We start from the raw sequence: 57671 nt of genomic DNA on the forward strand, positions 1-57671 counted from the left end.
AATCTAGTTATATTCTAATTTATTAATGAGAAACTCAGACCCTTAATATAAAAATATTAATTCACAAGATTAATTGTTAACTGTTAATTGAAAAAAGGTTGCCTTTCGGCAACCTTTTTATATATTATTCTACAACACTTACTCTTAATAGGTTTGTAGCTCCAATCTTATCTACTGGAACTCCTGCTGCGATTACAACAGTATCACCCTTCTTAACAAATCCATTTGTTTCTGCAACCTTAACTGATTCTTCCATCATATGGTCAGTTGATTGCATTTGTCCAGATACTACTGGATAAACACCAAAGAATAAAGCTAATTTCTTAGCAACTTTTTCATCTGGAGTTACTGCAACTATTGGACAGTCTGGTCTACATTGAGATAGTCTTCCAGCTGTTGCTCCACTTTGAGTTGAAGATATAATAGCTGAAGCTTGTAATTCAAATGCAGCGTTTGCAGCAGCTCTTGAAATAACTCCTGCTATTGCAGGTATGTGGCTCTTAGCCTTTGAAGTAGCTATTTCATAGTGTAATTGGTTTTCTGCTTCTACAGCTATCTTAGCCATAGTTTGAACAGCTTCTACTGGCCAATCTCCGTTAGCTGATTCTCCTGATAACATTATAGCATCTGTTCCATCATAGATAGCATTAGCTACGTCTGATACTTCTGCTCTTGTTGGTCTTGGGTTTCTGATCATAGAGTCTAACATTTGTGTAGCTGTTATAACTGGCTTTCCAGCTTCGTTACATTTTCCTATTATCATCTTTTGAACAGCTGGTAGTTTTTCCATAGGAATTTCAACTCCTAGGTCTCCTCTAGCTACCATTATACCATCAGAAGCTTCAATTATAGCATCTATATTATCAACACCTTCTTGGTTCTCTATCTTAGAGAATATTTGAATGTGCTCTCCACCATTTTCTACTAATACTTTTCTTATAGCTTCAACGTCTGCAGCTTTTCTTATGAATGATGCAGCAACTAAGTTAACTCCGATTTCACAACCGAATTTTAAGTCAGCTATATCTTTTTCTGTTAATGCTGGTAATTTTATTGATACTCCTGGAACGTTAACTCCTTTGTGAGTTCCAACAAATCCAGTGTTCATAACTTTACAGTTGATTTTCTTTCCATCAATAGATTCTACTTTTAATCCAACTAAACCGTCATCTATTAATATAGTATCTCCTGCTTTAACATCGTTTGCTAAACCTTCATAAGTAACTGTACACTTAGTAGTGTCTCCGATTACTTCTTCTCCAGCATATATTACAAAGTTATCACCAGTTTTTAGTTCAACTTTCTTTGGCTCAAACTTACCTGTTCTTATTTCTGGTCCTTTAGTATCAAGCATTATAGCTATTTCTTTATTATGTTTCTTTGCTAATTCTTTTACTAAATTAATTCTTCCTGCATGCTCAGCATGATCTCCATGTGAAAAGTTATGTCTTGACGCATTCATTCCTGCTTCTATTATCTTAGATAATACTTCTGGACTTTCACTAGCTGGTCCTATAGTACAGATCATCTTAGTTTTTCTCATGTAATTAACACTCCTTCAATTCTATATATAATATTTTCAGCTTACTTAAAAGCTTAATTTATTAGGTAATAAGAGTAATTAATTTTACTCTCCAATATAAATTAATTATGATGAAATTTCATTTGCCATTTCAAATAACTTATCATCAAATTTTCTATCTAAAGCTAAAGCTTCATCTATATCATCATCGATTATTTCGTTATTTCTAATTCCAATAACTCTTGAAGTTTTTCCTTCTAATAATACTTCAACAGCTTTTGAACCCATTCTTGATGCTAAAACTCTGTCATTTGCAGTTGGGCTACCACCTCTTTGAATATGTCCTAATACGGTTGCTCTAGTTTCAATTCCAGTAACACTTTCAACATATTCAGCTAATTCTTGAGCTCCACCTACACCTTCTGCTAATAGCACTAGGTTGTGAATCTTACCTTTTTGTTTTCCTTCTAATATTACCTTACATAATTCTTCTTTAGAGTATCCCTTTTCTGGAGTAATTATATATTCAGCTCCACCTGCAATACCTGCATATAAAGCTAAATCTCCACAATCTCTTCCCATAACTTCAATTATAGAAACTCTTTCATGAGAAGTTGATGTATCTCTAACCTTATCAATAGCGTCAATTACTGTGTTTAATGCAGTATCGAATCCAATTGTATAATCAGTATAAGTTAAGTCATTATCGATAGTTCCTGGTAATCCTACAGTTTTAACTCCAAGCTTTGATAGTAACTTAGCTCCTGTAAATGATCCATCTCCACCAATAACTACTAATGCATCTACTCCGTAAGCTTTTAATATCTTTGTAGCTTTAATTCTTACTTCTTCTTTTTTAAATTCAGTACATCTAGCAGTTCTTAAAATAGTACCACCTCTATGGATAATATCTGATACTGATGATCTATCCATACTAAATAATTCACCGTTAATTAAACCACTATAACCTCTTTGAACTCCTACTACTTCAAGTCCATGATGTAAAGCAGTTCTTACGACAGCTCTTATCGCTGCATTCATTCCTGGAGCATCTCCACCACTAGTTAAAATAGCTATTTTTTTCATGTTGTTTCCTCCTTAACACCACTGGGACAAAGGTTGTCCCACTTTATGTGGAATTATCCATTTTTTATTTACTATAATAAATTTAAATTATTTACCTTAATCATTATTCTTTACTAAATTCAATCACTTTATTTATTTTACTTGCAACTCTAACTTTATGCAACTAAAATAAGTGCAATATTACGATTTTTATCGACTTTTTATTCACTCTATTTTATATTATAACCTAATTAAATAATAATTATAGATTAAAATAAAAAATTTTCTTATTTTACTTTTGTAAATTATTTCATTTACATCTTTATCAATTAAAATAGCCTTTTTATGTAAATAATCAAATCTTATAATTCAAATTTTCTCTTTGAATTATAACCTCTGATTTTTAAACATAATTTCTAATATGAAACCATTAGCTAAACCTTATTATTTTATATAATCTATAGAATATATACTAATATTACGCTTTCAATTTTTTTTTACTTGTAGGCTTCAAAAGCAAAATCTATTTTCAGTAATTTTAATTAAACCACTTTCCTACTTATAAATGTAAATTGATATACGGATTATAATGTTAATTGATATAAGGCTGCACTAAAGCAGCCCTATATTACTTTTATATTATCATCACCAGCTAATTCTCTTAGATAATCTAATACATCTGACTCTAAGTTAACCCAGGTATCTCTTGTCATTCTATATTGCTTCCTATCCTCTTCAGTGAATAAATATACAGTAGTATCACCTTTAAAATAATCTGGCATTACTCTTAACTCTTTCATTAGTTTCTTACCTTCATCTAGATTCTTACTTCTTATATATACCTTTGAAGTATTTATCTTTTCTAAAGGCTCTACACTTTCACATATTAACTTAGGTAATTCATCTTCCTTAATATTAACCCTACCTTTGATTACTACTAGAGCATCTTCTTTTAGAGAATCTCTAATTTTATCTAAGGTTTTTGGGAATACTATTACTTCTATTACCCCAGTTAAATCTTCAAGTTTTAAGAATGCCATTATAGTATTGTTCCTAGTTATTTTTTGATTATACTCAGCAATTATTCCTCCAAGTATAACTCTTTCATCATCATGAATAATTTCTTCTGGTAAATCTTCCTGATTAAAACTTTCTTTAATTATTTCATATGATTTATTAATTTTTTCGATACTTGTTGATGTTTGAACTTTTAAACTTTCTGCATATTCATCTAATGGATGACCTGATAAATATAAACCTGTCATTTCTTTTTCCATAGCTAATAAATTTTTCTTTGGAAACTCCTTTATATTAGGATAATTTACTTCTGGAAGTTCAAGTTCTTCTTCCAACCCAAAAAGGCTAATTTGACCATCTATATTTCTTCTTTTCTCATTAGCTATTCCATCCATTAATTTTTCATAAACTGCAAGCATTTTAGATCTAAATACCTCAAATTTATCTAGGGCTCCAGCCTTAATTAAGCTTTCAATGGCCCTTTTATTAACTGTAGATAAATCTAACTTATTTATAAAATCTATTAATGATTCAAAGTTACCTTTTTTAGCCCTTGAATTAACTATTGCTTCTACAACATTGTAACCTACATTCTTTATAGCTGCTAATCCAAATCTAATTTTATCACCTTTAACAGTAAATTTAGAATAGCTTTCATTTATATCTGGAGGTAGTACCTGTATGCCTAACCCCTCTGCAAAAGCTATATAGTGAGCAACTTTTTCACTAATTCCCATTACAGAGTTAAGCATAGCTGCAATAGTTTCTACAGGGTAATATTTCATTAAATATGCAGTTTGATAACCTATAACTGCATATGCTGCTGCGTGGGACTTGTTAAACGCATAGGAAGCAAAGTCCATCATTTGATCAAAGATCTTATTTGCAGCTTCTTCTGAAATTCCATTACGCTTACATCCTGGAACCTCAATATTACCTTCTTCATCTACAACTCCATAGATGAAGTTCTTTCTTTCTTCTTCCATAACCTTGTGCTTTTTCTTAGACATTGCTCTTCTTACAAGGTCACTTCTTCCCATAGAGTACCCAGCAAGTTTTCTAACGATCTCCATAACCTGTTCTTGATATACCATAACTCCATAAGTTACGTTAAGTATATCTTCTAGTTCTGGTGCTACGTATTCAACCTTATCTGGATTTTGCTTACACTCTACGTATCTTGGTATCTCGGCCATTGGTCCTGGTCTATAAAGGGAAATACCCGCTATAATATCCTCAAGGCTATCTGGCTTTAACTCTTTCATAAAGGAAGTCATTCCTGGAGATTCTAATTGGAATACACCAGCTGTTTTTCCTTCACCAATCATCTTATATACTTCTTTATCTTCAAAATCTATTTTATCTAAATTGATATCTATTCCTTGGTTTTCCTTAATCATTTTAACAGCGTCATTCATAACTGTCAGAGTTCTAAGTCCAAGGAAATCCATCTTTAGAAGTCCAAGTTCCTCCAATGTAGTCATATCAAATTGAGCTACTACAGATTCATCATTTTTTTGAAGCGGTACATATTCAACTAATGGCTTAGATGCAATAACTACACCTGCTGCATGAGTTGAACAGTGTCTTGGCAAACCTTCTAAATCCTTACTTACATCAATTAATTCCTTAACTCTATCTTCATTATTATAAGCATTTTTAAGTTCTGGATTAATTTCTAAGGCCTTATCTATAGTTATTCCAAGCATATTAGGAATCATCTTAGCTATTCTATCAACTTCAGCATAACTATAATTCATAGCTCTACCAACATCCCTAATACAAATCCTTGGAGCCATTGTTCCAAAGGTTACAATTTGAGAAACATTATTTACCCCATATTTCTCAACTACATAATCTATAACTTCTTGCCTTCTTTCATAACAGAAGTCACTATCTATATCTGGCATACTTACTCTTTCAGGATTTAAGAATCTTTCAAAAAGTAAGCTATATTTAATTGGATCTATTTTAGTTATACCTAATGTAAAGGCAACTATTGATCCAGCGGCAGATCCACGTCCCGGTCCCGTAGGAATTCCATTTTCATTAGAAAATCTTATGAAGTCCCAAGTTATTAAGAAGTAGTCTACATATCCCATCTGTTTAATAACAGAAAGTTCGTACTCTAATCTCTCAATATATCCACAAGCTTCTTCATTTTCTTTGAAATAATCCACAACTTCATCAACATTTAGTGGTTTATTTCTGAATTCAGTGAAGACTTCATACCTATCAATTAATCCTAAGTAGCATTGCTGCCTTAAATAATCATAAGGTCCTATCCCCTCTGGTACTGGGAATTTAGGAAGCTTTGATACGTGAAACTCGTAATCAAAGTTACACTCCTCTGCTATTTTAGTTGTATTCTCTAATGCCTCTGGAACATATGAAAACATATCCCACATTTCCTCTTGAGACTTTAGATAAAACTGATTAGAAGGATATCTTCTTCTATTAGGATCATCCACAGTTTTAGCAGTTTGAATACACATTAATATATCATGAGAAGCTGAATCTTTTTTATTTATGTAATGAACATCATTAGTTGCAACTAAAGGAATTCCAGTTTCCTTAGATAACTTAATATTAGCTTCTGTAACCTTCCTTTGTTCATCCATTCCATGATTTTGTATTTCAAGGTAAAAACCATCTTTAAAAATATCCTTATATAATAATGCTACTTCTTTTGCCTTATCATAGTTGTCTTTAAGATGCCATTGTTGCACCTCTCCACCTAAACAAGCACTAAGAGCAATAAGCCCCTCACTATGTTCTCTTAAGAAATCATGATCGACCCTTGGCTTATAATAGAACCCTCTAATAGAAGCTTCGGATACTATTTCCATAAGATTCTTGTAACCTTGTTCATTCTTAACTAATAAAACTAAGTGATGGGTACTATTTTCTTTATCATTAACCTTAATATCCATAGACTTTGCCGCTATATATACTTCACAACCAAGAATAGGCTTTATACCATTCTCCTTAGCCTCTTTATAAAAAGCAACACATCCATACATAACTCCATGGTCTGTAATAGCTATACTATCCATTCCAAGCTCTTTAGCTCTACTTATAAGCTTTTTAATTTTTCCAGAGCCATCTAGCAAGCTATACTCTGTATGAAGATGTAAATGAGTAAATTTTTTCTCCAAATAAACACCCCCTTTGGATTGCTAATATGTTCCTGATCTTATTTCTTCAGCTATTTTTTCTATTTTTCTTAGTCTATGATTTACTCCTGACTTTCCTACTGGTGGTTCTAGCATTTCTCCAAGTTCCTTTAAGGACTCATCTGGATAGCTAAGTCTAAGCTCTGCTATTTCTCTTAAATTCTTAGGTAGTCTTTGTAATCCAATTTCTCTTTGTATTAACTTTATGCTTTCAACTTGCCTTACAGCAGCATTAACAGTTTTACTTAAATTTGCTGTTTCACAGTTCACTAGTCTATTAACATTGTTTCTCATTTCCTTCATTATTCTTATATTTTCAAGCTCTAATAATGATGTATGAGCTCCAATAATACCTAGAAGGTTCGATATTTGTTCACCTTCTTTTATATAAATAATAAAACTATTTTTTCTTTGAATAACTTTAGAATTTAATCCAAAGGTATTAATTAGCTTAGATAAATCTCTAGCATATTCTTCGCTATGAGTTACAAATTCTAGGTGATAAGTTTTTTCTGGGTTACTTATACTTCCCCCTCCAATAAAGGCTCCTCTTATATAAGCCCTTTTTAACTCTTCTCCCATAACCATATTTTCATCTATTCTATAATCTAAAGTTAATACACCATCAACTTCAGCAAATATACCAGTATCTCTTAAAAGATCCCTGACACCCATATCTTCCTCAATAAGAACCATATAAATATTATTCTTTTTTAAAGAATTACTTTTCTTAACCATTAACTTAGAGTGAATATTAAAATGCTCCTTAAGTAAGCTAAATATGTGTCTTGCTGTAGCTGGATTCTCGGTTGTTATTCTAAAGGATAATCCAAGTCCGCTAAAAGCTATAGTTCCACTTACTTTCATTATTGCCGAAATTTCAGCTAATGCTTCTTCCTTACTTAATTCAGAGTATCTGCATATTTCTCCTTTTACTTTTGATGAAAATGACATATTGCCTATTCTCCTTATAATCTAATCTATCAAATAATTATAACACAAATAGCAAAAATTTTTATAAGAATTTATTACCTAAGATTTAGATAAAAATTTCAATAACTAGATAATTATCTACTAACCTTGCATAAATATTTCCTTTATGCTTTTTAACAATTTTTTTCACATTATATAGTCCATATCCTCTTCCAGTTCCCTTACTAGAGAATCCTTTTTTAAAGAATCCTTCTATATCGTCATTAGATATTTTAAGACCCGAAATTGAATTCTTAACCTCAATTCTATACCTTTCAAGCTTACTGATATTAATAGATATATTTTTTTCTAATGCATTCTTACTTGCTTCAATAGCATTATTTAGTAAGTTACTTAACATAATAGTTATTTCTGAATCATCTAAACCAGAGTTATCCATGTTAGATTTAATATTATAGTTTAAACTTACTCCAATTTGTTCACATTCTACAATTTTACTATATAGAACAGCCTTTACTACAGTACTCTCAATTTCTAATATTGAACTTAAATAACTTCCATCTTGAATATTTCCTACATACTTTCCAGCTCTCTCTTTCATTTCTGGAATACTCTGTGAAACTTGTATCATGGAGTATAGCATATTAATATGATTCTTATACTCATGCTCATTAGCTTTTATATTCTGAATTATCTCATCAAGTAATGGATTATATGCATTCTTAACTTCCATATTCTTATTTTTTAATATAGTTTTATGAAGACTCTTATAAAAACTTATATTTAGAAAAATATTAATAAATATAAGCATGTTAATTTCTATTATTACTAGATCAGGTAACTTACCACTATCATATATTATTTTAAATATCATAAAGAACATAAAAATATTAATCATAATATTTGATATAAGTAAATTATTTTCTATATATTCTTCAAAATCTATATCTTTTTTTTCTCTTAAGATTTTTACCACTATAATTAATACTATTATGCTTAACCCATATAGTAATAACTGAAGATACCTTAGTTCCTTAGTAAGACCTGTTATAAAATATAAAATAGTAACTAAAGAATTCTGAAGAACAAAAGTAACTACTACACAAAGAATCATTTCTGTTAGAGTTAAATTCTTATCCTTTTTATCTATATATGATATTGCTACTATCTCTAAAACTAATAAGACTACATATACAAATAAAGTATTTAATTCACTAAAAATAAAAAATAGATAGCTACACACAGCCACAACTATACAATATTTTAGTAAATTTTTAATTTTCCCATTATTAAATAAACCATTGTAGAGTATAACATTTAACATCATCTCAATAAAAATCATTAAAACAACCATACTATAAATCCCCTTTGCCTCAACACCATCTTTTAAAATTTTCCTTAATATACTATATTTTAACAAAACTTTTAATATTTTTCTATATTCCTTATAATTATTACTGAATTTCAACAGATAATTACCAATAAAGACAAAAAGAAGATTGTCGAAAAATATAAAAAATTCCATTTTTCAACAATCTTCTCACTTAAATTTACTTACTTTTTTTATCTCTTTCTTTTATTTTCTGAGAAACATACATATATTCAATAATTTTCTTTCTATCATATAAAAGTTTCTTTTCCATTATAGTATCTACTAAAACTTCAGCTAAATATTCTGAATCATGCTTTACATAGCCTTTTTCAATCTTAGCTAAAGAAGCTTCTATAACTTCAACCCCTAGACTTTTAAGTTCCTTACTATCTAAATCAACTAGTTGAGATCCATCTTTTAAATACTTTTCTTTAACATCTGCAGGTATATCTCCCCTATTTGCTATTACATAGTTTACTATTCCTCTACCGCCATACTTCTTTAAAACCTTTATATGGTCTGAAGCTTTAAAACCATGTGTTTCTCCTGGTTGAGTCATAATATTAGAAATATAAATTTTTATAGCATCACTTTTTCTAATATAATCAGAAATATCCTTAACTAAAAGATTAGGTATTACACTAGTATAAAGACTACCAGGCCCTAGAACTATTGCATCAGCTTCTTCTATAGCCTTTAATGCATCCTTTAATGGCTTTGCATCCTTAGGTTCTATCATAAGCTGTTTTATTCTTGAGTTTTGCTTTATTGCTTCTTCTGGTATCTGGGATTCCCCTTCAACCACACTACCATTTTCAAGCCTTGCTACAAGCTTCATATCTTCTAAAGTTACTGGTACAACCTTCCCAGTAACTGCTAGTACAGAACTCATTTTTTGAACTGCATCCTCAAAGTTCTCACTTACCCCATCCATTGCTGCTAAGAATAAGTTTCCAAAGCTTTGATTTTTCAATCTCCCATCAGGAAATCTATATTGAAGTAGCTCTTCCATTAGAGGCTCTGTATCTGCAAGTGCTAATATACAGTTTCTTATATCTCCTGGAGGTAGCATTCCTAGGTCTTCTCTTAAGTCCCCAGATCCACCGCCATCGTCAGCAACTGTTACTATTGCAGTTATATTAGAAGTATAGTACTTTAACCCCCTAAGCATAGTGGAAAGACCCGTCCCCCCACCAATAACTACTATCTTAGGACCTTTTACTAATAATCTTTTTTCATATATTAAGTTTTCCATTTTTCTACTATCAATTGATAATTGAATATATCCTTTATTATTTAAAGCAATTATTGACTTCATACTTTCAATAACTGAAATATAAATAACAAGTACTCCTGTTATATTTAAGAATATATAGAATATCTTATAGTAAACATCGTAAACCCTTCTTACAGCAAGCTCTGTAAATCCAAAAGCAATTAATAATATTCCAAATATCCCAAAGAATAACCACCGCTTTATTTTAACTCCTGGCCTTAACCAGTCTTTAATTCTCATAGCTTCTTAGCTCCTTGGTGCACATCCTCCCTTATATCTCTATGCTCTACAGAGACACTATAATTTCTTTTAGCTAATGTTTCATATAATGAATTTGCTATTGCAACTGATCTATGTCTTCCACCTGTACATCCAACAGATACAATTAATTGCCTTTTTCCCTCTTTCTTATAATAAGGAATTAAAAACTCTAATAAATCATCTGTTCTTTTTATAAATCCCTTAGTTTCTTCCTGGGCTAAAACATAATCTCTTACTGGTTCATCATTCCCTGAGAAAGGCTTAAGCTTAGGTATATAAAAAGGATTTGGTATAAATCTAACATCAAAAACTAAATCTGCATCTACTGGGATTCCATATTTAAATCCAAAACTTAAAACAGTTATTGAAAGATCCTTTTCTGGCTGCTGTGCATTCCCATAATTTTTACTCATTTCTTCTCTTAAGTCTTTAATAGCATACTTAGAAGTATCTATTATTATATCTGCTCTATCTTTAACTTCTCTTAGTTTCTTTCTTTCCTCATTTATACCTGTAATAATTCTACTTCCAGGTGCTAAGGGGTGGCTTCTTCTACTTTCCTTAAATCTTTTAACTAGAACTTCATCTGAAGCATCTAAAAATAATATTTCATATTTGAACTCTTGAGCCTTTAAATAGTTAAGACTTTCAAATAGATCGTCAAAGAAAATTCCACCTCTAATATCAATAACAAGTGCAACTTTATCTATTTTCCCTTGACTTTGAACACAAGCCTCAGCAAATTTCGGTATTAACTTTGGAGGAAGGTTATCTACGCAAAAATATCCCATATCTTCTAGACTTCTTGTTGCTTCTGTTTTACCTGCTCCTGATAATCCTGTTACTATTATAAATCTCACCAAAATTACCTCCCTTAACTTTTAATTTTATATTTAAATTATATCATAATAACCTTACTAATTTAATAAATTTAAATATTTAAAAAGGAGAAAAGCCTTAACTTTCCTCCACTATATTATTTATCCCTATTTTCAATAGCCTTTTTTAATAAATCACAAAACTCTATATTTTGTTCTTTAGTTCCAAGGCTTACCCTTATCCATCCTGGCATATCTAATAAGTATCCTGGTCTTATTATATAACCACTTCTTAATAAATATTCATGTATTGGCTTATCATCTCCATTTACATTTACCATAATGAAATTTGCCTCTGAATGTATATATTCAAGTCCCATTTCCTTAAATGACTTATATAATACTTCTCTTTCCCTAGCATTATACTCTTTAACATTAATTATAAAATCATCATCTTCAATAGCTACTAAAGCTGCTCTTTGAGCAAATAAGTTGACATCAAAAGAATTTATGACCCTATTTAAATAATCAACTATTTCCTCTTTAGCTATTCCATATCCAAATCTTAAAGAAGCTAATCCATAAGCCTTTGATAATGTCTTTAATATTATCATATTAGGATACTCCTTTAATAATTCTAAAGAGTTCGGAAAATCCTTTGAAGTTACATACTCACCATATGCTTCATCCATAACTATAATTACATTTTTAGGGATTCTTCCAATTACCTTATCAAATTCTGTTTTAGTGAATATACCGCCTGTAGGATTGTTGGGATTACAGAACCAAATAACTTTAGTATTATCTGTAATAGCTGAAACCATAGCTTCTATATCTAATCCATTATTTTTTAGAGGGATTTTTACTGGTGTTGCTCCCATCAGTATTGTATTGCTTTCATATCTAGGAAAGGTGATTTCAGCCATTATGCTTTCGTCGCCTTTATCTAAAAAAACTTCACATATTACATTAATTAAAGAATCCGATCCTGCCCCACAGAAAATCATATCCCTTGTTACATTAAGCTTCTTACTTAATGCTTCCTTAAAATCATATGAAGATGCATCTGGATACATATTCATTTCACTAACTAATTCTACTATAAGCTTCTTAACCTTCTCTGAGGTTCCCAATGGATTCTCATTAGATGCAAGCTTTACAACTCTATCTATTCCATACTCCCTCTTCACTTCTGATATTGGCTTTCCTGCCACATACTTACTAAGTTTTTTAACTTCTTCTCTAACTTTATACTCCATCCTACTTCGCTACGCGATTTGCAATTAACAATTGTTAATTGTTCATTATTCACTGTTAATTGAGCGCAGCTCCCTCCCCCTTTTGTTATTTATTGTAATATACTTTTCTTTCAATTATATATAAATTAGAGAAAAGTTTCCACCCCTATATTTTGAATATATTTCTAACAGACTTTCGTAGCCATATATTGTCTTTATTTCTTCTATTCTACCTTTCAAATATATTTCCAAAGGAGCCTAGTACACTTCCCTGGTCAACTGATTTCCCCATATTTTGAGGTGCTGATGCATATACTCTAGATGCAAGTTTACTAAAAGGTAAACTTTGAATCCAAACTTCTCCAGGTCCAGTTAATGTTGCAAAGAATAAACCTTCTCCACCAAAAACTGCATTTTTTATTCCACCTACAAATTGTATATCATAGTTAACATTTTGAGTCATTGCAACTAGACAACCTGTATCTATTTTTAATGTTTCTCCTGGCATTAGAGTTCTCTTTACTATAGTTCCACCTGCATGAATAAATGCTAATCCATCACCCTCAAGCTTTTGTAGTATAAATCCTTCTCCACCAAAGAATCCTGTACCTAGCTTTTTAGTAAAGGCTATTCCAATACTAACTCCTTTGGCACAACATAAAAAAGAATCTTTTTGACAAATTAATCTTCCACCATAATTTCTTAAATCCATAGGTAATATTTTGCCTGGGTAAGGCGCTGCAAAGGCAACTTTTTGTTTTGTCATTCCAGTATTGGTGAAAGCAGTCATAAATAGGCTTTCACCAGTGATTACTCTTTTGGCAGCACTTCCAAGTTTACCAAAGAAACCTCCACTTTGAGATTTTTCACTACCATCTCCAAAGATAGCATCCATGGTTATATAATTATCCATCATCATCATTGCCCCTGATTCTGCTACCACAGTTTCCCTTGGATCTAATTCAATCTCCACAAACTGCATTTCATTCCCTTTAATTTCGTAATCTACTTCATGTGCCATTTTATAAAATCCTCCTAATTTTATTATTAATTGTTGTTATGAAATCTTACCATATCAATCATAATAAGCAATCCAATAAAAAATGTTGTATAATTTTCATCTAATACTTCTAGAAAGTATCTGTCTCTTCCAAAAGTAAATTCTTTATCTATTCTTCCTACTACTGTTCCAGCAATTTTAATCTCATAATGTCTTCCCAAAACACTAGTACTTTCCATTACCATATCTCCATATATTCCTGATATATTATATTCAGGAATCATAATACTTTTATCTATAACAGCTATTTCATGCATGTTTTCATCATATGCAATATATTTATGAGCTCCTATTCTAAATTTTTGTTTTAGGTATAATATTTTCCTATTATTTGAATCATATACGCTTACATTTTTACCTATATCAAACTTATCCCCTTCAGCAATAAAAACCTTGTTGTCATTTTCATCATAAATATCAAACTTGGCTCCGAAAGCTATTAATCTTTCTTTAACATAAAATTTTCTCATATATCCCCCTAAAACATTTATTATTAACTTTAAATATAGTATATTATACCACTTAATGAGTGTCAACATTTTTTATATTTTAATTTCATCTATTCATATCTTATGCCAGAATAATTAAAGTAAATCTAACTTTGTCCTTATAAATTAAATTTAACACCAAGATATCAATTATACATTTAACTCTTAAATATCAGATATCAATCTCCTAAATATTAAGTAATAATTTATTTCCTTATGCTATTAATATAAATAATCATAGGTTTCATATATAAAATAAAAATACTCTATATTTAAGTAACTTCTCTTACTTAAATATAGAGTATTTATAATTTATTTTTTATCTTCACCAATTATTCTAACTTCTGGATGAAGCTCAACATCAAATTTTTCTCTAACTTCATTTTGAATATGTGCTATTAAATCTAGTATATCTTTAGCTGTTGCATTGCTTTTATTAATTACAAAGCCTGAATGCTTTTCTGAAACAGCCGCTCCACCTATTCCATATCCTTTTAACCCAGCATCTTGAATTAATTTACCAGCATAATAACCTACTGGTCTTTTAAAAGTACTTCCTGCTGAAGGATATTCTAGAGGTTGTTTTGATTCTCTTTTATTAGTTAGATCTTCAACAATTTCTTTTATCTTTCTAACTTCGCCATGTTTTAATTTAAACCTAGCTGATAAAACAATGTAGTTCTTCTTCATTACTACTGAAGATCTATAACCTAGCTCTAATTCATCCTTTGATAAAACCTTAATTTCACCATTGTTATCTATAACTTCAGCACTCTCTATTACATGAGCAATTTCTCCATCATAGGCTCCAGCATTCATAAATACAGCTCCACCTATAGTTCCAGGTATACCACACGCAAATTCAAAACCTGTCAAAGAATTATTTAAAGCTTCATTAGATACATCTTTCAGCATAGCTCCACATTCAGCTTCAATTACTTCACCTTGAACTGTAATGTTTTTTACTTCATTAAATTTTATTACTACACCTTTAATTCCGCCATCTCTTACTAAAAGGTTTGACCCATTTCCTACTACAAAGTAAGGTATGTTGTTGTTCTTACATATTTCTATAGTCTTTACAACTTGATCTTTATTTTCAGGAATTAATAGAATATCAGCAGGGCCACCAACTCTGAAATGAACATAATTTTTCATTTCTGCATCTACAATAACATTTTCGCTTTTATAAAACTCTTTAAATAAGCCTTCAAATTTCTTATATTGATTCATACCTAACTCCTTATAAATAACCAGTAATACTTACATAGTATAAATTAAAATTTATTAATTAACAACCCATTAAAGCCATATTTGTATATTATAATTAATTTATAAGCACTTTGTTACTTTTTTTCCTCTGTCTTAAAGTAACTTATTATACTATTAGCTGCTTTCCTGTCTATACTTGGAGTTTCCAATAGCTCTTCGTAGGTTGCATTCTTTATATTTTCAACACTTCCAAACTTCATTAAAAGATTTCTTCTTCGTCTTTCTCCAACATTAGGAATATCCTCTAATATAGAATGTAGTGTTCTTTTATCTCTTAAGGTTCTATGATATGTAATTGCAAATCTATGAACCTCATCTTGTATTCTTCTAATCATTTGCATTAAATTCGAACTTCTATTTATAATTAACTCATTATTATTATAAATTATCCCTCTAGTTTGGTGTTTATCATCTTTAACTAAACCACAAACAGGAATGCTTATATTTAGACTATCTAAAACTTCTAAAGCTACATTTACCTGTCCCTTACCCCCATCCATCATAATAAGATCTGGGAAACTAGAGAATTTACCGCTTGAAAAATTCAGTTGCTTCTCTTGAATCTTCTTTATTTCTTCAAGTCCATGTTTAAATCTTCTTTCTAGAATTTCCCTCATACTATCATAATCATTAGCACCTTTAACAGACTTTATCTTAAACCTTCTATAATCACTATTTTTAGCTCTTCCTTCTTCAAAAACTACCATAGTACCAACTGAATCAACTCCCTGAATATTAGATATATCATATGATTCTATTCTAAAAGGTGGTTCATCTAAATCTAGCATATCTTGAAGCTCTTGTAGAGAAACCCTATTTATTTCTTTTTCTTTTAAATACTTATCTTTAAATTGCTCAAGAGTAATTTTAGCATTTTTCTTAACCATCTCAAGCATATCTTTCTTTTGTCCTTTTTGAGGTATCTTAACCCAAGCCTTAGCCCCTCTTTTTATAGTTAAAAACTCCTCAATAAGTTCAGTATCATTTATATAAGGTAAATAAATTGTTTTAGGCACCTTTGCTGTACCACCATAAAAGCTCGTAATAAAGTCTTCTAATACCTCTCCTACTTCATCACCAGCAGTATTCTCACAGATAAAATGCTCTCTACCAATTACCTTACCATCTCTAGAGAAGAATACTTGAATACAACTATCCTTTTCATCTTCATAAATATTTATGAAGTCCTCATCACCTTCCATAGTCTTAAATATCTTTTGCTTTTCAACTATAGCTTCAATTGCAAGGATTTTATCTCTAAATTTAGCTGCCTTTTCAAATTCTAATTCTTTTGAGGCATCTTCCATTTCCTTTTTTAGCGAATTTACTATTGTCTTATCTTTTCCATTAAGTATATCCATGACATCACTTATCATTTTGCCGTACTCTTCTTTTGTAATATAACCTGCACAAGGAGCATCACATTTTTTTATATGATAATTTAAGCAAGGTCTAACTGGAGTACTATTTTCATTAATTAATAATTTGCAAGTTCTTAATGGAAATATCTTATTAATTAAAGTTATAGTCTCATATACTGCTGTCCCATTTGTATATGGTCCAAAGTATTTAGCTCCATCCTTTGCATATTTCCTAGTTACAAAGACCCTAGGGAAATCATCATTGTTAGTTATTTTTATAAATGGATAAAACTTATCATCCTTTAATGCAATATTATATCTAGGACTATATTTTTTAATTAAGTTACATTCTAAAATTAAAGCTTCCATCTCAGAATCAGTAACTATATACTCAAATTCAGAAATATTCTTTACCATTACTTTTACTTTTTCAGAGTGATTTTTTGAATTTTGAAAGTAACTTTTTACTCTATTTTTTAAAACTTTTGCCTTACCTACATAAATTACTTCACCAAGGCTATTTTTCATTATGTAAACCCCTGGTTTTTCTGGTAGGTTCTTTAAATGGTATTCAAAATCAAACATTTAAATTACTCCTCCAAATAATCATTTTGCAAGATTAATTTTATCACTACTAATAAATAATACAATAGAAAAGTAACTCTAAAATATATAATTATTATTTTCTCATTATCTCATAAGAGCTGTCGCATTAGCATTTGTGCGACAGCATAATCTCTCTTAATTAAAAAGGTGAAGTAAAATCTTCAAATTTGGGCCAAGTTGTATCTTCATGCTCAACTAAAACCTTATTATAATCAAAACTCCAAGGTATATCTAAGGAATTCCAATGAACTCCTCCCCTTAAGCTTCTTATAAAAGGCTTAGTAACTTTATAATAAATTAGTGCCTCCTTGTTTCCCTTAATGTAATATCCGTGGGCACAACCTGATGGAACATATATTAAATTTTTATTTTCTTCATTAAGATTTACCTTAGTAAACTTTCCAAAGGTTTTTGATTCTTTTCTTAAATCAATTACTACATCTTCAATTTCCCCAACTATACATGTAATTAACTTATCATGTCCCTCTGGTGGCAATTGAAAATGCATCCCTCTCACAGTCCCTGATTTTGCTATTGCGTAATACTCCTCTTTAAATTCTGTACTTAATCCATATATATTAAACTGACTTTCACTAAAAATTTTAATTAAATCGCAAGTGCTCTCCATAGATACTGTCGGTGTAATTAAGTAGCAACCTTCAACTTCTAAACCCTTAACCCTAAACATAAATAATGTCTCCTTTTGTCCTTTCGTATTGAAAATTTGTCATATCTTAATATATGCTTAGAGTTAATTGATTTGTTCCACCTAGCCTAGACATGTAATAAAAATTACTTTCGCACCACAAAAGAAAAATGAAAAAATGGCGGAAAAAAGCCGTCCTTGACAACTTTTAGATTAAATATTAAAAGGCTGCCTTTTTGCAGCCTCTTAATAAAAACTATCTTTTCAGTGATTATTAAAAAATCACATCCTTAATTTTTCATTATTCATTATAAATTTTTCATTATAATTTCTTCATTTTTTCATTCTTTAATTTTCCCATTCCTAATAGCCTAATATTGCCATCCTAACTACCTTTGAGGCTATATCTGCTGCTGAACCAGCTCCATTTTCACCTTCTTCAACTATTACAGCAACTGCAATTTGTGGATCATCTACTGGTGCTACAGATATAAACCATCCATGAGGTATTCCTTCTGATCCATCTTCTAACATGTAATCAGCTGTACCAGTTTTCCCTCCAGCATTTGTACCTTCAAAGGCTGGCCATCTATATATATTGTTAGATACTAAATATCCCATATATTCTTTAACAGTACCTGCAATATCCTTAGATATTACATCTGACTTTAAAGCTTTATTTGGATATTCTTTTATAGTATTTCCATCCTTATCTACAATTTTATTAACTAATTTAGGTTGCATTAAGACTCCATCATTTGCAACAGTTGATGCTACTATAGCCATCTGAATTGGTGTACTTAATACACTACCTTGACCTATACCACTTTGAGCAATATTACCTATTTCTTCAGGCTTTAATGCAGGGAATTTACTTGCTGGTATAGTGACACCTGTTCCATTAATTCTTGCATTAAATCCGAATCTTTCAGATACTTCTTTTAGCTTTTCATTTCCCATTTCCATAGCTAATGTTCCAAAAACTACATTACTAGAAACTCTATATGCCATTTGTAAACTAAGATCTCCATGAGCTTGCATCATATAGTTATTTAATTCTCTACCATCAGGGAATGTAATTTTACCTGTGTCACTAAAAGTTCTATTTGCTATACTAGGGTCATTTTCTAATGCTGCTGCTAATGTTACAGTTTTAAATACAGATCCAGGTGGGTACATACCATCAACAGCCCTATTTAAAAGCTTAAACTCTTTATCTACTCCTGTATTAGCATCTTCTATTGCTTGCTCTAAATTAGCAGGATCATAAGTAGGTTTAGAAACCATAGCTAGGATTTCTCCTGTCTTAGGATTTAAAGCTACTACAGCTCCTTTTAAGTCTCCCATAGCATCATAAGCAGCCTTTTGGATATCATGATCTAAAGTCGTTACAATGCCATTTCCAACTTTTTCTTCGTCCCTATTTTCAAAGGCTTTCTTTATATCAAAATCACTTAAGAAGCTTCTTATTCCATTACCGAAACTATTATATGTTGAAAGCTCAGAATCAAACTCTTCTTCCAAGCCAGTTAGTCCAAATCTTTCATCTATATATCCTAATGAATGAACATATAAATCACCATAAGTATATTCTCTACTTTGGTTATCTTTATCTATCCTAACACTATTAGTTAATGCTTCTCCATCTCTTGAATAAATAGTTCCTCTTAAGACTTCATTTCTCTTTGCCCAAAGTCTTTTGTTACCTGTATCATTTGCTATATCAGGGCCTTTAAAGACTTGGAAATATGCTATATATGATATTAGGGCTATAAAACAAAATAGAAATATAACCATAACGTTTCTTACACTCTTAGATAATTCTTTCATAGCTCCTCCTTATTATAATATCTAACACCTATTAGGCCTCAGAAATTTTTTGTAATATGCCTAATGCAAAGAACATAGTTAACATAGAACTACCACCATAACTAATAAGAGGTAGTGTTATACCTGTTAAAGGTATTACAGTGAAAATACCACCTATAATAACTAAGGTTTGACAGGCTATCATGGTACTAAATCCAACTGCTACTAATTGGCTGAATGCATCATTAGTAACAAAAGCATTTCTAATACCTCTATAAAATAATAAGAAGTATATTATCATTAAACCAACTGCAAATATCATTCCAAAATCTTCACATATTACTGCAAAGATAAAATCACTTTCACTTGCAAAGATTAAATCAGGAGCATATCCTTTTCCAAGACCAACTCCACGCAATCCTCCAGAAGCTATTGCATAAAGACCTTGGACAATTTGATATCCCTCATCATGGGCATACTTCCATGGATCTAACCAAATCATAACTCTTCTCTGAACGTGTCCAAATACCCCATAAGCCCCTAAAGCTCCTACTGCTGAAAGCCCTAAACAAGTAAATACGTACTTCTTCTTAGATGTTGCTATGTAAAGCATAGTTACTGATATACCGAAGAAAATTAACGTAGATCCAAGATCTGTTTGTAAAACCATACATACTAGTGAAAACATCACTACTAATGCTGGTTCAATAAGCTGCTTAAAATCTTCTTTAATAACATTCTTACTTTCATATTTAATTAAAGCAGATGCTAAATATAGAACTAATGCTATTTTCCCAAACTCAGATGGTTGAAAGCTAATTGGTCCTAAATAAACCCAGTTCATAGCTCCATTAGTTCTTATTCCAGTTACTAATCCAAATATAAGTCCCATAGGCATTAACACTAAGGTTAATATCATATATATCTTCTTATACCCAGCAAAGCTTTTTAAATCTGGCATGGCTACAACTATAGTTATATAAGCTACTATCCCAAGGACTGCCCAAACTAATTGCTTTAATGCAAAACTAGGATCTATTCTATATAATACAGCTATTCCTACTACTGCAAGAATACTAGAAAAAATTAACAGAAATTTATCTCCTTCTGGATAAAACCTTCTAATAAGGTAATGAGAAAATCCTATTATAATACATAAAACTACTCCTATAATTAATGCCTTTGTATCAAAGGGCTTTTGTAATAACCCTAGGTTTGTAAATAAAAGTAAGCATAATAAATAAATTAATTTAAGAACTCTTTTTTCTAACTTTAACGTCTTATTCATATCCTCACCTCTATTTTTTATCAGCTCTTATAACCTTGAAAGTTGCACTTCCTATTCTTATCTTATCATTAGCTTTAATCTTACAGCGTCCCTTTACTTTTCCATCATTGACAAAGACACCATTAGTACTATTTAAATCTTCTACTTCTATCTCATTATTTCTAACTATAATTTTAGCATGGCTTCCCGAAACATATTGATCAGTTAATCTTATAGTATTTCCTTCTTTTCTACCTATTGTTAAGCTATCATTTAATAATAAAACTGATCCCTCTTCTAAGCTTGAGTTATCTCCAGCACTTAACACTTCTATTCCAAAATTTCTTACTGCTGAAGATGGCCTTCTTCTTCTTCCGCCACCCTTAACATCCTTGTACATTATTTTTAGTGCATAGTAAATTATAAAATACAAAATTATTATAAAAATTACACCAAAAACAAATGTCATTAGTTCTGAAAAACCCATATTCCACCTCTAAATTACTATTATATTACCATTATATATTAAAACTTATAGCCAAAAATAACAAGAGTAATAGCCTTATCTTAACATCTTTTTAAGATATTGGCCTGTATAAGATTTCTTAACCTTCGTTATCTCTTCAGGTGTTCCAGTAGCAACTATTGTTCCTCCCTTATCCCCACCTTCTGGTCCTAAGTCTATTATATAATCAGCACATTTTATCATATCTAAGTTATGTTCAATTACTACTACTGTATTTCCTGCATCAACTAATCTTTTTAGAATTTCTACTAATCTACTTACATCGTCAATATGAAGTCCTGTAGTTGGCTCATCTAATATATATAAAGTTTTTCCTGTACTTCTCTTTGAAAGTTCAAAAGCAAGCTTTATTCTTTGAGCTTCTCCTCCTGATAGTTGAGTTGATGGCTGACCTAGTCTTATATACCCTAGCCCCACGTCGTATAGTGTTTCTAACTTATTTTTTATTCTTGGTAGATTTTCAAAAAACTTCAATCCTTCTTCAACAGTCATATTTAGGATATCATCTATTGTTTTTCCTTTATACTTAACTTCTAAGGTTTCTCTATTGTATCTCTTTCCCTTACATACTTCACAAGGTACATAAACATCTGATAAGAATTGCATTTCTATTTTAATTATTCCATCACCTGTGCAAGCTTCACATCTTCCACCCTTAACATTAAAACTAAATCTTCCAGGTTTATATCCCCTCATTTTAGCTTCTTGTGTTGTTGAAAATAATTCTCTTATAATATCAAATACACCTGTGTATGTAGCTGGGTTTGATCTTGGCGTTCTTCCTATTGGACTTTGATCTATATCTATTATCTTATCTATATTTTCATACCCTAAAATTTCTTTATGAGCTCCAACAGGATTTTTACTTCTATTTACAAGTTTATTTAATCCCTTATATAATATTTCATTAACTAAAGTACTTTTTCCTGAACCTGAAACTCCAGTTACAGTTGTTAAAGTTCCTAAAGGAATATCAATACTAACATTCTTTAGATTGTTTTCTTTTGCTCCTCTAACCTTTATAAAGTTTCCATTACCTTTTCTTCTCTCAGTAGGAACCTCTATCTTCTTTTCTCCTAGTAGATATTGTCCTGTTATTGATCCTTTAGCATTCTTAATTTCATCTAAAGTTCCCGCTGCAACTATTTCTCCACCATGTTCACCAGCTCTAGGTCCAATATCAACTATAAAATCTGCCTCTCTCATAGTATCTTCATCATGTTCAACAACTATTACTGTATTTCCCACATCTCTTAAATTTTTAAGAGTACCTATTAGCTTATCATTATCTCTTTGATGCAGTCCTATACTTGGTTCATCTAAGATATATAATACACCCATAAGAGCTGATCCTATTTGTGTTGCAAGTCTAATTCTTTGAGATTCTCCCCCTGATAGTGTACCTGAGTTTCTTGATAAGTTTAAATAATCTAGTCCTACATCTATTAAGAATTGTAGTCTGCTTTTTATTTCTTTAATTATTTGATCACTTATTATTTTATCTTTTTCAGAGAATTCTATTGATGAAATATATTCCAGCTCATCCTTTATAGATAACTTAGTAAATTCGTTAATATTTTTATCACCAACTCTAACCGCTAAAGCTTCTTTCTTAAGTCTTGCTCCCTTACACTTTGGACATGGATTATCGCTCATATATTGCTCAATTTCATTTTTTATATAATCAGAGTTAGTTTCTCTATATCTTCTTTTTAATGAATTAATTTCACCATCATATGCATAATGATATTGTGAAGTAACTCCTTCTTTTGTATAAGTAATATTTAGCTTTTTGCCATTAGTACCATATAAAATTAAATCTAAAGCCTTTCTACTAAGTTCTTTTACAGGTCTACTTAAGTCTATATCATACTCTTCACTTAATGCTTTTAATATAGCAAAAGTCCAAGAATCGTCCTTAAGTCTTCCCTCACCCCAAGTAGCAATAGCACCTTCTAATATACTTAAATCCTTATTAGGAATAACTAAGTTCTCATCTATCTCCATTAGAGTTCCTAACCCATCACAGTTATCACACTTACCAAATGGTGAGTTAAAGGAGAATAATCTTGGAGCAAGTTCATCTATACTCATTCCACACTGATGACAAGCAAATTTTTCGCTATATAGTATATCTTCACCATCAATAATATTCATTACTACTAATCCATCTGCTAGCTTTAAAGCAGTTTCAATTGAGTCTGATAATCTTCCTTCAATACCATCCTTAATTACTATTCTATCCACAACAGCTTCTATATTATGCTTAATATTTTTCTCTAATTTAACTTCTTCTTCAGTTAATTCATAAATAGAACCATCTATTCTTGCTCTTACAAATCCACTTCTTTTTATGCTATCAATAACTTTTTCATGAGTTCCCTTTTTACCCCTAATTACTGGTGCTAACACTTGAAGTTTAGTTCTATCCCCAAGAGCCATAACACTATCCACAATTTGATCCACAGTTTGTTGTTCTATTGGAATTTTGCATTTAGGACAATAAGGCTTACCTACCTTTGCATATAATAATCTTAAGTAATCATATATTTCAGTAACTGTCCCTACTGTAGAACGTGGATTTTTACTAGTTGTTTTTTGATCTATAGATATAGCTGGTGAAAGTCCTTCTATATACTCTACATCTGGCTTATCCATTTGACCTAAAAACTGTCTTGCATAAGATGAAAGAGACTCTACATATCTTCTTTGCCCTTCTGCATACAGGGTATCAAATGCTAATGATGACTTTCCTGAACCAGATAGTCCAGTAAATACTACTAACTTATCTCTAGGTATTTCTAAAGAAACATTTTTTAAATTATGTACCTTAGCACCCTTTATTATAATTTTATCTTTCATTTCTAATACCTCTTCTACTCTTACTTATTCTTCGAACAAGCGTTCTTTATTCTATTCTAAATTTTATTATATTTATTGTCAATTATATATTAAAGTATTTACTAAAAAGGAGTGTAATAAACCTTCCTTAGACTTATTACACCCTTTAATAATTTTATTCATTAATTTTAAATTCAAATCCAGCAATTTTATCCTTCGCTATGAAGTCTATATCTATTTCTATTATACCATCACCTTCATCAACTATATCAAAACTAGTAATTACTTCATTTATTTTATATAAGTTTTGACTAACTTCCTTAAAATCAGCAGATTTCCCATTAAACTTATATTCTTTTGATTCACTTTCAAATTCTATATCTTCAACATTTTCAGTTTTTAATTTTAATATATTATTTTCATAACTTTCAAAAGTAGTATTATATTCATTATCTTGAACTAGTTTATTATTTAAGTCTACTATTAATTTTTTACCATATCTTTTATCATAAAAAATACCATCACATTTAAATATAATATTGTTATCTTTAACTTCTCCTTCGAATTCTATATTGTCATTTCCAAAGCTATCTATATTTAAATATGAAGATGAAATTTTATACTTCTTTCCTTTACTATCCATTAATACTGGATTTTCAAATTTAACAAAATCATATTCTTCACTATTTAAAGTAAAGCTTAAGCTAGTTCTTGTCTTAGAAGAATTTATGCTTTTTATTTCAATATCTCCAACTTCTGTTTTAATTATATTATTACTAATAGCAATATCATTTTTACCTTTTTCAAATTTTTCTTCTAATTTTATTGGCACCTTAAAAATTGCTAGATTTTCAGATTTATCCTTATTATAAATATTAAATATCATTAAAAATTCTTGCTCAAATTTTTCAAAATTGCATTGAATATAGTTTCCACTTTTACCATAAGCTTCTGTACTGTAAGTATGAAATGCCCTTATTTTATCTTTCTCATTCATGTTGATTAAATCTACTTCTACATTATATCCCTCTTCTATTTCATATTCTATCCATATAGTTTTATAATCACCAACTACATTGCTTACCTTTAATCTAATTCCATTTATCTCATTTTCATATCTTATATTTTGAACTAAATCTGCTTCTACTGCATTACTAAATCCCTTATCTATAGTTAAAAGTTCAGCTAACTTCCCTATTATAGGTAGGCTTTGAGCTACTATTGAAAATTCAGGAATCAAATTTAAAACAAGAAAAACAGATATAAATGATGCTGCAACTATTTTAACTATTAATCCTATTTTATTATTTTTTTTCTTGCCTTCATGAATAGACTTACTAACTAAGAAATCTAAGTCTTCTGGAATCTCAATATCTTTATAAGCTATTTTTTCTTTTTCAAATATATCCTTCATACCTATTCCTCCTGAAATTCTTTTCTTAGTAACTTTAAGGCTTTATGAATTTTATTTTTTACTTGAGATTCCTTTAAATTTAATATTTCTGATATTTCTCTTATTTTGTAACCATGAAAATACTTTAGTATAATTATTAATCTAAGTTCTTCATTTAAATTTTCAATTAATAAATTGAAACCATCCCCTTGAACTTTAGATTTATTAATTAAAACTTCCATATCTTTATCTTCTACCAATACAGTTCTAGAATTTTTTCTAATATAATCTATAGCGGTATTTATCATAAGTCTTATAAACCAACTATCAATATTATCTAAGTCTTTTATATTACCAAGCTTATTGTATGCTTTCACTATACTTTCATGTATTACATCCATAGCATCATCTTTATTTTTTAAATAAACATAGGCTATCTTAAATAATTTTTCCTTATTATCCCCAATGTACGCTTCAAAAATCTTTTCCCTAGGTCTTTTAAACACCCCGTCTCCCCCAATCACAAGCCTAATTTACTATCTATATCTTATAGACGAATAAGAAAGTACTTTTGTTTAAATTAAATATAAAAAAATTAGGCTGCCTTGGCAACCTAAACTCCTTCAAAATTAAATAAGGGAATAAAACTTTCCTTATCCGTTCCTTCTTCCTGTATAAATCCATTTTCCACCCCTATACTTACTGCATAGTCTATAAGAGCTTCATAATGTTTTTGATTTAATGGTTTATTTAATTCTGGATAAATCTTAACATGCTCAAGAGGTGTGTACTGATTCATTATACTTATATAAACTTTATTTCCATATGTACTATGAATATAGTCTATTATTTTCTTTGAATCAAATAGCAAACCTGGTAACATAAGATGTCTTATTATTACCCCCTTTTGTATTATTCCATTATTATCAAATTTAACTTCTCCAACTTGATTTACCATTTCATCAATAGCTTCTTTTGCATATAAGAAATAATCTCTTGCTTTAGAATATTTCATTGAATACTTAGTATCAAAATACTTCATATCCGGTAAGTAAACATCTATATAACCTTTTAACAGTTTAATAGTCTCCACCTTTTCATAACCACTACTATTATAAATTATAGGTAACTTTAATCCCTTTTCTTTTGCTATTTTTAACGCTTCAATAATTTGAGGAACATAATGGGTAGGAGTAACTAAATTTATATTTAAAGCTCCTTTTTCTTGTAATTCTAAGAAAATTTCTGCTAATCTCTCTATAGTAATTTCTTTTCCATAGGAACATTGACTTATATTGTAGTTTTGACAAAAAACACATTTTAAAGTACAGTAAGAAAAAAATACTGTACCAGAGCCAATACTACCTGATATACAAGGTTCTTCCCAATAATGAAGGGCAGCTCTTGCCACCCTTATACTCTTTCCAGCCCCACAATATCCAACTTTGTCTTTTAATCTACTTACGCCACAATTCCTTGGGCATAACTTACAACTTTCTAACAATTCCAATTATAAACACCTCACTGATAATTAAGAATTAAAAATTAAAAATGAAGAATTATTGATGTAATTCTTACAAAATTACTAAAATGAATTACTTTTTTAACTCCCAAGGAGTTTTTTCCTCAATTTTTCATTCTTCACTTTTCACTATCCTCTAGGATTTAAGGTCATTAATTATATCACGAAGTTCTGCTGCTCTTTCAAACTGTAAGTTCTTAGCTGCATCCATCATTTCATCAGTATATTTCTTAATTAATTTCTTCTTATCTTTTGCTGATATCTTAGAATCAGGTGATTTTGCAGTATATTCACTTATTTCCTCTGCAACCTTAGTAGCCTCAATTACTTCTCTTACTTCTTTAATTATTGTTTGTGGTGTTATTCCATTATCTTCGTTATACTTAATCTGAATTTCTCTTCTTCTTTCAGTTTCCTTAATAGCTTTATCCATAGACTTAGTAATATTATCTGCATACATTATTACTCTACTTTCTGAATTTCTAGCTGCTCTACCTATAGTTTGTATTAATGAAGTTTCAGAACGTAAGAATCCTTCCTTATCTGCATCTAATATAGCAACTAATGCAACTTCTGGTATATCTAATCCTTCTCTAAGTAAGTTAATACCAACTAATACATCATATTCACCAAGTCTTAAATCTCTTATAGTCTTCATTCTTTCAATGGTATCTATATCTGAATGCATATAAGTGGTTTTTATCCCTAAGTCTTTAAGATACTTAGTTAAGTCTTCTGCCATCCTCTTAGTTAATGTAGTAATTAATGTTCTAAATCCCTTAGCAGTAGTCTTTTGAATTTCTCCATATAAATCATCAATTTGACCTTTAACTGGCCTAATTTCTATAACAGGATCTAATAATCCTGTTGGTCTAATTACTTGCTCTGCAATATTAGTTGAATGATCTAATTCATATTGGCTTGGAGTGGCACTTACAAAAACAATTTGATTTATCTTCTCCTCAAACTCAGAAAACTTTAATGGCCTATTATCATAAGCACAAGGTAATCTAAAACCATAATCTACTAAAGTATTTTTTCTTGATCTATCTCCAGCATACATTGCCCTACATTGTGGCAGAGTAACGTGACTTTCATCTATAAACATTAAGAAGTCATCTGGGAAATAATCTATTAGCGTTTGTGGTGGAGTTCCTGGTGCTCTTCCATCTAATATTCTTGAGTAGTTTTCTATACCACTACAATATCCCATTTCTCTAATCATCTCTATATCAAAATTAGTTCTTTGCCTTAACCTTTGAGCCTCCAATAATTTTTCCTGACTATTAAGCTCTTTAAGCCTATCTTCAAGCTCATCTTCAATTTGACCTATAGCTTTTTCTAAAACTTCATAAGAAGTAGCAAAGTGAGAAGCCGGCGAAATAGCCACATGAGTTCTTTCTCCTAGAATATTTCCTGTTAAAACATCAAATTCTCTTATTCTTTCTATTTCATCTCCAAAGAATTCTACTCTAATTCCCTTGTTAGAATATGAAGCTGGAATAATATCTAAAGAATCACCTCTAACTCTAAAGCTTCCTCTAGCGAAATCTATATCATTTCTTTCATATTGAATTTCTATTAACTTCTTTATTATTTCATCTCTATCTTTTATCATTCCAGGTCTTAAAGAAATAGTAAGTTTTTTATACTCTTCTGGATTACCTAGGCCATATATACAAGATACTGACGCTACAATTATTACATCTCTTCTTTCAAGCAATGCTGATGTAGCAGAGTGCCTTAATTTATCTATTTCATCATTAATTGCTGCATCTTTTTCTATAAAAGTATCAGTTTGAGGTACATATGCTTCTGGTTGATAGTAATCATAATATGAAACAAAGTATTCAACTATATTATTAGGGAAAAACTCTTTAAATTCTGAACAAAGCTGAGCTGCCAATGTTTTATTATGTGCCAATATTAAAGTTGGCTTCTGAACCCTTTCTATAATATTAGCCATGGTATAAGTTTTTCCTGATCCAGTTACTCCTAAAAGGGTTTGACCTCTCTCTCCATTTTCAATAGAGTTTACTAAACTATCTATTGCCTGTGGTTGATCTCCTGTTGGTTTAAATTTTGATACTATTTTAAATTCAGGCATCGTATCCCTCCTTCTCTACCTATATTTTTATTCTACACCTTTTTCCTAAACCTATAACTTATGATGAAAATTATATCAAATTGGTAAAAAAAAGTACAGAAAGTAAGTTCCCCTTCTGCACTAAATATCTTAAATATTCTTCAAACTAAATTTAACTTAATAAAATGTAAAAAAATCATTACAACTTATATACTATCTTTTTCTTTTCATTTCCTCTAAGACCTTTTTAAAGTCATCATTTTCTACACTTAAAGCACTTTTTACATCAACCATTCTAGGAACTACAAGCATTCCTACTTTTTTATCTATTGGCTTAACTCTTAAATCGACTATTTCCCCGGAAATTTTCTTTATTTTAAAAGTAATTTCGTGAAAACTTTCTCTAACAGCCGTAAATATTTCAACCTCTGACATAGCTTTACTTTTATTGACTTCAATAATCTTGTCGCCTCTTCTTATTCCTGATAGGAATGCTGGTGAATTTGGAGCAACTTCAAGTACAGATACTCCTTCATCATCAGTTACATATAAGTACTCGCCACTATTTTCGCTTTTATTCTGTATTTTAATCATCAGCTCATGACCTAAAGGTGCAAATATAACTACGACAATTTGTCCAATTATTCCAAACTGAGCAACTTGTGCTATTGCAGTTAATAAAACACCATAAATTAAGATTCCAATACCAGAGTATAATGGCTTTTTATTTTTCCCCTTAGTAAAAGATACAGAATTATAGCTTACAACTCCATACAAGGGTATACTTGCAATCACTGCAGTGCTTAACATTAGTAATGTATCAGCTCTATTTATTAAAGGCCACCAATCAGGTGTTGAAATAGAAGATGTCATAGCACTAGATACATTGCTAGACATTGCAATAAAAATTGCTACTGGTAAAGCCCAATATCTACTATAGGCAAAACCACCTATTATCTTATTATTCTTATTTGAAAATACAGGTATAGCACCTCTACCTCCATCTATCATAACAAGAATACCTTCTACCACATGCATTAATCCAACAAATGTCATAAGTGAAAGTATATTAACATTTATAAGTGATTCAGTATTAGTTGCCCCTGCTACTATGCCTGAAATAATTCCTATGGCACCAAGAGCAGCTCCTGAATAAGAAAAGCAAATAAATCTTTTCTTAACAAAAAGAAGTAAAATAGAAATCATAAACATTATTACTATTCCTGAATTTTCATTAAATACTATTCCTAAAGTACTTAACATTAGGCTAATTATAATGCCGCCCATAATCCCTAAAAATATCTGTGATAATGTTAACTCTAAAGGGGAGTTAATATTCTCCCCAATAGTCATTTTTTGAATTATTGCTATTCTTTTGTTTTTTAAATAAAACATTACACCTAAAACTATTAACATAATTACATGCATTGGCTCTACTATTGCATATGCTACAGTTCTTAATGTGTATAGTATTAAGTCCATCTATGAGCCTCCTACTTTAACTTTTCCTTAATAACTTCTATACTCTTTATTAATTGAGTATCTAAACTCTTATCATATTCTTTATTTAAGGTTTCTTCTGGAATAGTTACTTCTATATCTGGTGTAATACCTATCTTGTGTATATTTTCTCCATTAGGAGTATAATACTTAGAAGTTGTAACTTTTAATCCACCTTTATCATCTTTTAAGTTGATTAATTGTTGTACAACACCCTTACCAAAACTCTTAGTTCCAATTATTGTTGCAAGCTCATAATCTCTTAAAGCTCCTGTAAGAACTTCAGATGCTGAAGCACTACCTCCATCAATTAATACTACAAGTGGTAATCCTTGAGCATCACCACCTACTGACTTATACTCTTGCTTTTTATCATACTTATCTATTGTATAAGTTACAACCTTGCCCTTAGGTACAAACTCCGATGCAATGCCAATAGCTTCTGATAAAGAACCACCTGGGTTTCCTCTTAAATCTAAAATTAAACCCTTCATTCCTTCACCCTTAAGTTGAAGAATTTTCTCTTTAACTTGTTTAGCACTATCTTCATCAAAGGATGATAATCTTATATATCCTACATTATCTTCAAGGATTTCGCCCTTTACAATAGTTGTCTTTATCTCTTCACGAGGAATTGTAACATCTAAAACCTCTTCACCTCTTGATATAGTTAAATCAACAGATGTCCCAGCTTCTCCTTTTATCTTAGAAACTGTATTTTCGAGTTTAGGCTCTGCCATTTCTTCTCCATTTACCTTTAAGATTACATCTCCAGATTTCAAGCCAACCCTTTCAGCTGGAGAACCCTCTATAGGGGCAATAACAGTAACTTTCTCATCTTTAATACCAACCTGAATTCCAATACCAACAAAATGTCCTGAAATTTGTTCAACAAAAGATGAGTATTCCTTATCGTTCATAAACAGAGTGTATGGATCATTTAATGAATCTGTCATTCCTTTTATAGCTGCTTCCAAGAGAGCATTATCATCAATTTCTCCATTATATCTTAAAAGCAAATTCTCCCTTACTTCAAACAATAAATCATATTTTTTAACATCCTTAATTTCACTTACATCCTTAGCAACTGCTTCACTTACGTTTCTTAATCCTATACTTCCGATAGTAAATGCACTTCCTAAATAAAAGAAAACAATGTTAGATAATATGAATACACCTACGATTATTACTATGCTAAGGCGCTTTTTTAGCACATTCTTTCCTGTTACTTTATTATTATTTTCCATCTCAACTACCTCCTTTCATATAATCCATTAACTATAAGTAAATTCCTCTTAATAATATTTTAAGTGGAGAAATTTCTCCACTTAAAGTATATAATCTATTTTCTCTTTTTATTAATAACTTTATACATCTAAGAACTTTCTTAAAGCAACTATACTTCCTAAGGCTCCTATTGCTGTACCACCAGCTAAGAATCCCCAAGTTAAAACACCTAAAACAAAACTTGGTGGAACTAGTGATACTAAGAACATAGTAGACACTATGTAACCAAAAATACTCTTATATAGGAAATATAATAGCAAGCTTGCTAGTAATGATCCTACAAATCCTATAATCATACCTTCTATTATAAACGGCCATCTTATAAACCAATCTGTAGCTCCAACAAACTTCATAATTCCAACTTCTCTTCTTCTTGAATATACAGTAATCTTAGTAGTATTAGTTATTAAGAATATTGATACTCCTATAAATACTACAAATAAAACTACTCCTGCTATTCTGACACCATCTATAAACGAACTTATAGTATCAATCATATCTTGTTGTTGTTTAGATATATCTTCAACGCCTGACATTCCTTCAACAACTTTCCCTATTTCTTCTGCATATATAGGATCTTCTAATCTAACTATAAATGAACTTGGAAGTGGGTTATTTTGTAAATCAAAACCTTGTAATAATCCTGGATTATCCTTTAAACTTTCCTTAAAGTTTAAGAAAGCTTCTTCTTTTGATTCATAAACAACTTCCTTAACTCCTGATTGTTCTTCTAACTTTAGTTGTATTTCCCTTTGATCTATTAATTTAATATCGTCATCTAAATTAACTTTAACTTCTACTTTAGATGCCACATCTTCTATAGCCTTATTAAAGTTAAGACCAATAAGCATAAATGTACCAAATATAAAGAATGTTATTAGTACAGTTATCATAGCTGCTATACTTAAGGTTCTATTTCTTTTAAGACTCTTAAATGCATCTACAAAAAAGTACTTTAATGTATTAATTTTCATCTTCGTACATCCCCCTTGCTGTATCTCTTGCTATAGATCCCTTTTCAATAGCAATAACTCTCTTTTTCATGTTATTAACTATGTCTTTAGCATGTGTAGCCATTAATATAGTAGTTCCTGCTCTATTAATGTCCTCTAAAAGCTCCATTATTTCATTAGCAGTTTCAGGGTCTAAGTTACCTGTTGGCTCATCACAAATTAATACTGATGGGTTGTTCACAATAGCCCTAGCTAAAGCAACTCTTTGCTGTTCTCCACCTGATAATTCATTTGGGAACATTTTATACTTATGTGAAAGTCCAACTAGAGATAATACCATAGGAACTCTCTTCCTAATCTCCTTAGGCTGAGCCTCTACAACTCTCATAGCAAAAGCAACATTTTCATAAACGTTTAAAGTAGGAATAAGCCTAAAATCTTGGAAAACCATACCTATCTTTCTTCTATAGTAAGGTATTTGCTTTCTTGTTACAGTATTTAACTTTTTACCTGCAACTACAATTTCCCCAACTGTAGGTTCAGTCTCCTTAATTAACATTTTTATAAAAGTTGATTTCCCTGCACCAGAAGGTCCAACTAAGAATACAAACTCCCCAGATTCTATAGAAATATTTACTTCAGATAAAGCTTTAACATTATTATCATATAGCTTAGATACGTTTTTAAATTCTATCATCCTCTAACACCTCACACATAAGCGTATTTTTAAAGCTATTAAACCTATAGCGTTATTATAGCATAACAAAGCTTAAGGAAAAACTTTTTTTCTACTTTTATTCCAAATATAATCTATATTTTTCAGTAATTTAGTAAATCTTATTTAAATCTTAATAATTTTTAAAACCTTCACCTAAGGCTTCAGTTGATTCACTTACAGTTAAAAATGCTTCTGGATTATTATGCTTTATAAACTGCTTTAATGTAATAAACTGTTTAGAAGATAGCACTGTATAAATAACTGTCATATTCTCCTTTGTATATCCACCTTTACCAGTTAAAATAGTACATCCCCTATCAATATCATTATTGATAAAGTCTACAACTAGCTTTTCTTTATTAGTAATTATAAAAACCTGTTTAACAGGATTTATACCTGCAATAAATTTATCTACTAAATTCCCAATTAATATAGCACTTAAAAGTCCGAAAAGTCCTTTTTCAACACCAAAGGAATAAATAGCTAATAAAGTTACCGTACAATCTGCTAATAATAATCCTTGACCTATTGGTAAGTGAAAATATTTATTAATAATTTTTGCAACTATACTAGTTCCACCAGTAGAAGCATCCTGATAAAATGTTATTGCTGTTCCAAAAGCTAATACTGCTGACCCAAATATACATGCTAATACCATGTTATCAGTTATAGCTCTTGGATTAAAAAAGTTTTCAAAAATCCACATTATTACGGACATCATTACTGTAGCATAAATACTCTTTGCTCCAAAAGATCCTCCTATTAAGAAGAAGGCTAGTGCAAATAGTAAAATATTAAATATAAAAACTAATATACTCGGATTAATATTAACTAATTGATTAATTGCTAAAGCTAATCCTGATACTCCACCTGCTGCTATATCTAATGGGAAGAAAAAATATTCTAACCCAAAAGCAACTATTGCTACACCTACAGTAGCTAAAAAATATTCTTTTAATTTTTGCATATGTGTATTAATCTCCTTATACTTAAATTGTCTCATCAAAAGATTATTGTATATTTTTAAATCCCTCTCCCATTACTTCATGTACTTCTCCAACTGTAATAAATGCATTTGGATCAACTTTACTAATATGTTGTTTAAGTTTTATAAATTCACTTCTACCTAAAACCGCATATAGTACGAAAGTATCTTTTCCAGTGAATCCTCCAACACCCTTTAAAAAAGTACATCCTCTCTCCAATTCTTCCATTATAAATTTTCCTATTTCATCACTTTTCTTACTTATTATAGTTACTTCCTTACAAACATGGAAGCCCTCTATAACTTTATCAATGGCAATTCCATTAATTATTACTGAAAGTAATCCATATAATCCTATATTTATACCAAAAGTAATTGCCCCTAATAAGGTTACTATAAAATCAACTGCTAATAAAGACTTTCCTATATCTATATGAAAAAATTTATTTAATATTTTTGCTATGGTATCAGTTCCACCTGTAGATGCATTTGCATTAAATACTATAGCCATACCTATTGCTGTAATTAAAGTACCAAATATAGCAGCTAACATTAAATCATTAGTTATCGCCTTTGGTTCTAAAAAACTCTCAATAAAAGTCATCATTCCTGCTAAGCTAAAACTCGATACAATTGTTTTAACTCCAAAATTTTTACCAAGAAAAATAAACCCTATTACAAATAAGAATAAATCCATTATAAAAACCAAAGGGCCAGTAGAAATTGCTGGTATATAGTGATTAATTACAATGGCTAAACCTGTTAATCCCCCTGCTGCTATATTGTTAGGTATGAAAAAATACTCAAGTGATAATGCCACTAAAAAAACACCGACAAATATAAATAAATAATCTTTTAAACTTTCTTTCATATAAATCTCCTTTCCTAGAGAATCCTTATTATTTTCCCTCAGTTGTGATTTTCTATCCCTTTATAATTTGATGCTATACATATCCTATCTGTAAACATTATATTATTTTTTTAACTAATTGTAATCACTTTTATTTGTATTAAATTGTGCAGGAGTCTTTAACACATTATGCCTTGTCTTATGAGCCGTCAATTTATCTTTGCGATTTTATTTGCATTTTATTGCTATTTAAATAATTAAGGGGTTGTCTTAGACAACCCCTTAATGGTAAATATAGCTATTTTTTAGTGATTTATTTAAATTTATATAGTAAACTAATTTATTTCTTTAGAGAAATTGCTTTTTTTGCCTTTTCAACTACATTTGAAGCTGTTAATCCATACTTTTCTAGTAATTGATTTGGTAATCCACTTTCTCCAAATACGTCTTGAACTCCAACCTTTAATACAGGTACTGGAACTTCTTCAGTTAAAACTTCAGCTACAGCAGATCCTAATCCACCAATAACATTATGCTCTTCAACAGTTACTAAAGCTCCTGTTTCCTTTGCTGCTTTAACTAATATATCTTTATCAATTGGCTTTAATGTATGTATATTAATTACTCTTGCATTAATGCCTTCTTTCTTTAATTCTTCCTTAGCCTCTAATGCAACGTCTACCATTATTCCTGTTGCAACAATTGTTACATCATTTCCTTCTGATAAAGTTACACCTTTTCCTATTTCAAACTTATAAGTATTTGCATCATTTATTACATTAACTGCTGCTCTACCTAATCTTACATAACAAGGTCCATTATATTCAGCTATAGCTTTAATAGCAGCTTCAGTTTCAACTGCATCAGCTGGACATATTACTGTCATATTAGGAATGCTTCTCATTAATGATAAATCTTCTATTGCTTGGTGTGAAGCACCATCTTCTCCTACTGTTAATCCAGCATGAGTTGCACATACCTTAACATTTAATTTAGGATAACAAATTGAGTTTCTTATTTGCTCGAAAGCTCTTCCTGCTGCAAACATAGCAAAAGTACTTACATATGGTATCTTACCACAAGTTGATAAACCAGCCGCAACTCCCATCATATTACCTTCTGCAATACCCATATTAAAGAATCTTTCTTCACAAACAGCTTTAAAATCTGCAGTTTTTGTTGACTTTGAAAGGTCAGCATCTAAAACTACTATATCTTTATTTACATCAGCTAAAGCGGCTAATGCCTTTCCATAAGCTTCTCTTGTTGCAATCTTCTTACTCATTATTTATCCCCTCCAATTTCTGCTAACGCTTGTTCACATTGCTCCTTGCTAGGTGCTGTTCCATGCCATGAAGCTTGATTTTCCATGAATGAAACCCCTTTACCTTTTACAGTATTACAAACAACAACTGTTGGCTTTCCTTTGAAGTTCTTTGCTTTTTCTATTGCATCTAAAATTTCATCTATATTGTGTCCATCTATTACTAGTACATTCCATCCAAAAGCTTCAAATTTCTTATCTATTGGTGAAGGATTCATAACCTTAGTTATATCTCCATCTATTTGAAGTCCATTAAAGTCTACAAAAGCTGTTAAATTATCAAGTTTATAATGAGCTGCAGACATAGCTGCTTCCCAAACTTGACCTTCTTCAAGCTCACCATCACCTAAAAGTGTATAAACTCTATAATCTTTCTTATCTACTTTACCAGCTAAAGCCATACCTACAGCTGAAGATATACCTTGGCCTAATGAACCTGTAGACATATCTACTCCTGGTAAACACTTCATACTAGGATGTCCTTGCAATCTTGTGTTAATCTTTCTTAATGTATTTAATTCTTCTACTGGGAAATATCCCTTTCTAGCTAATACGCTATATAAAACTGGCGCTGCATGTCCCTTTGATAGTACAAATCTATCTCTGTTTTCATCCTTAGGGTTTTCTGGATTAATATTCATCTCTCCAAAATATAATGTAGTTAGGATATCAGCTGCAGATAATGATCCACCTGGATGTCCTGAACATGATTCTGTAAGCATTGAAACTATATCCTTACGAATAGTTTTAGCAATTGACTTTAATTCTTCAACATTTTTACTCATCTTTCATCCTCCTAAGATTATATTTACTAGTACATAGTGTGCCGTTTTTTAACTAAATTTATTTTAGCACATCATTTTTCATTTGTATATACTATTAACCTTGTTTTTATTAAAAAATAAGGTTTTTTAACCATAAGTGCTATACTATTTATCAATTGTATATCACTTTTCTCTTTTGTATAATATAATAAAAGAAACCCTTACGGGTTTCTTAAGTATTTAATATACTCGATTATTAACCAAAATTCTTATTTAGTACTACTTTTTATGCTAAACTCAAGCTAATTAATAAAGCTTTATTAACCTTTTTCATATCTGAATCTGTCATATGACCTATTTTTTCTTTTAACCTCTTCTTATCTAAGGTTCTTAATTGTTCCAATAATACTACAGAGTCTCTATTTAAACCATATTCCTCAGATGAAATCTCAACATGTGTTGGTAATTTAGCTTTGTTTATTTGAGAAGTTATAGCCGAAACAATTACTGTTGGGCTATACTTATTACCAATATCATTTTGAATTATTATAACTGGTCTAATTCCACCTTGCTCTGATCCTATTACTGGGCTTAAATCTGCATAAAAAATATCCCCTCTTTTTACTACCATATTTGTCATTAGAAATATCACACTCCGCAAAGCCAGTTCTCATATTCATCAATATTTGCGTTTTCGCACTCAAAAGGAAGCTGTGAAAGCTCTAAATTAATTTTAGCCATCTCTTCGTAGCCTTCCTTCATAATTTTAAAAATATCCATATTTAATTGACCTTCATTATATTCTATTAAAGAATAATCAAGAAATTGACTGTTTTTTTTAATTTTTGCGACTTTTTTTGAAAATCGAATATTATTGACTTTTTTAGACATAATTTGCCTCCAGGTAGTAAAAAAATCTATGTATGAATTAATTATATTGCAAATTACGCCTCTTTGTCAAAACTTATGTTGAATTTTTCGATTATTTATTTAATTTATATAATTTTATCTATTCAAATATTTATATCCCTCTCGTAAACCCCTACATGCTTATGTACACTATTTTTTAAAATATAATTGTAATAATTTTAAATATTGAACTGGTTATTTTAATTTAAAAATTCTTGATCTAACTGCTTTAACTTTTCAAAATTTTTATAGACTATTCTCACTCTATCCTTATTATTTCTATCATAGATTATAACTCCAATAGGTATTCTTTCATTTTTATCTATAAAAACCTTTGCTTTATTTAAATTATAGTTGTTTAGAAATAATTCACTTGTAAATTCTATATATTCAGTGTCTCCCCATTCTTCTTGTCCTTCTTTTATTCCTTCACTATCAATAGGATAAGATAATAAATTATTTAAAAAACTTAAAGAATATAAATCATCCATTGCTTCTTCCATATAGAGCTCTTTATTTGAAATATTGTCTTTAACTAAAATTTTATCATCCTTATATATTTTAGTTCTCTCTTCACCAAAATCTATTCTTCCACCAGTATCTTTTATGTAATATTGCTTAGTTTCTTGTCTTTCTTCATCCCTTGAATTCATAATTACAAACTCTACATCAGTTGTATAAGCTTTTATTTCCTTTAATCTTTCTATTAATTCTTCATTAGATGGCTGTGCTGTTAATCTCAATATAATAACTATAGATATCAAGATTACAGGTATAGATACTAAAAATCCTAGTAATAATTTTCTTTTCATATATACTCCTCTTATAAATTACTCATTATTACTATTATTAGATTTTGTTAACATTTATTCATAGAGTTCATAACCTTAAGTATATTTTTCATAACTTCTAAACCTGCAGCATAGTATTTTATCAATTAATTTACTCTATATTCTTGTCCCTCAATTCACATTTGCATAATATTGTAACACAATCTTTTAAGTGGATAATTTTAATGCTTAATTTATGTAAATACCATCTCTATCAGTTATCAACAATGATATATTTCTGTTAATAGAATACTACTCTCTTTTTGGATACTTAAGAACCCCTATCCTCTCTAAACAGCTTAATATCTTATACTATAAACCATTACTTTAAAGTTAAAAGACACATTAGCCATTATAAAGGCTCTTTTACCCACTGAAAATATAATATTATTAACTTTCTTGCTATAACTAATCCATATCCACCATTATTTATATTTGCATAAAGCATTAAAACTTTTCCTACCGAATTAATTATCTTTATACTACTTCCTCCAATACTGCAAAAGCTATTGCGTTACTTTTATTATGTGATATAGATAAATTCAGTTTATAATCCTTATTAATTATATTAGAAATATTTTTACTTAATAAAACTATAGGTTTACCTAGTTCATCTCTTAAAACCTCTATTTCTCTTAATGAGAATCCTCTAACTCCAGTTCCTAAAGCTTTGCTTATTGCTTCCTTAGCTGCAAAATTTCCAGCTATAACTTCAAATCTCATATTCCTTGATTTAAACATTTCAAGTTCTTTGTCAGTAAATATATTTTCAAGAAACCCACTAGTCTTCTCTACTGCACTTTTAATTCTTTCGATTTCAATAATGTCTGTACCTATTCCTAAAATCATAAAATCACTCCTTATAATATATTTTACTATACTTGTAATTTTATTTCCTATATTTATAAGTTGTAATAAGTATATTATAATTCAGGACACTCTATAAAGTACTCATTCTAAAATAGAAGTAATTAAACTATACCTAATTAAAATCCATTACATAGTTGTCAACATATTCCCCTAATATGTCAACTAAGTGAACAGGTGATACTTGATAGTTATGAACTAATGATAATAACTCCCTAACCTTATCTTCTATATTAGATATTTTACCAATATAATCTCTTTCAATGGCTATTACATTTCCATCGACTATATCTTGTCTCTCTACCTCGATACCAAATGCTTGTCCATTTAAATAAGATTCTTCTGTAAGCCTATATAAGTACTTTATTTCCTTCTCTTCATCTTTGAAACTACTGTATAAACTATTAACAACCTTCATTATTATTCACTCCTTCTATCGTTAATTCTTAAATAATGCCTTTAATATCTACATTTAAAACAATATCACAGAAAATATCAAAACTATGTCAAACTGTGTTTTACTGCTTATAAAATATTTCCTTACATTTCTACAAAATTCACATTTTAAAAATTTCTTTTTATAAAATATTTAATTTATATAAACTTTTTATTGTAAGTATTTTCAAAATTACATATTATTCCTTTTAAACTAAGAAAAATGTAACTTTGCTTTTTTAATAACTTAAAAATATACGAATAAATGTATTATTTTGAAATATTAATTTTGTATTCGTTTTAATAGCAAAAAATGAGTATTCTCCAAAAAGAATCTTAATTATTTACAAACTAATTGTAAAATATTTTAAATTATTATTGATATTGTTAATAATTAGACATATAATAATTTTATAATAATAGTTATTAATTAATATTAATTTAAAGGCAGGTGTTAGTTTTGAAGTCATTAGAACTAAAAAAAGATATTCATTGGGTAGGAGCTCTTGACCCAAATTTAAGAATTTTTGATATTATTATGTATACACCTTACGGTACAAGCTATAACTCCTATGTGGTTAAGGGAAGTGAAAAAACAGCTGTATTCGAAACAGTTAAAGTTGAATTCTTTGATCAATATATAGAAAGATTAAAAGATTTAGATGTAGATATAACGAAAATTGATTATATTGTTGTAGATCATACTGAACCAGATCACGCCGGATCAGTGGCTAAGTTGTTAGAAATTTCACCAACTGCTAAAGTTGTTGGTTCTGCTCCTGCAATTAAGTTTATGAAACAAATTGCAAATAGAGATTTTGAATCAATTACTGTTGGTGATGGAGATACAATTAGTTTAGGAAATAAAACTCTGGAATTTATCTCTGCTCCATTCTTACACTGGCCAGACTCTATATACACATATATTCCAGAAGATGATGTTTTAATTACATGTGACTCATTTGGTTCACACTATTCTTCTGAAGCTATTTTAAATAGTAATGTAGAAAGTAAAGAAGACTATATGGAAGCATTAAAATACTACTTCGATTGTATTTTTGGACCATATAAAACTTACGTATTAAACGCAATTAAAAAGATTGAGAATTTAGATATCGATATGATTTTACCTGGTCATGGTCCGGTTTTAGTTGAAAACCCATGGGAAATCGTTGAATACTATAGAACTTGGAGTACTCCACAAGAAGCTCCTGCTGATGGTAAGAAGTTTGTTACAATACCATATGTTTCCGCTTATGGATATACAGAATCATTAGCTAAGGAAATAGCCAGAGGTATTGAAGCTGCTGGTAACATAGAAGTTAGATTATTCAACGTAATTCATCATGAAATTGCTGATATAGTCAATAGTATCGGCGAGTCTGAAGGTTTACTATGTGGTTCACCTACAATAGTTGGAGAATTATTAGAACCTATTCGTGATGTTTTATCTAAACTTAACCCTATAGTTCATGGTGGAAAACTATGTGCTGCTTTTGGTTCTTATGGTTGGAGTGGTGAGGCTATTCCTAGAATGGAAACAAGATTAAAAGAATTAAATATGAAATCATATGGTCCAGCCTTAAAGATAAACTTTAAACCTTCTGATACTGAGTTAAATGAAGCTTTTGAATATGGTTTAGGATTTGGTGAAGTTTTACTAGGTACAAAAGAACCAATTAAGGAAGAACCTAAAACTGAAGTAGCTGCACCTTCTACTGGTGGTGGATTAAAACTATGGAAATGTATGATTTGTGGAGAAATATTCGAATCTGAAGAAGTTCCTGAAATTTGTCCAGTATGTGGGGCTGGTAGTGATCAATTTATTGAAATTAAGAGAGAAGTTACTACTTACTCTATAGATAAAGAAGAAACCTATGTAATTATAGGTAATGGTGCTGCTGGATTCTACGCCGCTAAAGCAATCAAAGAAAGAAATGCTAGTGCTATAATTAAATTAGTTTCTAATGAAGACACTCACTCTTATGTTAGAACTCAACTTTCAGATTTAATAACTGAAGAAATAACTGAATCATTCTATTTAGCTAGATCTAACTGGTATAAAGAGAATAGTATTATAGAAATCTTAGGTGCTAATGTTAATACTATAGATAAGAAAACTAAGACTGTAAAATTAGATAATGGGCATGGTATTCGTTATGATAAGTTGATCTTAGCAAACGGAAGCTACAACTTTGTTCCACCTACTAAGGTACTTATCGATGGCTCAGAAACTGAAATTAACTCCTGGACTTATAATAGTGTAAATGGAATCCATACTATTAAGAAGTTATGTGATGTTAATGCATTAAAGGAAGATTTAAGTGATTCTAAAAATGTTTTAATTATCGGTGGCGGATTACTTGGCTTAGAAGCTGCTTGGGAAGTTCAAAAACGTAATATAAATGTTACTGTTGTAGAATTAGCAGAAAGAATGCTTCCTCGTCAATTAGATAGTGATGGATCTGCATTATTTGAAAGTCTTGTTAATAAGACTCCTGTTAAGGTTCTTTTAGGCGAAGCAGTTGATTATATTAATGCTGATTCTAATAGTGTTAAATCAGTAAAATTAAAGAGTGGTAAAGAAATTGAAGCTGATACTATAATCTTCTCTGTAGGGGTAAGATCTAACATCTTTATAGCTCAGCCTATAGGAATCAATTGTAATAGAGGTATTATTGTTGATGAATATATGAAGACAAACTCTGAAGATATCTTTGCTTGTGGTGATGTTGCTGAGTATGATGGAGTTTATTATGGTAACTGGCCAGCTGCAATAGAAATGGGTAAAGTTGCTGGAGCTAATGCTACTGGAGATAAGATTAAATTTGAAAAATTCGTATCTTCAACAGTATTCCAAGCTATGAATACTCAAGTATTCTCTGCAGGTACAGTTAACTTTGATGATCCAGCCTTAGAAAAAGTAGGTTATGTTGATAGCTTAAATAATAAATATGCTAAATTATTCTTTAGTAATAATATTCTTGTTGGTGGTATCTTAATTGGAGATATAAATTCTTCAGTTAAAATAATTCAAGGTATTCAAAATAGAGAAAATAAAGCTACCGTTTTATCTAAAGGAACTATTTAAAAGAGGCTGCTTGCAGCCTCTTTTTCAATTGACAATTAATAATTAACAATGATCAATTAAGGATATAATTTGTTCCAAATTACTAGAATAAAATAGTTTTAATTATATATTATTTAATAGTTTTCTTTAGTTAATAATTGATTCTTTAATAATGAATTTAAACTGAATTATTATTTTCTCTATTATAATGTTTAAGCTTACTAATTACATTTATAAAAATAATAAAAAGGGACTGTCTTATATTTAGACAATCCCTTTTCACTATTTATTTAAATTTATATTTTAAGCTTAATTACTTGCTGTTTTATTTAAATCTTCTTTATTTAAGTCTTCTTCGTAAGAACTTTCATCTCTTTCATTTCTTCTATTTCCTACAAACTTAAAATCTTCAGCTACTACTTCGGCGATATATTTTTTACTTCCATCTTTATCTTCATAGCTACCTGTTCTTAATCTTCCACTTAAGCTAATGAAACTTCCTTTTCTCATATACTGGCATACTACTTCTGCCTTCCTGCCCCAAATGGTAACAGGTATTAAATCAGCCTTTCTCGTTCCATCTTGAGACTTAAAGTTTCTATCTACAGCAATAATAAATTTTGTAAAAACCTTATTGCTATCTTCAAGGCTTCTAAGTTCAGGGTCCCTTATTAATCTTCCTAATAATACAATTTTATTCATTACTTACACCTCCTGAATATTTCTTCTTTGATTATATCCAGTTAGGCATTTTCTATTCATATTTAATAAAATTTATTATTTTTTAACTCCTATTCTAAATACAGAATTAATTTCTGCTCCTAATATAAGAATTATTGAGGTTATATATAACCATGTCATAAGAATAAAGACTGCCCCTACGCTTCCATATAACCTAGAGTAATTAGCTATATTGTTTATATAATATGAAAAGCCTAAAGAAACTATTATCCATCCTAAGGTACTTACTATTGCACCAGGATAAACTTCTCTCCATGGAACTTTCTTCGCTGGAGTATATCTATAAATAGAAGCAAAAATTAAAACCATCATAGATACTACTATAATATATCTACTTATATTCCATATACTCTTAATAACTTCCTTAAAAGGAACAATTTTAAGTAATTGCTCTCCTAGTATTTCTCCAAAAACTAGCATGGCCAAAGTAAGCATTATTACTAAAACTAATGCAAGGGTAAATACAATCCCTACAATAACTCTTTTTATAAAAGTTCTTTTTTCTTTTATATCATATGCTTTATTTAAACCTTTTATTACTGCTCTAAATCCAGAAGAAGCAGACCAAATCGTTAAAATTAAAGAAGCTCCTAATAATCCAGCATTTTGTGTTTCTACAACTTCAACAACTGTTGTTTCAATTAACCCATACACACTTATTGGTAAAATAGTACTAAGCCCACCTAAAATTTCCGCTGTATTAAGTCTGCTAAACCCTACTATAGTTAATAGGAAAAGTAAAAATGGAAAAAATGATAGCATTAGATAGTATGCAAGTTGTGCTCCTAAGGCAAAGATATCATCATTATTCACTTTTACTATAAAAAATACTATTTTATCTAAAAGAGACTTACTATTTATATTTTCATTATTCATTTAATCACCACATCTCTATTAATCCACATTAATTACTATTATTATAATCTATATCATATTACTTTATCTATGATACTCATCTATTATATTTTTATGTTAATATTTATCAACTTGTAAATCTCTTTTATTGCTAATAAACTATATAACAATTTATAATTATACCAAAATTCTTTCTAATTAATATCCATTATAGTATAATTTTTAATAGGTTAGTATGTATGAAAGGAGTTTTTAATATGAAATATACTTTAGAAAACAAAAATGTGCAAATTGTTGCAAGTACTTTTGGTGGAGAACTTAATAGTCTTTCAAGTAAAAAAGATAATTTAGAGTTTTTATGGAATGGTAATGAGGCACATTGGAAATATCACTCTCCTATCCTTTTTCCAATTGTGGGTAAGGTGAAAAACGGAAGGTACATAGCTGAAAATAAAGAGTATGAGCTTCCTCAACATGGACTTGCAAGAACTAAAGAATTCAAAATGATTGAGAAAGATGAGAATCATGTAGTTTTTGAACTATTATGGTCAGAAGAAACTTTAAAAGTATATCCATATAAATTTTCATTAAAGCTTTCTTATGAACTTCTTGAAAATGGAGTAAAGGTTGGATATTCTGTTAAGAACTTAGATGATAAGGATATTTATTTTTCAATAGGTGGTCACCCTGCCTTTATGTGTCCATTATTTGAAAATGAAAACTTTGAAGATTATTACTTTGAATTTAATAAAAAAGAAAATGCTAAAATAATGAATTTAGATTCTAATACAGGTTATTTCTCAAATACAGAATCTGAATTTTTAAAAGATGAAAGTATTATAAATCTTAATTTAGATTTATTTAAAAACGATGCCATAGTATTTAAAAATCTAAAGTCTAATTTGATCACTCTTAAATCTAATAAAAATAATAGAGAATTATCTATGGACTTTACAGGCTTCCCATATTTAGCAATATGGACTAAGCCTGCTGGTGCACCCTTTGTATGTCTTGAGCCTTGGTATGGTCATGCAGACTTTGCTGATTTCAATGGTGATATCACAGAAAAAGCTGCTATAGAAAAATTATCTATAGGAAGTGAATTTACAGCAAGCTACAACTTATATATTAAATAGTTTTAAAATGAAAAAATTAAGAGAATGAAAAAATGAAAGAATGAAGGAAGAGGTTTTGCTATGCAAAACCTCCTTTATTTATAAATTATCTAATAAAATCTTTAAAGATTTTTATTAGCATTTCTTCATTCTTTAATTTTTTAATTCTTTCATTAATAAAATGCTTCGCATTTTATGACTAAAGTTCCCATTCTGTAGGTAATAGGCTCTTATATTTTATTGTTGAATACCTATCGTCTATAAGAAGTATTCGCCCCTTATCCTCTTCAGTTCTAATTACCCTACCAGCAGCCTGCATAATCTTATTAATACCTGGATATATATATGCATAGTCAAATCCATTATCCTCATAATAATTTCTTATTATATCACCTTCATTTGATATCCTAGGAAATCCAACTCCTACTATAATACACCCAATCAATCTCTTTCCAGGCAAATCTATTCCTTCTGAGAAAACTCCTCCAATTACACAAAAAGCTAATATATTACTATCTTCTTTAAAGTTATTAAGAAATTCAACTCTTTCTTCTTCTCTTAATACTTCATTTTGACAAATAGTATTTTTATCGCCATAAAGCTCACAATATCTTGAATATAACTTATCTAAATATTGATATGATGGTAGAAAAACCATATAGTTCCCTACTTCTTCTTCCTTAAATCTATTAATTAATTGACAAAGCTTATCTATATTATTATCTCTTTGGCTAAATCTCATATTAAGAGGATTGCTATATACTTTTAAATTCTCCTTTTTAAAAGGTGATGGTAACTTCATTCTATAACTCTTATCATCTCCACCTAAAACATCTATATAATACTTTATTGGTGTTAATGTTGCAGAAAAAATTGTAGTTGAATGTGCCTCTTGAATAATCTTAGATAAATTTTTAGATGGATTCACACAAAACAGCTTTACTTTAACATCATTTTTATTAAGTTCAACTAAAGTTACATATTCTTTTTCAGAATATATTTCAGAAATAGCTATAAAAGATCTTATTTCAAAATATAAATCCCTTATTTCTTCATAACCTTCAGTATTTACTGCTTTCACTAAGTATTCATCACATTCACTAATAAAAATCCTTAAAAGTTTAGTTAAATCCTTATACTGCTCTTTCTTATAAATACTACTAACTTCTACCTCTTGAAGTTCTTTTCTTAATTCTATAAGATACTTATTAATAGAATTCAGGCATTTATATAAATTAGGTGCTTTACCCTTTACAGCTTTACTAGCACTTAATATTTTTTCTTTGTATATTTCTGCACTATACATACTTCTAGATCTATCCACAAGGTTGTGTCCTTCATCCACAAGTAATATGTTTTTATCCACATCATCCTCAAAGAACCTTTTTAATTTTGCTCTTGGATCAAAAGCATAATTATAATCACATATTATTACATCACACCACAGGCTTAAATCTAATGACAATTCAAAAGGACATAACCCTTCTTTTCTTGCATAGTCTTCTATAGTCTCCCTAGTAAAGTTATCCTCTTCCTTTAACATATTATAAATACTGTTATTAACCTTATCATAGTAATTCAATGCATACTCACAATTTTCAGGATTGCAAATGGATTTCTCCTTAAAACAAATCTTATCCTTTGCTGTCAAAGTAATATTTCTACAACCAAGACCTTTATCTTTAAGCCTCTTAACAGCATCCTCTGCTACAGTTCTAGTAATAGTTTTTGCAGTTAAATATACTATACGTTCGCCTCTATTTTCGCCTAAGGCTTTAACAGCCGGGAAAATTGTAGATATAGTCTTCCCTATCCCAGTAGGTGCTTGAGCAAATAATACAGATTTTTCTCTTATTGTATTAAAACAAGCCTTTGCAAGCTCCCTTTGCCCTAATCTATACTTTTCAAAAGGAAACTTCAATGTTGTTATACTTTTATTTCTATCTTCTATCAAATTAGATTTTAAAATAACCCACTTTTTATATTCTTCAATAATTGAAGAAACATAATTTTTAAGTTCTACAAAAGAAAATTTCTTATTAAAACTCTTTACCTCTTCTGTCTCGATATTGAAATAACTTAATCTAACATTTATTTCACTCATATTGTTTTGAAATGCATAAATATAGGCATAAAACTTTGCTTGAGCCCAATGAAGTAAATTATAATCTTCATCTATCAAAATAAGAGGCTTCATTGTAGATTTAATTTCTTCTATATAAACATTATTATCTTCAATAATAATTCCATCAGCTCTTCCATCAACAATTAAAGTAACTTCTTCTATTTTAAACTCTTCACTAAGCCTTACTTCTTTTTCATAGTTATCATATATCTTTTCATTATTACTTTGAAGCTTTTGATGTGCTATAGTACCCTCTACAGCCCTGGTACTTCCAACAAACCTATCATCTATGCTTCCTGTCCTTAAAATATATTCAATTATACCTCTAACTGATTCTTTAATTACTATCTTATTACTCATAAAACTCTTCCTTATAATTTTGCTTAACTATATTATAAGACTAATATTAAATTATACAAAATAAAAAGGAGCTATGTATATAAAGTTATATATTCCAAAGCTCCACCCTTTTTAACTACTTAATTGAATTAATAGTGTTAGATAAGTTGTTAATGCTAGTAGTAAGACCATCTAGCTTTCCTTCTATTCTAATTAATAGATATAGAGAAATAGCTATAGGGAATCCTATATTAGCAATTACTTCAACTATCTCATTCATAACATCACCCTCTAATTATATATGCAATAATAGAGACTTTTTAAAATTACTCTGAATGATATCCGTTAACCATTTTTTGAACTAATTTCTTTATTGCACTAGCTTGAGCAATTAAAGACATAACTATTACAAAAGTTCTTATACTATTTTCATCTGTCTCATTTAAATTTAACTCAGAAATTATACTATCTAACTTTTCTTCGTCTACAACAGGTTTGCTTAAAAAGTCCTTGAAACTTTCACTTTGAGTTTCAGAAAATATCTTATACGCCTTTTCCCAAGATATTATATCATCACTTCTATCATTAATCTCATTGAAAGCCAAGCTGAATACCTTCTTGATTTCTTCTGTAGTCAAAACTGGTCTCATATAACTTAATAAAACTAATTGAACTAAATGAATCTTAGTATAACCTCTTTTTTTACCGTCCTCAGGTTTACTAATTACTTCACTTTTTATATAATTTTGAACAATATTATTTGTATATTTATCTTCAACAAATTTATCATTTAAAAAATCTATAACTTGTGATAAAAAGAGATCATACTTTGGCAAATCATCATAGCCTACCATGTTCCCGTTAGACATTTCTTCAGCTATTTCTGTTATATAGTTAGTGTCTATTTTTTTTACCATATACATTCACCTCTAAACTTATATTATTAATTAAATTATATAGTATATATAAACTTATTACAAGTTATATTTACCTCTATAATTACATTTTAATACTTTTTCTCAATAAAATTGATAATTATTTATGGAGAAAAGCCCTTCCTTAATATTATTTACATTTTTTTCTTATTTTATTAATATATTTTTAATAAAATTACTTTACTATAGTATAGTATTCCCCTAAAATTAGTAGACAAGCCATTCTACATTTTTTTGCTATTTTTTTGGAAATTTGCTTAAATTACCTTGACTTTTCTAAATTATGGGAGTATATTGTATTTATAAATGAATAATTTTAAAGAATATGTATTTTTTGAAAAAATTTAAGAATTTCTATTGACTTTAAATTACATTTTTAGTAATATTGACGGTGCAAGATGTCGAAACTTGTTTTAAGGAGGAATGTGTAATGAAATCAACTGGAGTTGTAAGAAGAGTAGATGAACTTGGAAGAATTGTTATTCCAATAGAATTAAGAAGAACTTTAGATATCGCAGAAAAAGATGCGTTAGAAATCTATGTAGATGGTGAGCAAATCATATTAAAGAAATATGAACCTGCTTGTATATTCTGCGGAGATGCAAGAGATGTGGTTAACTACAAAGGTAAGAACATCTGTAAAAATTGCTTAAATGAATTAAAGAAATAATAATTTAAGCTTAAAACCCCTATAATTAATTTATAGGGGTTTTAAAATTTAATCAACATATTTTTTATTATATTTTTGTGAACATAATTATAAATTAGTTGAATATTTATAAACATCCTTTTTAGCTAATCCTCTTTCTTTAGCCACAAGCTTTATAGCTTCCTTCTTATTTATCCCTTCAGATATAACCTTTTCTAAATGTTCTTCAATACTTAAATCTATCCACTGAGATTCCTTTTCTGCCTTAATGTCTTCATCAGATTTCCCTGAGATAACAAGTACAAACTCACCTCTTGGTCTATTTTCAGTAAAGTAATTTATTGAATCAGTTATACTACCTCTAAAAATCTCTTCATGAAGCTTCGTAAGTTCTCTACATGCAGCAATACTTCTATCTCCTAGGTTATCTAATAAAAAGCTTAGAGTATTAAGTAATCTATGAGGAGCCTCATAAAAAATCAAAGTATCTCTAGCATTTTTAACTTCTTCTATAACAGGAATTCTATCCTTATTCTCTCTTGGAAGAAACCCTCTAAATATAAATTTCGTTGTATCTAGTCCAGAATAAACTAGTGCTGTTGTTATTGCTGTCGCCCCTGGTAATACTTCAAAAGGTATTCCTTCTTCTATGCATTTTTCTACTATAATGCTTCCAGGATCAGATATTCCAGGTGTGCCTGCATCTGTTATTATAGCAATATTAATACCCTTCTTAAGCTTTTCAATTATATTAGAGCTTTTTCCCTGTTCATTATGTTTATGATAACTAAATAAACTCTTCTTAATTTCAAAATGATTAAGTAGTTTTAAGCTTTGTCTCGTATCTTCTGCTGCTATTTCATCTACTGATTCCAATACTTCTAAAGCCCTTAAGGTAATATCCTTTAAATTCCCTATAGGAGTTGGAACTAAATATAGCTTTCCTAATTCCATAATTATTTCTCCCTTCCATATATTTTGTTTATTTCTTCAGAATAAGTTCCATCTTCATTATAAACATATATAGGTTTTTCCCACTTCAAATATGCTCCACCATCTCTTTGACCTTCTACTAATACAATATTAGGTGCTTTATTTATATTTGGTTGAACCATTTGAACTCTTTTAGGTTCTATCTTATATTTTCTCATTAACTCAAAAATATCAATTAACCTTTCAGGTCTATGTACAATAAACATTCTTCCATTATCCTTTAGAAGCTTCCTAGATGCTACTATTACATCCTCTAAGCTACACATTATTTCATGCCTAGCAATTGCTAGCTTATCATCTAAATTAACTATACCAGAGTTATTTAATTTATATGGTGGATTAACTGTTATTACATCAAAAGTACCTAGAGAACTTAAATACTTTAAATCCTTCAAATCAGCATTCTTAAAACTAACAACATCTTCTATTTCATTATACTTGCTACTTCTTATAGCCATCTCTACCATATCTTCTTGTATTTCTATTCCTACTACTTCCTTAGGTTTATATTTTCCATATATTAAAAAAGGAACTATCCCCGTTCCAGTACATAAATCTATAACTCTATGCTTATTCTTTACATTTGCAAAGTTTGAAAGCAGTACTGCATCTATTCCAAATCGGAATCCTTGTTTTTTTTGAATTAGATATAAGTTATCTAATTGTAAATCATCTATGGCTTCATCTGATAATAACTCTATATTTTTCTTCATAATTTACCTCTACAATTTAAATTATATTTATCTTTATTATAAGTAATTTAAAATAAAAAAAATATTATTTTTAATGAATAAATCCTACTAAATTATAGCATAATATTCTTGTAACATAAAATGAACCCCGCCTTTAAAAGACGGAGCTCATATTTAATTAATTATTAACTTCTTAATTAAAGTATTCTTCTAGCACCATAGAAACCTTGAATAGGTGATACTTTTACACCTTCTCCTGGTTGAGGAGCATGTATATATTGGCCACCGCCAACATATATTCCAACGTGACCTAAATCATAAGTAAATACTAAATCTCCTAGTTGTAAATCACTATAAGAAACTGGCACCCCTTGGCCGTATTGACTCCAAGTAGTTCTAGTAATTTCTATTCCTGCTGCATGTCTATACACATAGCTTGTAAAGCCTGAGCAGTCAAAGGCATTTGGACCAGTTGCTCCATAAACGTATTGAGTACCAATAAGTGTATAAGCAAAGTCTACAATAGCATTACCTGTAGCTGAAGAACTTTGACCTCTATTTGGTCTATTTGCAGCTTCTTGTTGAGCTTGTAACTCTTCAACTTTTACTTTTGCACTTTCTATAGCATTATTTACTTCTTCTATAACAGTTGGACTCTTAAGTTGATTATCTCTAATGCTTCTTAATTGGCTTATAGCGCTTTTAAGACTTTCAAGATCATTAGAAGATCCAAGTATTGAAAGTTGTGGATCAACTAAACTTCTTTCAGCAACAGATAAGTATTCTGCATCAAACTTGCTTTGCTCTTCTTTAACTGTTGCAATAAGTTCTTCTTGTTCCTTTTTCTTATCTTCAAACTCAGCTAATGCTTTATTTGTTTCTTCAGTAAGCTTAGCTATTTCATTAGATTTATCTTGTAATGATACAACCTTTTCATCTAATTTTTCTTGCTTATCTGTTAACTCTTTTACTATTTTCTTGTCTATATTTATAAGTCTACTAGCAGAATCTATCTTAGATATAAGATCACTAAAGCTTTCAGCGCTAAATAATAAAGTTATATAACTTCCTTGTCCGCCTGATTTGTATAACTCTCTTAATCTTTTTCCTAAGACTTCCTCTTGCTCTTCAAGTTCTACCTTTGAAGCTTCAATTTCTTTCTTAGTATTTTCAATTTCTACCTTAATAGAATCCATTTCTGCTTGCTTCTTTTGAACATCTTCAGCTAATGGAGCTATTTCTTCATTTAATTTATATATTTCACCTTGTATATCGTTTATCTTACTGTTTAATTCTTCATACTTTTGTTGGCTTTCTATAACTTCCTCATTAGGAGTAGCAAAAACTGGCGTTATAGAAGTTAATGTTAAAGCACCTGCAATAACAATTGATAAAATCTTCTTTTTCATAAGTGTTTGGTCTTTTTAGACCATCCCCCTCTCCCTATACGACTCTTTACCATTATAACACTTATGGAAAGCTTGGACAATGGTAAATTTTTAAAATCGAGATATTTAGAGCATGTAAATGTATTCTATACATATTCAGGTTAATTAATCCTTATTAAAATATTTTAAATAAACCCTTATATTTAAGTATATTTTAATAATTATTAATTTATATCTACATTTTTCATATAGTAAGATTAATTCAAATATTTCTATATTTTTTTAATATAATTTTTTGAATTACTGACACAGCTACTATCATAATTATGTACAAAACAATCAATATCCTAGACTTATCTAATAAGAATATATCTAAGAGTCCTAATATAAGACCTGTTGATCCTATAACTAAATTAAATATACCATTATATTTCATAAACTTTTCAGAGTCTTTATATACTCCACTTTCTTTAAAGTAAACTTGCATCTTCTTACTTAATAATGAAACTAACCCCATGAATATGAAACCTAAACTACCTAAAATTAAAACTACACTTGTAATTTTCACATTTATTCCTCCTAATATAATACTTGCCTTATTTTATGTCTTTTAAACATTCATTGTTAAATATTTTATCAATATTACTATCCAATGTAAAATAAATTTATGCTAAACTGTTGACACAAGTAAAGATTGTTACTATAATTATAATGTACTTCGGGGTGTGGCGCAGATGGGAGCGCGCGTGGTTTGGGACCATGAGGTCGCAGGTTCAATCCCTGTCACCCCGACCACAGCAAAAAATCTTCTCAAATATTGAGAGGATTTTTTTTATACCCTTATAAAAATTTTAGTCTATATTCTATCCTAAAATGGTAAGATTATAAACATACCTAAAAAAGAATTAGTTTAGCCTAATAAAGCATCATTAATAAAATTATATTATTTGCAATCTAAATAGTCTTTAAATTCTTGAAACTCATCACTAAAGCCTATAGAATTACAAAGAATTAATATAATTGGAATTATTGAAATATACGTACAATAAACTAATATCCACATAACTCCTATCCCCTTCATATATTCGTCCTTAAAACATTATATGGAGATATAAAGGATATTGTTATTCTTTTTTAAGACTTTTAACATAGATTTATCTTCATATATAAGTTACAATAAATTTTTATATTTTATTAAGTTACATTTCAAATGTAAAATTTTTTAGTTAGATAATTACACTATTAACTTATATATAAATTAAATTATATATGGGCTTTCAATTAATGTAATTTACTTTCAAAACTATTTTGGGGATTAAAATAACATAGGGTACAAAATATAGATTACTTATTAAAACCTATATATTTAGTATATAAAAATGGAGGAATAATAAAATGAATAATATAAAAGCAGTAATATTCGATTTAGATGGAACTCTTATTGACTCCATGGGAATATGGACTCAAATAGATGAAGAGTATTTAAAAGGATTTGGATATGAAGTTCCTGATAATCTACAAGAGGAGATAACTCATCTTACCCTTACAGAAACAGCTGTATATTTCAAAAAAATGTTTAATATAGATAATGAAATAGCGGATATAATAGATACTTGGCATAATATGGCCCTAGGTCATTATTCTAAAACTATTAAACTTAAGGATGGCGTTGTACCATACCTAAATCACCTAAAAAATAATGGAATTAAAATTGCCTTAGCTACTAGTAATTCTATTCCATTATTAGAAGCTACACTAAAGAATCATGAAATTTACCATTACTTCGATGCTATAACTACTACTGAAGAAGTAAATAAAGCTAAAAATTATCCTGACATATATTTATTATCAGCTAAAAAATTAGGTGTTAATCCAGAGGATTGTTTAGTTTTTGAAGATATTGTCCAAGCTGTTAAAGGTGCTAAACTCGCTGGTATGACAGTTTATTCTGTTTATGATAAGAATTCAGAAAATCAGAAAGAAGATTTAATAAAACTATCTGATAGATATATTCAAAGTTTTAATGAATTACTTTAATTAAATTAATAGGTGGATACCAAACACTTAATAAATTTGGTATCCACCTATTAATAATCTTTTAAGTTATACTATGCTCTAGTAACTCCATGCTTCTTTTCTAACTCTTTAACAACATCTAGATATTTTCTTTGTTGTGCTTCTTGTAATAAATTATTTATAATTTGAGCTTTAACTTCTTCAAATGGGCTTTCTGATCCATCATTCTTATCTTCTACTTTAATTAAATGATATCCGAATTGAGTTTGTACTGGCTCACTAACAACATTTAAATCTAAGTTAAATGCAGCTTCTTCGAATTCCGGAACCATCATTCCTCTACCGAAAGATCCTAAATTACCACCTTCTTCTTTTGAAGGGCATGTTGAATATTTTACAGCAGCTTCTTCAAAAGTTAGTTCATTAGCATCTATTTCTTTCTTAATTTTATCACATAATTCTTTATCATCTACTAAAATGTGCTTAGCAGTTACTGTAGGAGCTTTAGTAAACTTATCTTTATTAGCATTATAGAAGTTTAACGCATCTTCTTCAGTTACAGTTACTTCTAATAATAATTTATTTAAAGTAAGTTGAGTTAATATATCTTTTTCTGCTTGCCTTACATTTTCACTATATTCTTCAGTTTCATCAATCTTTAATTCTTTTCCTAAAATATTTATTAGTTCAAATGATACTAATTGCTCTAATAATTGCTTTTTTGCTTCCTCTGTTGCAAAGTACGCTCTTCTATCTTCAGGATATCTTGAAATTACATTTTGTAAGTCTGATTCCTTAATTTCTTTTCCTGCTACCGTAGCTAAAATTTTATCTTCCATCAATAATTCTCCTTTAAATTTAAATTTACTATCCAATTCATTATAACAAAGTTTTCTCTAAAATATACTATCTTTGAGTAATTAATATAAAAATATCTAAATTGTGTTATTTATTGATAATAATTATTATTAGTATTATAATTAAGTTAATATATAAGTTGTAATAAGTTTATACACCTTATTAATTTGTATTTCATGTGTAAAATATTCAGGCCATGAAATTAAACACTCAACTTATGTAAAAATTAAAAGATATATATGCTTTCAAGTGATATCGTCTGCTTCAGAATTATTTCCACTTAAAGTTATATAAGCACATAAGATATAGATTATTTATTGAAACATATATAGAGGAGGTTTTTATATGGAAATAGGAAGTTTAGCTCCAGATTTTTCTTTAGCTGGATCTGATGGAAAAACTCATAAACTAAGTGACTATAAAGGTAAAAAGGTAATTTTATATTTCTACCCTAAAGATAACACTCCTGGTTGTACAACTGAAGCTTGTGACTTTAGAGATAATATAACTACAATTAATGACTTAAATGCAGTTGTTCTTGGAATTAGTAAGGACAATTTAAATTCACATAATAAATTTATAGAAAAGTTTAATCTTCCATTTGTTTTACTAAGTGATGAAGATAAGGTTGTATGTGAATTATATGATGTCATTAAAGAAAAGAATATGTATGGTAGAAAGGCTCTTGGAATAGAAAGAAGTACCTTTATTATTGATGAAAATGGTAACTTGATGAAGGAGTTTAGAAAAGTTAAAGTTAAAGGGCATATAGAAGAAGTTCTTGAAGCTCTTAAATAAAATTGCTAATTAAGTTTATTAAAAGCTCTCTATTTTAAATAGAGGGCTTTTATATATTGATTATTATGTTTTAATTCATTTATTATAAGTTAATAAATAAAAAGCACTAACTAAAGTTAG

49 protein-coding genes and 1 tRNA gene are annotated in these 57671 nt (G+C 29.4%); 6 read left to right on the forward strand and 44 right to left on the reverse strand.

Annotated features, from left to right (window positions below):
* Positions 1-124: 124 nt before the first annotated feature.
* From pyk to E5347_RS13125, 34 genes are all read right to left on the reverse strand, one after another.
* Positions 125-1543, reverse strand: a complete 1419-nt coding sequence (pyk, locus tag E5347_RS12960; protein ID WP_136007652.1) for a pyruvate kinase — start codon at positions 1541-1543, stop codon at positions 125-127.
* Positions 1544-1648: 105 nt separating this feature from the next.
* Complete coding sequence (gene pfkA / locus E5347_RS12965; RefSeq protein WP_136007653.1) at positions 1649-2608, reverse strand: 6-phosphofructokinase; 960 nt, start codon at positions 2606-2608, stop codon at positions 1649-1651.
* A 602-nt stretch (positions 2609-3210) separates the two neighbouring features.
* Entirely contained in the window at positions 3211-6762 is a 3552-nt protein-coding gene (locus E5347_RS12970) for a DNA polymerase III subunit alpha (protein ID WP_136007654.1), read from the reverse strand.
* A 21-nt stretch (positions 6763-6783) separates the two neighbouring features.
* Positions 6784-7734 carry a DNA-binding protein WhiA gene (gene whiA / locus E5347_RS12975; RefSeq protein WP_136007655.1) on the reverse strand — a complete coding sequence of 317 codons (951 nt, stop codon included), beginning with the start codon at positions 7732-7734 and terminating at the stop codon, positions 6784-6786.
* 85 nt (positions 7735-7819) lie between these two features.
* Positions 7820-9067: a sensor histidine kinase gene (locus tag E5347_RS12980; protein WP_136007656.1), complete on the reverse strand. Its 1248-nt coding sequence runs from the start codon at positions 9065-9067 to the stop codon at positions 7820-7822.
* A gap of 196 nt (positions 9068-9263) precedes the next feature.
* Positions 9264-10601, reverse strand: coding sequence for a gluconeogenesis factor YvcK family protein (locus tag E5347_RS12985; protein WP_136007657.1), 1338 nt, complete (start codon positions 10599-10601; stop codon positions 9264-9266).
* On the reverse strand, positions 10598-11482 hold the full coding sequence (gene rapZ / locus E5347_RS12990; protein ID WP_136007658.1) for an RNase adapter RapZ: 885 nt from the start codon (positions 11480-11482) through the stop codon (positions 10598-10600). The genes E5347_RS12985 and rapZ overlap by 4 nt, the downstream gene beginning before the upstream one ends.
* A gap of 116 nt (positions 11483-11598) precedes the next feature.
* On the reverse strand, positions 11599-12699 hold the full coding sequence (gene hisC / locus E5347_RS12995; protein WP_136007659.1) for a histidinol-phosphate transaminase: 1101 nt from the start codon (positions 12697-12699) through the stop codon (positions 11599-11601).
* Positions 12700-12907: 208 nt separating this feature from the next.
* Positions 12908-13699 (reverse strand): TIGR00266 family protein, encoded by a 792-nt coding sequence (locus E5347_RS13000; protein WP_136007660.1) that lies wholly within the window; start codon positions 13697-13699, stop codon positions 12908-12910.
* A 26-nt stretch (positions 13700-13725) separates the two neighbouring features.
* The gene (locus E5347_RS13005; RefSeq protein WP_136007661.1) at positions 13726-14208 is read right to left on the reverse strand and encodes an LURP-one-related/scramblase family protein; all 483 of its coding nucleotides are present in this window, start codon (positions 14206-14208) and stop codon (positions 13726-13728) included.
* Positions 14209-14538: 330 nt separating this feature from the next.
* Complete coding sequence (murB, locus tag E5347_RS13010; protein ID WP_136007662.1) at positions 14539-15459, reverse strand: UDP-N-acetylmuramate dehydrogenase; 921 nt, start codon at positions 15457-15459, stop codon at positions 14539-14541.
* Positions 15460-15572: 113 nt separating this feature from the next.
* Positions 15573-17444 carry an excinuclease ABC subunit UvrC gene (gene uvrC, locus E5347_RS13015; RefSeq protein WP_136007663.1) on the reverse strand — a complete coding sequence of 624 codons (1872 nt, stop codon included), beginning with the start codon at positions 17442-17444 and terminating at the stop codon, positions 15573-15575.
* 160 nt (positions 17445-17604) lie between these two features.
* The gene (locus E5347_RS13020; protein ID WP_136007664.1) at positions 17605-18153 is read right to left on the reverse strand and encodes a dTDP-4-dehydrorhamnose 3,5-epimerase family protein; all 549 of its coding nucleotides are present in this window, start codon (positions 18151-18153) and stop codon (positions 17605-17607) included.
* Between the two features lie 321 nt (positions 18154-18474).
* On the reverse strand, positions 18475-19941 hold the full coding sequence (locus tag E5347_RS13025; protein ID WP_136007665.1) for a peptidoglycan D,D-transpeptidase FtsI family protein: 1467 nt from the start codon (positions 19939-19941) through the stop codon (positions 18475-18477).
* A gap of 31 nt (positions 19942-19972) precedes the next feature.
* On the reverse strand, positions 19973-21208 hold the full coding sequence (locus tag E5347_RS13030; RefSeq protein WP_136007666.1) for an FtsW/RodA/SpoVE family cell cycle protein: 1236 nt from the start codon (positions 21206-21208) through the stop codon (positions 19973-19975).
* A gap of 10 nt (positions 21209-21218) precedes the next feature.
* Positions 21219-21674: an FHA domain-containing protein gene (locus E5347_RS13035; RefSeq protein ID WP_136007667.1), complete on the reverse strand. Its 456-nt coding sequence runs from the start codon at positions 21672-21674 to the stop codon at positions 21219-21221.
* 75 nt (positions 21675-21749) lie between these two features.
* Positions 21750-24575 carry an excinuclease ABC subunit UvrA gene (gene uvrA, locus E5347_RS13040; protein ID WP_136007668.1) on the reverse strand — a complete coding sequence of 942 codons (2826 nt, stop codon included), beginning with the start codon at positions 24573-24575 and terminating at the stop codon, positions 21750-21752.
* A 154-nt stretch (positions 24576-24729) separates the two neighbouring features.
* A complete protein-coding gene (locus E5347_RS13045; RefSeq protein ID WP_136007669.1) occupies positions 24730-25968 on the reverse strand; it encodes a DUF4179 domain-containing protein in 1239 nt (412 codons plus the stop codon).
* Between the two features lie 2 nt (positions 25969-25970).
* Positions 25971-26453 carry an RNA polymerase sigma factor gene (locus E5347_RS13050; RefSeq protein ID WP_243109782.1) on the reverse strand — a complete coding sequence of 161 codons (483 nt, stop codon included), beginning with the start codon at positions 26451-26453 and terminating at the stop codon, positions 25971-25973.
* Positions 26454-26560: 107 nt separating this feature from the next.
* A complete protein-coding gene (locus tag E5347_RS13055) occupies positions 26561-27457 on the reverse strand; it encodes a radical SAM protein (protein ID WP_136007671.1) in 897 nt (298 codons plus the stop codon).
* A 148-nt stretch (positions 27458-27605) separates the two neighbouring features.
* Complete coding sequence (gene uvrB, locus E5347_RS13060) at positions 27606-29576, reverse strand: excinuclease ABC subunit UvrB (protein ID WP_136007672.1); 1971 nt, start codon at positions 29574-29576, stop codon at positions 27606-27608.
* A gap of 192 nt (positions 29577-29768) precedes the next feature.
* Positions 29769-31037 (reverse strand): PDZ domain-containing protein, encoded by a 1269-nt coding sequence (locus E5347_RS13065; protein ID WP_136007673.1) that lies wholly within the window; start codon positions 31035-31037, stop codon positions 29769-29771.
* Positions 31038-31048: 11 nt separating this feature from the next.
* Positions 31049-32302 carry a S41 family peptidase gene (locus E5347_RS13070; RefSeq protein ID WP_136007674.1) on the reverse strand — a complete coding sequence of 418 codons (1254 nt, stop codon included), beginning with the start codon at positions 32300-32302 and terminating at the stop codon, positions 31049-31051.
* 120 nt (positions 32303-32422) lie between these two features.
* Positions 32423-33316 carry a permease-like cell division protein FtsX gene (ftsX, locus tag E5347_RS13075; RefSeq protein ID WP_136007675.1) on the reverse strand — a complete coding sequence of 298 codons (894 nt, stop codon included), beginning with the start codon at positions 33314-33316 and terminating at the stop codon, positions 32423-32425.
* Entirely contained in the window at positions 33306-33992 is a 687-nt protein-coding gene (gene ftsE / locus E5347_RS13080) for a cell division ATP-binding protein FtsE (protein ID WP_136007676.1), read from the reverse strand. The genes ftsX and ftsE overlap by 11 nt, the downstream gene beginning before the upstream one ends.
* A 151-nt stretch (positions 33993-34143) precedes the next feature.
* Positions 34144-34980 carry a YitT family protein gene (locus tag E5347_RS13085; protein ID WP_136007677.1) on the reverse strand — a complete coding sequence of 279 codons (837 nt, stop codon included), beginning with the start codon at positions 34978-34980 and terminating at the stop codon, positions 34144-34146.
* 43 nt (positions 34981-35023) lie between these two features.
* On the reverse strand, positions 35024-35869 hold the full coding sequence (locus E5347_RS13090; protein ID WP_136007678.1) for a YitT family protein: 846 nt from the start codon (positions 35867-35869) through the stop codon (positions 35024-35026).
* A gap of 319 nt (positions 35870-36188) precedes the next feature.
* A complete protein-coding gene (locus E5347_RS13095) occupies positions 36189-37133 on the reverse strand; it encodes a transketolase family protein (protein ID WP_136007679.1) in 945 nt (314 codons plus the stop codon).
* On the reverse strand, positions 37133-37957 hold the full coding sequence (locus tag E5347_RS13100; RefSeq protein WP_136007680.1) for a transketolase: 825 nt from the start codon (positions 37955-37957) through the stop codon (positions 37133-37135). The genes E5347_RS13095 and E5347_RS13100 overlap by 1 nt, the downstream gene beginning before the upstream one ends.
* Positions 37958-38222: 265 nt before the next feature.
* Positions 38223-38576 carry a type II toxin-antitoxin system PemK/MazF family toxin gene (locus E5347_RS13105; RefSeq protein WP_136007681.1) on the reverse strand — a complete coding sequence of 118 codons (354 nt, stop codon included), beginning with the start codon at positions 38574-38576 and terminating at the stop codon, positions 38223-38225.
* A gap of 8 nt (positions 38577-38584) precedes the next feature.
* On the reverse strand, positions 38585-38827 hold the full coding sequence (locus E5347_RS13110) for a hypothetical protein (protein WP_136007682.1): 243 nt from the start codon (positions 38825-38827) through the stop codon (positions 38585-38587).
* A 218-nt stretch (positions 38828-39045) separates the two neighbouring features.
* On the reverse strand, positions 39046-39657 hold the full coding sequence (locus E5347_RS13115; protein ID WP_136007683.1) for a germination lipoprotein GerS-related protein: 612 nt from the start codon (positions 39655-39657) through the stop codon (positions 39046-39048).
* A 495-nt stretch (positions 39658-40152) separates the two neighbouring features.
* Positions 40153-40524, reverse strand: coding sequence for a holo-ACP synthase (acpS, locus tag E5347_RS13120; RefSeq protein ID WP_136007684.1), 372 nt, complete (start codon positions 40522-40524; stop codon positions 40153-40155).
* Positions 40525-40657: 133 nt separating this feature from the next.
* Complete coding sequence (locus E5347_RS13125) at positions 40658-40960, reverse strand: DUF6514 family protein (protein ID WP_136007685.1); 303 nt, start codon at positions 40958-40960, stop codon at positions 40658-40660.
* Positions 40961-41437: 477 nt separating this feature from the next.
* Here E5347_RS13125 and E5347_RS13130 point away from each other — a divergent pair, with 477 nt between their 5' ends.
* Positions 41438-44068, forward strand: coding sequence for an FAD-dependent oxidoreductase (locus tag E5347_RS13130; RefSeq protein WP_136007686.1), 2631 nt, complete (start codon positions 41438-41440; stop codon positions 44066-44068).
* 288 nt (positions 44069-44356) lie between these two features.
* On the opposite strand, the gene E5347_RS13135 is transcribed toward E5347_RS13130, so the two are convergent.
* Together E5347_RS13135 and E5347_RS13140 are read right to left on the reverse strand one after the other, a co-directional pair.
* The gene (locus E5347_RS13135) at positions 44357-44749 is read right to left on the reverse strand and encodes a single-stranded DNA-binding protein (protein ID WP_136007687.1); all 393 of its coding nucleotides are present in this window, start codon (positions 44747-44749) and stop codon (positions 44357-44359) included.
* 75 nt (positions 44750-44824) lie between these two features.
* Positions 44825-45664, reverse strand: a complete 840-nt coding sequence (locus tag E5347_RS13140) for a YihY/virulence factor BrkB family protein (RefSeq protein ID WP_136007688.1) — start codon at positions 45662-45664, stop codon at positions 44825-44827.
* A 236-nt stretch (positions 45665-45900) separates the two neighbouring features.
* On the opposite strand from E5347_RS13140, the gene E5347_RS13145 reads away from it, so the two are divergent.
* Positions 45901-46779 (forward strand): aldose 1-epimerase family protein, encoded by an 879-nt coding sequence (locus E5347_RS13145; RefSeq protein ID WP_136007689.1) that lies wholly within the window; start codon positions 45901-45903, stop codon positions 46777-46779.
* Positions 46780-46957: 178 nt separating this feature from the next.
* On the opposite strand, the gene E5347_RS13150 is transcribed toward E5347_RS13145, so the two are convergent.
* The 3 genes from E5347_RS13150 to E5347_RS13160 form a co-directional block, all read right to left on the reverse strand.
* Entirely contained in the window at positions 46958-49243 is a 2286-nt protein-coding gene (locus E5347_RS13150) for an ATP-dependent DNA helicase (RefSeq protein WP_136007690.1), read from the reverse strand.
* A gap of 115 nt (positions 49244-49358) precedes the next feature.
* Positions 49359-49502, reverse strand: a complete 144-nt coding sequence (locus E5347_RS13155; RefSeq protein WP_136007691.1) for a YvrJ family protein — start codon at positions 49500-49502, stop codon at positions 49359-49361.
* 46 nt (positions 49503-49548) lie between these two features.
* Positions 49549-50139 carry a DUF1836 domain-containing protein gene (locus E5347_RS13160; protein ID WP_136007692.1) on the reverse strand — a complete coding sequence of 197 codons (591 nt, stop codon included), beginning with the start codon at positions 50137-50139 and terminating at the stop codon, positions 49549-49551.
* Between the two features lie 448 nt (positions 50140-50587).
* On the opposite strand from E5347_RS13160, the gene E5347_RS13165 reads away from it, so the two are divergent.
* A complete protein-coding gene (locus E5347_RS13165; RefSeq protein ID WP_016207519.1) occupies positions 50588-50827 on the forward strand; it encodes an AbrB/MazE/SpoVT family DNA-binding domain-containing protein in 240 nt (79 codons plus the stop codon).
* An 87-nt stretch (positions 50828-50914) separates the two neighbouring features.
* Here E5347_RS13165 and rsmI read toward each other — a convergent pair whose 3' ends face one another.
* From rsmI to E5347_RS13185, 4 genes are all read right to left on the reverse strand, one after another.
* Complete coding sequence (gene rsmI, locus E5347_RS13170; protein WP_136007693.1) at positions 50915-51760, reverse strand: 16S rRNA (cytidine(1402)-2'-O)-methyltransferase; 846 nt, start codon at positions 51758-51760, stop codon at positions 50915-50917.
* A gap of 2 nt (positions 51761-51762) precedes the next feature.
* Complete coding sequence (locus E5347_RS13175; protein ID WP_136007694.1) at positions 51763-52512, reverse strand: tRNA1(Val) (adenine(37)-N6)-methyltransferase; 750 nt, start codon at positions 52510-52512, stop codon at positions 51763-51765.
* Positions 52513-52688: 176 nt separating this feature from the next.
* A complete protein-coding gene (locus E5347_RS13180; protein ID WP_136007695.1) occupies positions 52689-53900 on the reverse strand; it encodes an NlpC/P60 family protein in 1212 nt (403 codons plus the stop codon).
* Between the two features lie 241 nt (positions 53901-54141).
* Positions 54142-54447, reverse strand: coding sequence for a hypothetical protein (locus E5347_RS13185; protein WP_136007696.1), 306 nt, complete (start codon positions 54445-54447; stop codon positions 54142-54144).
* Positions 54448-54598: 151 nt separating this feature from the next.
* Between E5347_RS13185 and E5347_RS13190 the strand changes: the two genes are divergently transcribed.
* Positions 54599-54674: transfer RNA gene (locus tag E5347_RS13190), tRNA-Pro, on the forward strand.
* Positions 54675-55274: 600 nt separating this feature from the next.
* Complete coding sequence (locus tag E5347_RS13195) at positions 55275-55916, forward strand: HAD family hydrolase (protein ID WP_136007697.1); 642 nt, start codon at positions 55275-55277, stop codon at positions 55914-55916.
* Between the two features lie 71 nt (positions 55917-55987).
* On the opposite strand, the gene E5347_RS13200 is transcribed toward E5347_RS13195, so the two are convergent.
* Positions 55988-56734 (reverse strand): peptidylprolyl isomerase, encoded by a 747-nt coding sequence (locus E5347_RS13200; RefSeq protein WP_136007698.1) that lies wholly within the window; start codon positions 56732-56734, stop codon positions 55988-55990.
* Between the two features lie 364 nt (positions 56735-57098).
* On the opposite strand from E5347_RS13200, the gene bcp reads away from it, so the two are divergent.
* Positions 57099-57551: a thioredoxin-dependent thiol peroxidase gene (gene bcp / locus E5347_RS13205; RefSeq protein WP_136007699.1), complete on the forward strand. Its 453-nt coding sequence runs from the start codon at positions 57099-57101 to the stop codon at positions 57549-57551.
* Positions 57552-57671 lie beyond the last annotated feature (120 nt).

Origin of the sequence: Clostridium sartagoforme, assembly GCF_004794105.1 — a bacterium.
Lineage (GTDB): Bacteria > Bacillota > Clostridia > Clostridiales > Clostridiaceae > Clostridium > Clostridium sartagoforme_B.

Bases quoted from the DNA above. Each gene is read 5' to 3' on its own strand.
- pyk (WP_136007652.1), bottom strand. From the start codon at position 1,543: ATGAGAAAAACTAAGATGATCTGTACTATAGGACCAGCTAGTGAAAGT.
- pfkA (WP_136007653.1), bottom strand. From the start codon at position 2,608: ATGAAAAAAATAGCTATTTTAACTAGTGGTGGAGATGCTCCAGGAATG.
- whiA (WP_136007655.1), bottom strand. From the start codon at position 7,734: ATGTCATTTTCATCAAAAGTAAAAGGAGAAATATGCAGATACTCTGAA.
- E5347_RS12980 (WP_136007656.1), bottom strand. From the start codon at position 9,067: ATGGTTGTTTTAATGATTTTTATTGAGATGATGTTAAATGTTATACTC.
- E5347_RS12985 (WP_136007657.1), bottom strand. From the start codon at position 10,601: ATGAGAATTAAAGACTGGTTAAGGCCAGGAGTTAAAATAAAGCGGTGG.
- hisC (WP_136007659.1), bottom strand. From the start codon at position 12,699: ATGGAGTATAAAGTTAGAGAAGAAGTTAAAAAACTTAGTAAGTATGTG.
- E5347_RS13000 (WP_136007660.1), bottom strand. From the start codon at position 13,699: ATGGCACATGAAGTAGATTACGAAATTAAAGGGAATGAAATGCAGTTT.
- E5347_RS13005 (WP_136007661.1), bottom strand. From the start codon at position 14,208: ATGAGAAAATTTTATGTTAAAGAAAGATTAATAGCTTTCGGAGCCAAG.
- murB (WP_136007662.1), bottom strand. From the start codon at position 15,459: ATGAATCAATATAAGAAATTTGAAGGCTTATTTAAAGAGTTTTATAAA.
- uvrC (WP_136007663.1), bottom strand. From the start codon at position 17,444: ATGTTTGATTTTGAATACCATTTAAAGAACCTACCAGAAAAACCAGGG.
- E5347_RS13020 (WP_136007664.1), bottom strand. From the start codon at position 18,153: ATGTTTAGGGTTAAGGGTTTAGAAGTTGAAGGTTGCTACTTAATTACA.
- E5347_RS13025 (WP_136007665.1), bottom strand. From the start codon at position 19,941: ATGAAAGAATTATCTAAGAGTGTAAGAAACGTTATGGTTATATTTCTA.
- E5347_RS13030 (WP_136007666.1), bottom strand. From the start codon at position 21,208: ATGAATAAGACGTTAAAGTTAGAAAAAAGAGTTCTTAAATTAATTTAT.
- E5347_RS13035 (WP_136007667.1), bottom strand. From the start codon at position 21,674: ATGGGTTTTTCAGAACTAATGACATTTGTTTTTGGTGTAATTTTTATA.
- uvrA (WP_136007668.1), bottom strand. From the start codon at position 24,575: ATGAAAGATAAAATTATAATAAAGGGTGCTAAGGTACATAATTTAAAA.
- E5347_RS13045 (WP_136007669.1), bottom strand. From the start codon at position 25,968: ATGAAGGATATATTTGAAAAAGAAAAAATAGCTTATAAAGATATTGAG.
- uvrB (WP_136007672.1), bottom strand. From the start codon at position 29,576: ATGCCTGAATTTAAAATAGTATCAAAATTTAAACCAACAGGAGATCAA.
- E5347_RS13065 (WP_136007673.1), bottom strand. From the start codon at position 31,037: ATGGACTTAATACTATACACATTAAGAACTGTAGCATATGCAATAGTA.
- E5347_RS13070 (WP_136007674.1), bottom strand. From the start codon at position 32,302: ATGGAAAATAATAATAAAGTAACAGGAAAGAATGTGCTAAAAAAGCGC.
- ftsX (WP_136007675.1), bottom strand. From the start codon at position 33,316: ATGAAAATTAATACATTAAAGTACTTTTTTGTAGATGCATTTAAGAGT.
- ftsE (WP_136007676.1), bottom strand. From the start codon at position 33,992: ATGATAGAATTTAAAAACGTATCTAAGCTATATGATAATAATGTTAAA.
- E5347_RS13085 (WP_136007677.1), bottom strand. From the start codon at position 34,980: ATGCAAAAATTAAAAGAATATTTTTTAGCTACTGTAGGTGTAGCAATA.
- E5347_RS13090 (WP_136007678.1), bottom strand. From the start codon at position 35,869: ATGAAAGAAAGTTTAAAAGATTATTTATTTATATTTGTCGGTGTTTTT.
- E5347_RS13095 (WP_136007679.1), bottom strand. From the start codon at position 37,133: ATGAGTAAGAAGATTGCAACAAGAGAAGCTTATGGAAAGGCATTAGCC.
- E5347_RS13100 (WP_136007680.1), bottom strand. From the start codon at position 37,957: ATGAGTAAAAATGTTGAAGAATTAAAGTCAATTGCTAAAACTATTCGT.
- E5347_RS13105 (WP_136007681.1), bottom strand. From the start codon at position 38,576: ATGACAAATATGGTAGTAAAAAGAGGGGATATTTTTTATGCAGATTTA.
- E5347_RS13110 (WP_136007682.1), bottom strand. From the start codon at position 38,827: ATGTCTAAAAAAGTCAATAATATTCGATTTTCAAAAAAAGTCGCAAAA.
- E5347_RS13115 (WP_136007683.1), bottom strand. From the start codon at position 39,657: ATGAAAAGAAAATTATTACTAGGATTTTTAGTATCTATACCTGTAATC.
- acpS (WP_136007684.1), bottom strand. From the start codon at position 40,524: ATGATTTTAGGAATAGGTACAGACATTATTGAAATCGAAAGAATTAAA.
- E5347_RS13125 (WP_136007685.1), bottom strand. From the start codon at position 40,960: ATGAAGGTTGTTAATAGTTTATACAGTAGTTTCAAAGATGAAGAGAAG.
- E5347_RS13135 (WP_136007687.1), bottom strand. From the start codon at position 44,749: ATGAATAAAATTGTATTATTAGGAAGATTAATAAGGGACCCTGAACTT.
- E5347_RS13140 (WP_136007688.1), bottom strand. From the start codon at position 45,664: ATGAATAATGAAAATATAAATAGTAAGTCTCTTTTAGATAAAATAGTA.
- E5347_RS13145 (WP_136007689.1), top strand. From the start codon at position 45,901: ATGAAATATACTTTAGAAAACAAAAATGTGCAAATTGTTGCAAGTACT.
- E5347_RS13150 (WP_136007690.1), bottom strand. From the start codon at position 49,243: ATGAGTAATAAGATAGTAATTAAAGAATCAGTTAGAGGTATAATTGAA.
- E5347_RS13155 (WP_136007691.1), bottom strand. From the start codon at position 49,502: ATGAATGAGATAGTTGAAGTAATTGCTAATATAGGATTCCCTATAGCT.
- E5347_RS13160 (WP_136007692.1), bottom strand. From the start codon at position 50,139: ATGGTAAAAAAAATAGACACTAACTATATAACAGAAATAGCTGAAGAA.
- E5347_RS13165 (WP_016207519.1), top strand. From the start codon at position 50,588: ATGAAATCAACTGGAGTTGTAAGAAGAGTAGATGAACTTGGAAGAATT.
- rsmI (WP_136007693.1), bottom strand. From the start codon at position 51,760: ATGGAATTAGGAAAGCTATATTTAGTTCCAACTCCTATAGGGAATTTA.
- E5347_RS13175 (WP_136007694.1), bottom strand. From the start codon at position 52,512: ATGAAGAAAAATATAGAGTTATTATCAGATGAAGCCATAGATGATTTA.
- E5347_RS13180 (WP_136007695.1), bottom strand. From the start codon at position 53,900: ATGAAAAAGAAGATTTTATCAATTGTTATTGCAGGTGCTTTAACATTA.
- E5347_RS13195 (WP_136007697.1), top strand. From the start codon at position 55,275: ATGAATAATATAAAAGCAGTAATATTCGATTTAGATGGAACTCTTATT.
- E5347_RS13200 (WP_136007698.1), bottom strand. From the start codon at position 56,734: ATGGAAGATAAAATTTTAGCTACGGTAGCAGGAAAAGAAATTAAGGAA.
- bcp (WP_136007699.1), top strand. From the start codon at position 57,099: ATGGAAATAGGAAGTTTAGCTCCAGATTTTTCTTTAGCTGGATCTGAT.